Below are 57671 nucleotides of genomic sequence, written 5' to 3'. Positions count from 1 at the left end.
TTTTGATTTTTCATATATTTGTAATATTTAATTTTACAATAATCATCTTAATTCTGCCAAAGGCTAAGCGTATTTGCGTTGCTTTATCAAAAAAATAGGAGATAAGCCGCTAAATTGGATGAAATTAATTTTCCACACCGCTATTATACTATTTTTTTAGTATTAATAAAGCAATTTCATTTTTTAAATTTACCAAATAAAAAACGCAAATCCTAGAGAATTATTTCTAAGATTTGCGTATAGCATCAAGATTTTTTTAAAAAACCATGTTCCAAAATGGTTACATATTGTTTGGCGTGTTTGATGATGGTATCGAAATCAGTCAAACTGGCCTGTGGATGTTTTTGCATAAAAGCTTTAGTTTCCGCACCAATTTGAGTCATCATGCCCATCATCAAATTTTGAATACTTTCTCGACTGACATCATCGCGAATGGCTAGACGATCTAAAACAGGAGCAATGAGCGCTTTAATGTTACCGCTAGTTTGTTGGGCGTAAAATTGAGCAATTTCATGTTTTAAAGGGGCGGGGGCATCCCCAACCTCTGCGTAAGCATCCAGCAAAACTTTAAATTCTTCTGGGTATTTTAATTGCAGTTGAATTTTATACTTAGTGGCGTTAGCGATCATTTCACCTAAGTCTTGTGAATCTTGCCAAACACGGTAATCAGCGACCGCCATGATATGGTCAGTTGCATATTTCACAGTGGCTAGGTAGAGATGAGCCTTATTACCATAATAACGGAAAATAATGCCTTTTGAGACAGCCGCTTTGTCGGCAATATTCGCTGTTTTTGTCCCTCGGTAACCGTGGTGGGCAAATTCATCTAAAGCGTTGGTCATGATGCGTGTGATTTTTTCCGGATCTTTTGGTATCTTAGTATCTTTTTCGGTCATTAAGGACGCATCCTTTCGCTAATTTTCGAGTAGATCTCGTTTTTGATATCCAATGAATCCTACTATGAATAAGATTAGGGCTAGCAGTAATAAAAGACCAAAGTTAGTCCAGTTGACATTATTAACCGGGACTTGATTGATCCAACCATAAGGGGTGATTTGTTGGGCCCATTTAGGAATATTCATGAGATTCCCAAAGTATAGACTAATCAAGCCGTAAATAGGGAGAAGCCAGATGATTGCCTGCAATTTTGGCAGCCACCCAACGAGTAGTGCACCAATTCCCAAGATAACATACAAGGCAGGCAAATAGCCCCAAAAGCCACGTAACAAGCGGGTTAGTGTTAAAGGATCCTTCATAACGGCTGCATTAGCTAACCACATTCCAAAAATGGCAGCCAATAAGGTAAATGTGCCCATGATCAAAGCAACAGCTACATAACTTATAAAAATATGGTTGCGAGAAATTGCCTTGGCGTGAATTTGCTCCAACCAGCCTTTGCGTTCGTCATTATTGATGCGTAGTAAAGTTTGCATGCTGGGTACGGTTGCCAAGACGGCAAAGACAATGAGTAGCAAGGCAGCAAACTTGAGTACGATGAGATGACTGGCAGCATTCAGCGCGTTTTTCCCTAAAAGAGAGCCCATCATAGGATTAGCTTTGAGAATATCGCCAACCGTTCCAAAAATAGAACCATACGAAATTCCCATGACACAAAGGCCCAGTATCCAAGCAATTAGGCTAAGTCGATCGAGACGCATGACTAGAGTAAAGGGACCACTTAGTAGAAAGGTGGCGCGTTTTCTTCCGCCTCGCGTGGTAAGTAAGCCTGCGCCCACATCACGATGCCGGTTTGCATAAAAAGTTAATAGAAGAAGTACCGTCGTCAGACTTAGCATGAATAACACTGGAAGCCAGTTATTTTGATCATAAATTGATAATTTTTCGACCCAACCAAAAGGGGAAAGATAGGTCCAGTCCGCGTTTTTAACGTCTGTGATCATTCGTATTAGGTAAGTGACACCTAAAAATAAATAACTAAGCATGGTTGCACCACGAGGATTGTCGCTGATTTGCGCCATAAATAGGGAGCTACTTCCGAATAGGAACCCACAGGCAGCAAGTCCACTTCCAGTGAGAAGATTACCAATTGTGGACATTCCCGTCATTCCAGAAATTTGAATTCCCAAAAAGAAAAGACAACCCATGAAGAGGTTAATTAAAAATAATTCGATGGTTGCAGCTAATAAAGGACTTTGTTTGCCGACCGCATGTGCCGCGATCAATTCGACAGTACCATTGCTTTCTTCACCGCGTGTGTTGCGAACGGCAAAATAAATATTCATGATTGCCATAAATAGGGCCATAAAGACCATCATTTCACTGGCAAAGATATCTGCAGTGGTGTAAGGAGCTTTAGCAGTAAAGGCACCAAAAAGAGAAACCATAGCTGGGGTCTTGAGTGTTAGCACAATACTAGAAATGGCGTCTTTCGTGCCATACAGATCATTGAACTTAAAGGCCACGGCACTCATTAACAAACTCAAAACAAGGACCCAGACAAGAATTAACAAACCATCTCGTTTAAGATTAAATCGTGTTAGAAATAGACTTTGTTGATAGTTACTAGATTTCATGGTGATCATCCCCGTGTTCATCATTTTGATAATAACGTAAGAAAAGATCTTCGAGTGTTGGTGGCGTGCTTTGTAGCGCTGTGATACTTAGTGGCGCGAGAAGGGTCATAACAGCCCCCATTTTATCGGAATCAACACTGAAACTCGCTTTATTAATAACGTCCTTGGCTAACTTAAAGTCGTGGATGCCATTATAGTTGCGTAAATCAGGTAATGAGCTTTGAGTTTGTACGGTGATGAGTGTCCGGGTGAGGTGGCGCATTTCATTAAGTGTCCCGGTTTCAATGAGCCGTCCTTCTCGAATAATGCCAATGCGATCACACATGTGCTCCACTTCAGACAAAATATGACTAGATAAGAGGATACTTTTGCCATCTTGCTTTAAAGCCAAAACCTGTTTTTGAAAAATTTCTTCGTTCAAAGGATCAAGTCCAGAAGTAGGTTCGTCAAAAATATATAGGTCGGCATCGGTTGAAAATGCCGCAATTAAAGCTACTTTTTGGCGGTTACCCTTAGAATAGGTTCGGGTTTTCTTTGAAGGATCCAGTTCAAACTGTTTGATGAGTTCGTCCGTTCGCGCATTATGCTGCTGGTGGTTCAGTTTCAGGAATAAATCAATGATTTCACCACCGGTTAAGTTAGGCCATAGGTAGACATCACCGGGAACATAAGCTAAACGTTTATGAATTTGCACAGCATCTTGCCACACGTCTTTGCCGAAAATGGTGGCTGTTCCACCAGATGCTCGTAAAATACCTAAAAGTGTTCGAATGGTAGTGGACTTTCCTGCCCCGTTTGGCCCAATAAAGCCAAAAACTTCTCCTTTTTTCACTTCAAAAGTCACGTCTTTTAATGCCAAAAATTTTCCGAACTTTTTTTGTAAATGGTTGATGGCAATTACTTTTTCAGACATAGGTTAGCCTCCTGATGAACCAAAAAAATTGGTTCGTTTAATTGATACACCGAGTATAGTCACCATTGACCGGCAAGTCAATGACTAATTGGTCAATATACGAATTATTTTTAGCATTTTCACTTTTTAAAAAGAGCGGTAATATAAAAAGGGTTATTTATACGCAAAAAATACCCAAATATTTTTTTATTTATCGCGAAAGTAGGGGAGTAGGATGAAAAAAATTTCAAAATTAGTTATTTTGGTCATTGCCACATTTACGCTTGCGTTTAATGTGCAACAGTTACCTAGTAATACTAAGACAGCCCAAGCAACTACATATGTTTATGTTACCAGGACCGGAAAGCATTACTTTTATAAGCGCCATGATCGTGGCTTAAACCGTGCCAAAAAGGTTTACCGAGTGAGTCTGACAACAGCAAAACGGCGCGGATTAACCTTATCAGCTACGGAAAAAACACATAAGAAACGTGTGGTTCATAAGAAAAAAGTCGCAAAGAAGAGAAAAGTGGTCCATAAAAAGAAAAAGGTTACAAAGAAGAAAAAAGTTGTCCGTAAGAAAAAAGTCGTGCATAAGGTGGTCAAAAAAGTTGCCGTGAAGCAGGCTAAGGCAGCGACTAGCTCGAAGCTTAGCACGCTTAAGTATCATGGTACACAAACAGTGACGATCAATAAAAATCGCCCGGGATTTTCTAAAGCAACTTTATCAACTAAAAAAGGTGCTTGGCAAAAGTATAGTAATTTAGATGGTGAAAATCGGGCGACCGATGCAAATGCGATGCTAAATAAACGCTTGATGCCTAAGAAAGCGCGAACGGCCCTTTATGTGGATCCCACAGGCTGGCATAATAAAAAGTTGAAGTCCGGTTGGCTGTATAATCGTTGTCATTTGATTGGCTATCAATTAACTGGTCAAAATAATAATTGGAAAAATTTGATTACAGGGACACGGTCGTTAAATGATCCGCAAATGACGAAGTATGAAAATGAAACGGCCAAGTATCTCCGCCAAAGTACACATCATTATGTGCGCTACGAAGTGAAGCCAGTTTATTCTGGCCGGGATTTATTGGCAAATGGGGTAGAAATGCGAGCGCAGTCCATTGGTTCAAATAAGATTCGGTTTAATGTTTACATTTTTAATGTACAAAAAGGCGTTAAGCTGAACTACGTGAATGGAACAAGTCACGTGTCTTAATATCAAAAAAGTCATCTAGCAGTTAGATTTTGCGTGTCTAATTGTCAGATGACTTTTTTAGTAGTCATTGGAAGATAAATAAGAGATAATGTAGGCGAGTAGCGATCAAGTCGTTTGTTAAAAGGAATAGGTGAACAATGAAAAAATATACAAGTGTGACAGCATACTTAGCGGATTTACCCACAATGCAAAGAGAGGTTGCCGAGGTTATGCGTGACTTACTGGCCGATGCTGCGCCGGATGCAACTGAAGTTCTTTCTTATAACATGCCGGCAATTAAGCAAAATGGCCAGGTGTTAGTCTACTTTGCAACCGCTCAAAAGCATTTAGGATTCTATCCCACGCCTGATCCAATCGAGGCGTTTGCTTCACAGCTTAAAGGATTTCAAACCTCTAAAGGAACTATCCAGATCCCTTATAATCAGCCCTTACCGGTAAAACTGATTCGTGAAATTGTAGCTTTTCGAGTGAAACAAGTGGAACAGAAAAGATAAATTTAATGAATAAATCACGCTTATGACGTGATTTATTTTTTTAGAAAAAAGAAATTAAATTTCAAATAAATAGAAAAAATAAAATAAAAAGTTGAAATTTATATTCATAAATTGTATACTAAGTTCGTGAAATGAAAACGGTAACAAAAAGGAGCGGTGCCATGTTAGGTTTTTCAATTTATTTAGATAAAGATATTGGTAATGAAGCTAGGAATTACATCAGATTGATGAAAAAGAACGGGTTTTCTGAAGTGTTTAGTTCTGTACATATTCCTGAAGAAGATGCTACTCAGTATATAAAGCGACTCAGATCACTTGGTACCGTTTGTTTAGAAGAAAATTTAAAGTTAACGGTAGATATTGATGAACAGGCATTAAGAACTTTAGGAGTTACGATCAGTAGTGCTCGTGACCTGGTTTCAGAAGGAATCTCTGCTTTACGATTGGATGATGGTTTTACAAATGAACAAATTGCAGAACTAAGTCATCAGTTAAGTCTTGCACTAAATGCAAGCACAATTAGTGCAACAGATGTGCAACAATTAATTAAATTTGGTGCAGATTTTAAACACATGGAAGCTTGGCATAATTATTATCCGCGTCCAGAAACGGGGTTGGATGAAACATGGTTTTTAGAGAAAAATACTTGGTTAAAACAACATAATTTTAAAGTTGTGGCATTTGTGCCAGGAGATAAAAAATTGCGAGGCCCAATTTTTCAAGGATTGCCTAGTCTAGAGAAGCATCGTAATGAGCATCCATTAGTGGCTGCCAATGAATTAATGAAATGCTTTGCAGTGGATAAAGCTTTCATCGGTGATCCACGGCTTTCGAATTCAGTAATTGCGCAATTTAAATCATTCTATTTTGAAAATAGCGCCAAACTGCATATTGAGACTAAATTTCCACAGTTATTTGAAAGAGTTTGGCACAATCGACCAGAGGTGGCTCGCGACGTTGTGCGGCTAGTGGAATCCAGAAAACAAAATCAGCATTTGTCAGTGGTCCCGGATGAGGGGAAGCCGCGAAAACGCGGCACTATAACAATCGATAATTTAAGTTATGGTAGATATCGAGGCGAAATTCAAATTTGTAAGGTTGATTTAGGTAAAGATAAAAAAGTGAATGTTATTGGTCATGTTTTACAAAAAGATATTGCATTATTAAGTTTGATTGGTGAGAATACGGAAATTGAATTTATTTCTGATGAGGAGAAAAAAGATGATTGATTTAAGTAAGTTGACTACAGAAACGCGTAACAATAAAACCATGAATTTAGATGAACTGCCAACTGATAAAGTTCTCGAACTGATGAACGCAGAGGATCAAACCGTTCCTAAAAGTGTACAAAAAACGCTTCCGGAGATTACAGAAGCTGTAAAGCGAATTGTTTCCAGCTTTCGTGAGGGTGGTCGTTTAATATACATGGGTGCTGGTACGAGCGGACGTTTAGGCGTGCTGGATGCCGCTGAATGCGTGCCAACCTTTGGAACGGATCCCGAAATGGTTCAGGGGTTGATTGCTGGTGGGCAGCAAGCTATGACAGTGGCTGTTGAAGGTGCTGAAGATTCGAATGAGTTAGGTAAAAAAGATTTGGTTGAGCGAAACTTGACCAGTAAAGACACAGTTGTAGGAATAGCTGCAAGCGGACGAACACCCTATGTAATTGGTGGTTTGGATTATGCAGTTTCAGTTGGTGCCAATACGATTAGTTTAGCATGTAATGATCATGCAGAAATTAGTAAACACGCCCAAATAGCGATTGAAGTGCCTGTGGGACCAGAAGTATTGACCGGTTCTACACGTTTGAAGTCTGGGACAGCACAAAAACTTGTTCTGAACATGTTGTCAACGGTGTCGATGATTGGAATTGGGAAAGTTTATAAAAATTTAATGGTTGATGTAAAGCCAACCAATGCCAAATTAGTAGAACGATCTAAAAGAATTATCATGCAAGCTACGGAATGTGACTATGAAGCTGCAGGGAAAGCATTTTTGGAAGCAGATCAAAATGTGAAACTAGCAATTGTGATGATTTTAACGAATTTAAGTAAGGATGAAGCTAAGGTACGCTTACAAAATGCTAATGGCTTTGTCCGTCAGACAATTAAAGGAGGTACAAACTGATGGCTGATGAAAAAATACAAAGGATTGCTAAAGAGATTTATCAAAATGTTGGTGGTCCAAGCAATGTAGCAAAGCTAATTCATTGTATGACACGGGTCCGAATGACGATTATTGATATGGATAAAGTCAATATGGAGGGTTTGAAAAATATTGATGGTGTTTTAGGAGTTGTTGATGACGAAACACTTCAGGTGGTCGTTGGCCCGGGGACTGTCAATAAAGTGGCTCAAGCAATGGTGGATAAAGTTGGCGTTAAATTGGGTGAGCCTTTCCCTGATGATGTTGGTGAGAATAGTCATTTAACTGACAAGGAAATGGTTGAAGCTAGAGCTGCTAAAGTTAAGGCAGAACAAAAAGCAAAGCAAAAACAAACACCAATTAAAAGAATTCTGAAATCTATTTCAAACATTTTTATTCCTTTAATTCCAGCCTTTGTTGGTGCTGGCTTAATTGGTGGTGTTGCGGCTGTTCTTTCTAACCTTTTGGTTGCTGGTGACATCAGTAAGAGCTGGAATGACTTTATTATGATTATGAAAGTCATCCAAAACGGGATGTTTAGTTATTTAGCTGTTTATGTTGGTATTAATAGTGCTAATGAGTTTGGCGCAACGCCTGGATTAGGTGGTATTATTGGGGCTGCGACATTGTTACCAGGAATATTACCAACAGCACCTTTGCATAATATTTTTAATGGTCAGGCATTAGCTGCTGGCCAAGGTGGTATTATTGGTGTTATTTTTGCCGTTTGGGTTCTTTCACTATTAGAAAAGAAACTTCATCAATGGATTCCAGATTCAATTGATATAATTGTGACACCAACAATTGCATTGTTTATCATTGGAATTTTCACCATCTTCCTGGTTATGCCAGTGGCAGGTGTTATTTCATCTTCATTAGTTGGTGCAATCGAATGGGTCTTAAATGTTGGCGGTGCCTTTTCAGGTTTTGTACTGGGTGCCTTGTTCCTGCCAATGGTTATGTTTGGACTTCATCAGATCTTAACGCCAATTCATATTGAAATGATCAATAAAACGGGTATGACCCCCTTACTACCAATTTTGGCAATGGCGGGTGCTGGTCAAGTCGGCGCCGCAATTGCGCTTTGGATTCGTTGTCACCGCAATCATAAACTTACAAATATGATTAAAGGTGCTTTACCAGTTGGTATTCTCGGTATCGGTGAACCATTGATTTACGGTGTAACATTACCACTTGGTCGACCATTTATTACCGCATGTATTGGTGGTGGTATTGGCGGTGCTGTGATCGGTGGACTTGGTCACATTGGTGCAATTGCGATTGGCCCTTCTGGTGTTGCCTTAATTCCATTGATTAATAATGGGCATTGGTTAGGTTATGTCTTTGGTTTATTGGCTGCTTATGTTGGTGGCTTTATTGCAACTTATTTCTTTGGTGTACCAAAGGATGCTATTAATCCTGAAAGTGCAGTAGCGAGCACATCATCAGTAAGTGAAACCTCAAATGCAGCTGAAAGTGTTCCAGAACAAATTACGCATACAGACGATACTATTTCAGCGCCAGTCAAAGGCCAAGAAATGCCAGTGGATGAAGTTAGTGATCCTATTATGGCAAAAGAAACGATGGGAAAGAGTATTGCGGTTAAACCTAATAATAATTCGCCAGTTTATGCACCAGTGACTGGAAAAGTAATGTTTGTGGCTGATACAAGCCATGCGATTGGTTATGTAAGTGATGCTGGTGAAGAAGTTTTAGTGCATATGGGAATTGATACTGTAAATTTGAAGGGAAAGTACTTCGATTTGTCCGTTAAACCTGGTGATACCGTGACACGTGGTCAAATTGTTGGAAAAGTAGACTGGACAGAAGTCGCCAAAGCTGGGTATGATACAGTTACGTTGGCAATCATTACAAATAGTCAAGAATTCACGGTTGATAAACTTGCAGATTTAACTAGTGTTGAAGAGTCAACCATTATAATGAAAACAACTCCGGCCAACTAGTTAGGTAGGGAAATTGTATGAAAAGTATTCTGTTTTCTATTCACAATCAAATTTCGTCATTTTCAAAGTCAGAACAAAAAGTGGCTCAATTTATTTTAGACCATCCGCAAGAAGTGATTACGATGAATGCAGACACGCTAGCAAATAAAGCTGGTGTAAGTGCGGCTACAGTGGTGCGACTGGCTAAAATTCTGAGCACGGAGGGGTTTCCAGGGGTTAAAATCCAATTATCAGCAGAAACTAAAGTTGATGATAGTTTGTATACAGAAGTAGACCCTAAAGATCCGTTAAATGTCGTGAAGCAGAAGATGGAATTTAGAATTGGACATACAATTGAGCAAACAAATGTGACGTTAAAGGATAAAGATGTCAAAAGGGCGGCTCAGTTTATTGAAAATGCGGACGATGTATATGCGTATGGACTAGGAGCTTCTAGTATTGTAGCAGCAGATTTTCAGCAAAAATTCATTCGAGTGGGAAAACCAGTTATCCAAACAATGGATACGCATTTGATTGCAACCGGAATTGTTCAACCTAAAACAGTATTAGTGCTTATTTCGAACACGGGTGAAACGGTTGAAAGTCAAAAGTTGGCTGAAGTTGCTCATGGGCATGCCGTCCCTGTCATTACCATTACACATGATAAAAAGAGCCCCTTAGCAAAAAAGAGCGATATTGTGCTTGTACATGACGATAGTGAAGAGAATGAAAAGTTGCGAACAGCGGCCACTACCTCCCTAATGGCGCAGTTGTACGTGGTTGATTTACTTTACTACAGTTATTTGACAATGAACTTTGATGAGAATGCCCTTAAACTAAGGGAATCAAGGGATGTCATTCGAAAATATTTTAAATAATAAGAATTAGGTTTTCTACAGCTAAGTGTTGTGGAAGCCTATTTTTTATGATTTCGATTGTTTTCTGAGATTTATCGAGTTTTGCAATTCTTTTCACAAACTGCTATAACAAAGGTGTAAAAACGATTACATAGTTACTAGGAGGGTGTTTTTAGATGAAAGTTAAAGCAGCTGTTGTGAATGCAAAAGGTGCCGATTTTGAGATTAAAGACGATATTGAATTGGCAGAAATGCAACCGGATGATATTCAAGTGAAAGTGGTAGCTACAGGAATCTGTCATTCAGATGAAGCCATCCGTAAAGGGGATGCCGAAATTGGTTATCCTGTAATTTTAGGCCATGAAGGGTCAGGCATTGTTGAAAAAGTTGGCTCACATGTGCAAAATTTTGTGCCAGGTGATCATGTGGTTCTTTCATTTTACGCGTGTGGCAATTGTGAAAACTGCTTGAAGGGAGTTCCGACACAGTGTTTACATTATGCAGCTAATAATCTTTCTGGCGTTCGTCCTGATGGTAGTGCACATTTTACCGAAAATGGGCATAAAATTTGTGACATGTTTGATCAATCGTCATTTACCACACATACCGTTGTGCGTGAACGTAACGCCGTAAAAGTACCAAAAGATCTTGATTTACGTAAGTTAGGACCTTTAGGCTGCGGCTATGTGACTGGTAGCGGCACGGTGTTGAATACCTTGAAACCTCGTCCGGGACAAACTATCGCTGTGTTTGGAACGGGTGCTGTTGGCCTAGCAGCCATGATGGCTGGTAAAATCTCTGGATGCACCCGGGTGATTGCCGTCGATATTAATGATGAACGTTTGCAGTTAGCTAAGGAATTGGGTGCTACCCAAGTCGTTAATAGTAAAAATGAAGATGCTGTCGCTGCCATTAAGAAACTTACCAACGGTCATGGGGTTAACTTTGCCGTTGATACAACAGGGGTTGCAGCTGTAATGGAATCTTCTATTAAGGCACTTGCTCAAGGTGGTGTCTCGGCTTGCATCGCCGTTACACCACATCACATTGATGTTGATACTTGGAATGATTTATGTGTCGATGATAAATCGGTTATTGGCGTAAATATGGGTGATTCCATTCCTCAAATTGATGTGCCACGTTTGATTGAGTTCTACCGTCAAGGCATGTTTGACTTCGATAAAACTGAAAAGTTCTACAAATTTGAAGATATTAATCAAGCTAATGCGGATTCTGTGAGTGGGAAGACCATCAAACCAATTGTAGTTATTGATGACGACTATCAGTTTGAAGGCTAATGATAAAAATACGTATGCGTTTAAAAGAGGCTGGAGTTTTTTCCAGCCCTTTTTTTAGCGTCTTTTAGCTTTAATGAGGAAATAAATACTACCAAAAACGATAAGCAGTGGCAGGACAACTAAAACCCAAATTTTTATGCAATCCCAAATAAACAGAAATAATGAGAGCACAATAACATAGGGAAATAACCATCTGAAAAATTTATATATGTAATAAAGCGCGACAGGGATAAGAACAATCCACATTTTGTGTCACCTTTCTTTATTAGAATTGGCATTCGTATTATAGACTGGTGGTCAATTCATATTTTTGTTTTTTTGACCCAAACTATATAAATTGTATAGTATTTATGTTAAATTATGTTATGAATTGGGTTACTTTAATCTTCATTTAAGGTTGTTTTGCTATTCTTAAATACGTGGGGATAATCACGTTTCCACAGCCACCGAAAAACATAAACCTCAAAAAATTAGATAAAATCCTCGTTGTGTTATAAAACGGGGATTTTTTAGTCTTTTTGAACACGAAAACGGGCCTAAAAAAGGATGCTTGCATGCCCGATAAAACCAAGTGTGGAGTTTGGGAGTGGCTTTTGACAAGAAAGGAAGTTATAGGAGTGAAAAGCGTATATAGGCATCCGTACCAGAAAAAAGCGGTTAAGTTAAGGCTGATCGTAGCAGTTGCAAGTTTGTTCATTTTCATGGGACTCATCACGAAACCTACACAAGCAGCGACACTTAATTCACAAGTGCCTGATCTATCAGAATGGCAAGGTGAGTTAACGGCGACACAAGTAAAGAATTTGGCGAAAGTAGAACCATTCATCATTTTGCGGGTTCAGTATGGGAGTGATTACAAGGATAAGTATTTCGCACATAACGCTGCCCTGTGTGCCCAATATGGTTTGAAATATGGGGTATATTCTTTTAGTCAGTACATAAGCACCTCAGACGCTAAACAGGAAGCAAAAGATTTATATAATCGGGCACCAAATGCAAGCTTTTATGTGAACGATTATGAGGAACAAACGGTTACCAGTGGGACTACTAACTCAGCTACCAAAGCTTGGTATACCGAGATGAACAGTCTAACAAGTAAGAATGTTCTTTTTTATTCATACAATAGCTTCGCCCAAACATACGCGGCCTCGGCTATGAAAGACTACAACGGCTTTTGGTTAGCGGATTATACTTCGATTGAACCAACGGGGATTTCACACGTACTTTGGCAATTTAGTGACGATTGGTATAGCTCACCAATTGCTCAGTATGTTGATGCCAGTTTAAAGTATGGAAAGGCAACATCATGGTTTTTGTCCAACAGTACCGCTGCCAGCAATTACGGGACCATTAGTAAATATGGTAAATACGTTACCGAAAATGCTAACAAGTCTAGCTACAATATTTGGAAAAATCTAGCCTTTACTTCTAAAAATGGCAAAACAGGCAAAGCTGGAAAAACGTATTACGCGAAATACGCTTATAAACATAAAAATGGAAGCACCTACTTGTCTTTGTATAACAAGAGCGGCAAATGGGTAGGCTACGTGAATGCCAATGCCATGTTAGTTATGGCTGCGCATAGTTATAAGCATACCGCGATTATTCATAAGGCAAACTATGATGTTTGGAATAATTTCCTCTGGGCCAAGGTGAAACATTATACGAAGAACTACCTAAATAAATCCTATACCATTAAGTATGCGTATACACGTGGAAACGGACAGGCATATTATTCGTTATATAAGGGGAGTACTTGGTTTGGTTATTTGAATGCCAAAGCAACTTGGCAAGCCATTGGCACCAAAAAGACTGTTAAAGTTACCCTGAAGAATCAGACAATTTGGAAGAATCTCTCATTTACCCAAAAATATGGGAGTACAAATGCGTACTATGGGAATGTTTACACGGTTAAATATTATTATAATCATCCTAATGGGAACACTTATTATTCCCTGTATAGTGGCAATGAATGGATCGGTTATGTGAATAAAAATATCGTTACCGTTCAGTAAAGGAGTGCTCAAATGATGAAAAAACAAAAACGTATCATACTTGTCGGTTTGAGTTTAATTTTTGGCTTAACATTACTTGGAATTAGAGGGACAACGAATGCAAATCAAACGGTGCATGCGGTAACAACACCTGCTAGCAATGGCTTGAATGCGCCTGAAAAAGTAGATGGGACGAATTTGTCGGCAAAAACCGTAACAGGAAATGCGACTAGCGGAAAGGTTACATATGCAAGCGGCCAAGCAGCGGCAACAACAGCCACTTATAAGCAACAACGTTATACGACAACTAACCAGGCTCAGTCTGGGTTTGAGACGAATCAAAGAGTGACGGAAAATAATGGATCAAAATTAACTTTGTCAGATGGCACTAAAGCTGTCCGTCAGGGTGTGATGGGGCATGTTTATGTGCAGTGGCAAAAAAATGGTTGGAACATTACGACCGTCGCAGATACAGAGGATTTGACCACATCCTCTGTTAAGCAAACAAACAAGACGGCCACGGCAGTTGCTAATAAGGTGCAAAAATCTTTAAAGAATAACCAAGTCACCACAAAGAAAGTTACGCGGGGAAATGTGGTTATTTATAATGGTGCACAACAAAAACCCGTCAACAGTATTAGTTGGCAACAAAAGAAAACTGTTGCTCAAGTTAGCGGTACAAATGCTACAACGACAGCTAAAATTGCGAAAGATAGTTTGAAATAAATAAGGATCAAAAAATGGTGCCTCTCGATTTTGAGAGGCACTTTTTGGATGCTCGTAAGTTGTGAGCCCCTATTTTTGGTGTTGTGCAGTATATTCGATTACCATTTCAACAAATAAAGACACTAAGGACTGAGGATCAACAGAAGTATTATAGACAAATGATTTACCTGGCAAAACGATCACATGGTTAAAATCTGCTTTTAAGAGTGTGTCGGCATTAAAGGTGATTAGGTAAGTTTTGTCTAATTTATGAAGTGGTTCGGCAAGATAATTCTTAAGATTTGCTTCATCGCCACTGATTGAAAAGAAAACGAAAGTGTCCGCTTTATTCATTAGGTCATTCCAGTGTGAAGCGGTAATGTAATCGTTGGTATAAAGGCTTGGTTTGCCTAAATCTCGTAATCCCATTGAAAGTTGTTTGGCCGGAAGAGCTGAGTAGTAAAGTCCCACTGCGTAGTTAAGTCTGGCATTTAACAAGTCGCTTGCCAAAGTAGCAATGATATTTTTATCGATTGCTTTGAACGCATTAACCACTTTAAGATAGCGACTCAGATAGTCTGATGGATGGCGATTGGAACTCTGTTGTTGAAACAAAAATTCTTTTAATTGAAATTTGAATTCTTTAAAACCAGAATAGCCTAATTTTTTGCAGTATCTTTGGACTGAAGCGACTGAAGTGCCGGAATCTGAGGCAATTTTTTGAATGGTAAGCAGTTGAATGTGAATTGGATATTGTAAGACCACGTTGTATATTTTTTGATCGGTTTTTGAAAACACATCGTTTTTAGGTTTTAGAAATTCTTTTAAGTCCATTGGAAATCATCTTTTCCTTCTTATTTTTAAGATAATTCTATCACATTTTTTGTTATTTTTATTTTTTGTATTGTAAGAGCTTATATTCGGTGATAGTATGTAATTGTAAAAAGTAACAAAAATAATGATAAAATTATCAATCGCTAAAAAGAAAACGTAAAGGAGAATTTATCATGGACTACCATAAATTAGCGCAACAAATCGTTGAAAACGTCGGTAACGTTGAAAATATAAAAAGCGTGACACATTGTATGACTCGATTGAGATTCGTGCTTAAGGATGTTTCCAAAGCTAACAAAACGGACTTGGAAGATATGGATGCTGTCCTTGGCGTCGTGTATGCTGGTGGTCAATACATGATTATCTTGGGGCAAAACTTATTGCCTACTTATAACGCAATTGTTAAAGATTTCGATTTAACGACTGAAAAACCTATTGATGAGAATCTCGATGTCCCAAAGGAAACAAAGTGGACTTGGAGAAATGCCGGTGGAAAGATCATTAACTTTATTCAAGCATCTGTCACACCAATGATTCCTGGATTAATTGCTGGCGGGATGTTTAAAGTAGTTTTGCTTTTAATCATCACATTCATCGAGCCTAGCTTTGCCAAAACGACCACTTATACGCTTTTATCTGCTATTGCAGATTCTCCATTTTACTTTATGCCGATTGTAGTGGCTTATGGGGCTGCAACCAAGTTAGGAGGAACACCCACATATTCTATGATGGCTACTGCTTCGTTGCTTTATCCAGGTTTTCACGACTTAGTCACACAGATGGCAGCACATCCTAATATGGCGAATCCAACCTTATTTAATTTACCAGTTAAAGTGATTAATTACGGGACGTCATTGCTTCCTGCATTGCTAATTTCGATTGTGGCCTACTTTACCGAAAAATTCTTGAATAAAATTGTACCAGGGATTTTTAAATCAATTTTTGTTGGTTTAGGTACTATCTTTGTATCCGGAACTTTAGGGTTTCTAATTTTAGGTCCAATTGGTGATTACCTAGGGCAAATGATTGCGACATTAGTTATGTTTTTGAATGGTACGGTTGGTCCGCTTGCCGTTGGCCTATTGGCTGCTGTACTTCCTTGGTTGGTAATGACTGGCATGCACACGGCTTTAGCACCATTTATGCCACAACTTATTAGTGATCCAGGATACGATCCAATTCTTCGGCCAGCATTTTTACTACACAACATGTCAGAAGGCGGCGCGAATATAGGCGTTGCTTTAAAGACAAAAAATAAAAAATTGAAGAGTCAAGCCTGGTCGTTAGCTGTGGGTGCGATTGTTGCTGGCGTTACGGAACCCTCTTTATACGGAATTAACTTGAAGTATAAGAAACCGATGTACGGCGTGATGGCCGGCGGTTTTGCTGGTGGTGTGGTTGCCGGAATTTTTGGGGCAAAAGCCTACATCATGGGTTACTCAAATGTTTTGGCTTTACCAATATTTGAAAAGACTGTAGGCGCAATAGTTGGAGGTATTATTACTGCAATTGTAGTTTCAGCAGCGGTAACTTTTGTTTTAGGAATTGATGAAGGTAAGAAGGCAAAAAGTGTCACGACTCCTGTGAGTCAAACTTATCCAGATAATGCGATTGTGGCGGTTAGTGATGGCATAGTTGAACCTTTAAAAGAGGTTAAAGACGAGGCGTTTGCTAGCGGTGCATTAGGTAAAGGTGTGGCATTTAAATTGGAGAGCAACTTTATTTGTTCGCCGGCAAATGGTGAAATCACGGCAATGTTTCCAACTGGTCATGCGTTCGGAATTACAACTAAAGAAGGTATTGAAATTCTAGTCCACATTGGTATTAATACTGTTAATTTAAAGGGTGAGGGTTTTGATGTGCTCGTTCATCAAGGTGATAAAGTTCGTGCAGGGGAACCTATTGTTCGAGTCGACCGTAAATTGATTGAAGGAAAAGGGTATGATTTAACCACAATGTTAATTCTAACAAATCCTAACGGTAAGAAAGTCTTGCTTAAAGAGGAAGGCCAGGTATCTGTTGGAACAATTTTAAATGAAGGAGATTATAACAATGACTAAGGAATTACCAACAAACTTTTTATGGGGCGGTGCAACTGCAGATTTTCAATATGAAGGTGGTTATGATGAAGGCGGTCGTGGCCCTTCAACACATGACTATGAAACAAATGGTTCACCGGAGCATCCGCGGCATCATACGATGAAAATGCCTGATGGTAGGATTATCAATCCTAAAAGTTCTTTTTTGGATGCAGAAGATGTGCCAGAAGATGCCAAGCCGGTTTGGCTGGAAGACCACTATTATCCTAGCCATCAAGCCGTGGATTTCTATCATCATTACAAAGAAGACATTAAGTTAATGGCCGGGATGGGATTTAATGTTTATCGTTTTTCCATTGCTTGGAGTAGAATTTTTCCCAATGGTGAAGAAACAGAGCCGAATAAAGAGGGACTGAAGTTTTATGATAACGTGCTTAGTGAGCTTGAAAAATACCATATTCAACCACTGATTACCATTTGTCATGATGAAATGCCGGTTCATTTAGCACTGAAATATGATGGTTGGAACTCGCGGAAAGTTATTGACTTTTACGTAAAATATGCGAAAACATTATTTGAACATTTTGGCAACAGATGCAAATACTGGCTGACTTTTAATGAAATTAATGCGGTACGTGGCTTTGGTCCCAGTGGGGTACATAAAGCAACAGGCTTGAGTAGATACCAAGCGGCTCACAATATGTTTGTGGCCTCGGCTAAAACCGTTAGTCTTGGGCACAAGTTAATGCCGCATAGCCAATTTGGGACAATGTATGCGCTCAGTACTTGCTATCCCGCAACATGCAAGCCGGAAGATGTCTTTCATAATCAAGCAGAGTTGCGTGAAAATTGGTATTTCGTAGATACAATGGGAAGAGGTTACTATCCAAGGTATGCTGATGAAATTTTGCAACATCATGGTGTTAAAGGACTTAGCGAAATTAAGATGGATCCAAGTGATAAACAAACTTTAAAAGAGGGGCAACTCGATTTTATTGCTTTCAGTTATTATCGCTCTAATACTTCTAAGGCTGGCGATGCCTGGTTTAATGTTGGAGGCTCGGCCAATCCTTATCTCGAAAAGACACCATGGGGTTGGGGACTGGATCCACTTGGTCTACGGTATACCATGAATATGATCTATGATCGCATTCAAAAACCAATTTTCATTGTTGAAAATGGAATGGGAGCAATTGATAAACCAGACGATAAAGGTTATGTGAAAGATGATTATCGAATTGATTATTTGCAGAAACACTTATCGGCAATGGCGGATGCCATTAATATTGATAAGGTGCCTTGTATTGGGTATACCATGTGGGCACCCATTGACTTGATCTCTCTTTCAACCGGAGAAATGAAGAAACGTTATGGCTTTGTGTATGTCGATATGGATGATTTGGGTCATGGGAGTTTAAAACGGATTCCTAAGAAATCATATGGCTGGATGAAACACATCATTGAGACTAATGGTAAAGCGTTAGATGAATAGTTTTTATATAAATAGTATAAAGTGACTCAAAAGAATGAATATTTTGAGTCACTTTTTTTGAAAAATAGGTTGAGAGGCACTGAAGCTAAAAAATGAGTTCAATTTATACCGAAATGGATTATGGTGGTGAGAGTGGTAATCTATTTTTACAGTGCCTTGTTCCGCTGTTAAGAATCGTTTATAATAACGTGGAACACTTTTTGTTTCACAATGGAGGAATCATATGAACCCAGAAGCTTTTCGACAAGCCCTTGCTGATCACGGACTTCACTTAACAGATACACAGATGCAGCAGTTTCATACATATTACGATTATTTAATTACCATTAATGAACACGTAAACTTGACCGCAATTACGGAACAAGACGATGTTTATTTGAAACATTTTTATGATTCTTTAGTGCCAGGTATACAGAATCCAGCTTTGTTTCAGCAACCTATCACATTGTGCGATGTAGGGGCTGGTGCAGGGTTTCCATCCATTCCTTTAAAAATTGTTTTTCCGCAGTTGAAGGTCACAATTGTGGATTCTTTGAATAAACGCATCACTTTTTTGCATAATTTAGTAGAAAAGCTAGAATTAACAGACATGACACTTTGCCATGATCGAGCGGAAACCTTCGCAAAGCCCAAATTGGGACATCGAGAAGCTTTTGACCTCGTAACGGCTCGTGCAGTAGCTCGGTTATCCGTGTTAGCAGAGTTGTGTTTGCCATTAGTCAAAATTGGTGGGCAATTAGTGGCATTGAAAGCAAGTCATACGCCAGAAGAAGTGCGGGATGCAGATCGTGCGATCGCAATTTTGGGTGGCAAATTGAATCATGATGAGCAGCTAAACTTACCAGTTTCGGGCGATGTACGGCATTTGGTATGGATTGACAAGGTTAAGACAACCCCCAAAAAATATCCACGTAAACCAGGCACTCCGAATAAAGAACCAATTGTAAGTAAGGAAAAAGGGAGTAACCCAGCATGACGAGTAAATCAAAAACTTTAATGGGAGCTGAGAAGCTTTTACGTGACGAGGATGCGAAACAAGTTGTTGAGATTAATTTAAAAAATATTCATCCCAACCCTTACCAACCGCGACATAATTTTGATGCCAAAGCGTTACGTGAGTTAGCTAATTCTATTCAAGAATCCGGTGTCTTTCAACCGATTGTGGTTCGCAAACAGGCGGCTTCGGAAAACTATTTTGAATTAATTGCCGGAGAGCGGCGAATGCGTGCTGCCAAAATGGCAGGCTTACACACGATCCCGGCATTAGTGAGTCAACTCAGTGATGCCGAAACCATGGAAGCGGCGGTAATTGAAAATCTACAGCGGGAGGATTTAACGCCTCTTGAAGAAGCCCAAGCCTATGACTCACTAATGGCCAAGTTGAATTTTACACAAGCCCAAGTTTCAGAAAAATTGGGTAAAAGTCGCCCATATATCGCGAATTATCTCCGACTGTTACGTTTGCCACAGACAATCAAAAATATGTTGCAGAATGGGCAACTATCGATGGGACAAGCAAGAACCTTGCTTGGATTGAAGAACCGGCATAAACTAATTCCATTGGCTAAACGTGTCGTGAGCGATCATTTGACGGTACGACAGTTAGAACGGCTTGTAAATCAGTTAAATGCTCAAGCAACACGACCAGTTAAACGACTCACAACAGCCAAAAAAGTTTCCCCTTATGTGCGCGAAATTGAAGCGCAATTACAGGAGAAATTTGGGACAAAGGCAACCATTGAACAAAAAGAAAAGGGCGGTAAAATCGAAATCAACTATGTGTCTAATGATGATTTATCGCGGATTTTGGAGTTATTGCACGTTTCTTTGGATTAAGGGGTAAATAAAAATGGTAATGAAAACATACGATTTGAACGATGAAGTGGAAATGAAAAAGCCGCATGCTTGTCAGGCTAATGATTGGAAGATCATTCGCATGGGGATGGATATTAAAATTAAATGTTTGAATTGTGGGCACATTGTCATGCTGCCACGACGTGAATTTGAACGAAAATTAAAAAAGGTTTTGAAAAAAGCAGCAGACTAATTATCTGCTTTGTGAGTTTGAATATAACTTAATGATAAAGATTTTATTTAAAAAGACGATAGTCGTATGGAATTTTCCATACGGCTATCGCCTTTTTATGCGCATTAATTTTTTTTTGAACCCCGTCTCCCTAACCAATAAGCCAAAATTAACAGTAAGAGGATTAGTAACACAGCTAATGCAATCCAGAGTGTATAGCTCTTTTTGACATGAGCGTGTTTGTTAGCGGCGGCAGCTTCATCTTTTGAAATTGTAAAAGTACGATTGAACGTCCATTTTTGCGAGCCACTTTTAGCAGCCAATTTTAAGTGATAAGTCCCCGGCTTTAACGCAGCGTGATTCGTAGTAATGGCATATTTAAAGTTGGAATCGGCAGCCATCGTCAAATTTTTAGCTTGAGTTTCATAAAGCTTTTTCCCGTTTTGCGAAACTTCACTTTTTATTTGTAATTTTTTCGCCAATGCGGCATGAGTGTTCATGATTTGCGCTTTAATGGCTGGACTAAATTGGTCACTTTGATCAGTACCGGTTGAAATTGTACCCAAAGCTAGTTTTGGCGATACCGTTGTTTGGGTGTCTTCGTGAATAGTGACACCTAAAGCGAGGGCAAAGCGATTTTTAATGGCGAAGTTCTTCTTATCTGTCGTCGTAGTCTGCGAAGCTTGGGGATTGAGAAAATAAATGGCGCCATCTAGGACACCCTTGAAAGGTGTTACTGGCATTTTAATTGGAAAAGTCACTATTTTTTCGCTAGAAGCAGGGATCGTAAGTTTTTGCTGTCCACCCATAAGACTTTCTAGTTGATAGGGAGCACTACTTTTCTCACCTAATGACTTGAGATCATAAGCTACTGAACCGCCATCAGTCGTATAACCTGTGTTGGGCGATGCTATCAAATGAAGTGGCTTAGTCGTTAAGTTAGTCACCTTCACTTTGATGTGGGTTGTTTGGCCAGGTTTTAGTTTTAGATCAAAATATGAAACGGTAGGGTCATTTTGTTGACCACTGGCAATTCGAGCAACCGTAAAATTAGCTCCTGCAGCCTGAACTGAGTGAGGAATTGCCAAAAGACTAAGCCCGAAAATTCCCACGGTTAAAATAATTTTCATTAATCTATGAAACATTTTTTCTCCTTTTAGATATAAAAAAAGGTAATTGGCACTAACCCAATAAGTTAGCCAGCCGTATTACCTTCTGGTTAGTTTTGCTCTCAAAAGTGATTAATTTGCGGAAGTATTGCCAAGCGTCCATGTCACGGTAGCTTCATAATTCCCGCTATCGACCGCGTTATTCGCTTCTGTAGTTAATGAAGTTTTTTCGTTATCCACCTTGGCTGATACAGAACCTGAACCATTTAAGTTAGCAGTTTTATTATCCCAAATTTGGCTTGCTTCACTGCCGATTGAGCCAGAAGCAGAGTTGTTGGTTGCAAAAGCGATGGCGCCAGTTACGCTCTTACTGCTCTTGGTATTAATGAAATCACTTAAAGAAGCAGTTAAAGCCCAGCCACTGTTGGAAGTACCCCGATAATCAGAAATAGAAAGTGTATTGTTTGTGGTCGTCTGATCTTTAAGCGTTGTTTCGTTGGCTAAGTCTTTTAGATTGGCAGTGCCAAAATCAAAATTGGGGATATTTTCAAGACTTAACTGCCCAGCTGTCACTGAAAATTGACCGGTGGAAGTTTTACTAAAATCATCAGCATGTACTTGGGTAGCACTTAAGCCTAAAGCTAAACTGAGACCTAGTAGACTTAATGTGGTAACCAATCGATGTTTTTTCATAATAGTTGTATTTTCTCCTTGTGTTTAATGTGATACACCTTTTTGGGTGACTAATATAAGAGTATATAGGTCTCACACTTAAATTGCAACGGAAAACACTATTTTTTTGTAAGTGAAATAAAAATATTTAGGACGATAGTCGATAATTTAATGTCCAATAAAGCAAAAATTCATACTTTTTTTCATTTTGGATAAGACCGCTCGCAAGTAGTTGCTTCACGTTAAGTTTAATTTGGAAATTTGTGGAGGATGTGGCGATTAAACTTGCATTGTTTGACTGTTGTAATAGCGGCTGACTGATATTAAAAGCAGTTCCGTTTGCCGTGTAACTGAGTAATTTTGGTTGGTCAAACAAAGTAAAGCCATCTTCTGGCAGTTTTGCAGCAAGACCGTCATTGTATTGTACATTTAAAGTGTAAGGCACACGCCAATCATTCATGACTGTGATGTTTTGCGTCTCTTTAGGCGAACTATAATTATCCGGATCAGTTGCGTCAGCTGTTAAGTTGAAGACGTTTGGAATACTGGCAGTGAGTTTGCCCGTCTCTGTCAGGTTAATGGTAGTGTGCTGATAACTTGTCAAGTCAGAACTTGCTGTGATGGGATTGCCATCATCATCCGTTTTCGGCGCGACAACTAAGTCAATTCGATTTTGGCGTTGTAGATCTCCACCAACCATCGAAAGGCTTGGCAAATCTTCGGCTGCTTCAGATTTTTTATTTTTCATGGATAGTCCCTGCTGGTAGCCGGGCAGACTGGTTAAATTGTTTACTTTGAACGTACTGTTATCATTGGTATTGACGCCACTTGCATTAAGCTTTTTCCAATCGGAATTTGTATTTTGATTACTCAACTTGTAAAACAATTGATAGTTTTTATTTCTAGTCACAACAGTTCCTTGCAAGGCCACCGATTTAGTAGGATCAGTCACATGAATCGTTTTTTCATTGACTGTTGTGCCTATCAAACCGGTCGAAATGGCGCCATCCTCTAACTGATTGGTAGTGATTAGATTTAGATTTTTAATATAGGGGCCAACCGAATGCAAATTACTAAAAACGTTTCCGGAAATATCACTGATGTCGAAGGTGCCAGCAATCAACCGTGAAGCTGGCATATCATGCGCGATTTTAATGTTTTTACCAGATAAAATGCTGCCATAGAGGGTTCGGCTGCCTGATCCAAGCGAAACACTGGCATTAGGTAACAACATGGCACCACAAAGTTGGCTGTCATCGGCCGTATTACCGAATTCTAAAGTATCTGTCCCGCTGGTTTTGGCGTTAGGAAAATTATTTAAAACGTGGCTTGAGAAAAGCTGACTTTGTTGGGTGCCATTGGATGAATTTACAGGGCTTTCATCAGGATCAGTACCCTTGTAAGCTTGCATTTTAAACGATCCTTGCCAGTTGCTGAATGGGCTGGTGGTGGTCACGTTGTCCCAATTAATGAAAACGTAGGGCGCATACGTGTATGAGTCATAAGAAGTATCACCTGCTTGAACTGATGTGGTAGTAGTATTCATGTTGTGAATTTTAAGCGTTAAATTTAAATTCTTGTCACTCGCATTGGCTGCGTTGATTCCTACCATAATGACAGGTGGTGTTTTGTAATTTTCCTCTGAACTGTAGTTTTCGGGCAGGGTGACGTCAATCGTTAAGTTCGTATAATTCTGATACTCCGGGGTGGTTTGGGTGACTTTCACATCGTTCACATGATCGTTTACAACCACTTTATCATTCTGTGTATTGTCATCTGCACTTGGTTGTGTGAGTTGATCATAATATTGAGAGATTTTATTAAATTGAATGGCGGCGGCATCAAAGTAACCGGTGACATCTGTCGCGTTTGGATCAAGTGCTTTTCCACTAACTGAGGCAAGCTTTGTGCCATTATCACCGGAAAAGTCAGAGGTTGTCCCCACGGTATGACCAGTATCCAGGATATTCAACAAGGCGGCATGGTTTAATTTATCTGTTTCCGTGTATTTCTTGGCCTCATTCTGTAAATTATTTACAACAATTTGATTTTTAGAAGATACCACCGGGGCAGCAATGTCATTTCTTTGACGCGCATTGGGATCTAACATATGGCGCATATATTCGCCGTAAGTCGTGCTAGAATCCACTTTGTTGGCCGTAAACAACGGTTTTCCAACAAGATAGCCAGACCCAGCACTAGTAATGGTGCCCCACTGGGTATCTTTGTTTCGGGAATTCCAACTATTTGTGCTGGATTCGAGAATGTTGCTGGCATAACGACCCTCTAAGTGTACGGTATTATTGGCATCAATCGTCATGGTGCCTGCTGCAAAGGCATTAAAATAAGAACCAACACCAAGAATTTCGTTGTCAGGAAACGGTTTTGATTGGGTATTATCGGCTTGAATGGTTTGGGGAAAATACAAACCTAAGATAATAAAAGTAAGTGTAGTGATGAAAAATTTAAGTTTAGACATAATTTCCTCTGCGTTTGTTTTTCATAAATAGCATTCAATATTTTAGTTATATATTTTTACTTTCCTAAGTCTAGCACGCTGCCGGATAAATGTGAGGAATTTTTAACTTTTGGGGACTAAGAAAGTATTATTCAGAACAATTTTGCAAAAAAATGACTTTTTTTGAGAACTAAAAATGTACTTTGCGGCGTAACCGCGTTCTTTTTTCCGCTCTCCCTCTGTCCCTCAACCTTCTTTTTTGTTACTATATTACATGTATACACTAAATTAAAATTATTAAAGAAAGCGTGTGAAAAATGTCATTAACAGCAGGTATCGTTGGCTTACCAAATGTCGGTAAATCAACTTTGTTTAATGCGATTACAAAAGCAGGGGCAGAAATGGCTAACTATCCGTTTGCCACAATCGATCCCAACGTCGGGATGGTTGAAGTTCCAGATGCACGTCTTGCAAGAATTCAAGAGATTGTGCCAGCTAAAAAAATCGTACCCACTACATTTGAATTTACGGATATTGCTGGAATTGTAAAGGGTGCTAGCAAGGGTGAAGGATTAGGAAATAAGTTCTTGGAAAATATTCGCCAAGTAGATGCCATCGTTCACGTTGTGCGAGCATTTGATGATGATAATATCACCACGGTTTCTGGTAAAGTGGATCCCGTTGAAGATATTCAAACTATCAACTTGGAACTGAGTATTGCTGATTTGGACGCCGTTAACAAACGTTTAGGCAAAGTACAACGAGCAGCCAAAAGTCGGGACAAGGATGCGTTGGCTGAATTGGCTGTTTTAGAAAAAATCAAACCAGTACTAGAGGCCGGTAAGTCAGTTCGTTCAATTGAATTTGATGATGATGAGCAAAAAATTGTGCGTGGGCTATTCTTATTGACTTCTAAGCCAGTCTTGTATGTCGCAAACATTGCTGAAGATGATATGGCCGACCCAGAAGGATCCAAGTACTATCAAGAAATCGAACAGTGTGTAGCACGAGATGATCCTGATGCTCAAGTATTAGGAATTTCAGCTGAAACGGAAGAGGAAATTGCTGAATTGGATGATGCTGATAAAAAAGATTTCTTAGAGGCTGAAGGTATTGAAGAGCCTGGACTGAACCGCCTAATTCGTGCATCTTACAAGCTATTAGGACTTGAAACCTTCTTTACAGCGGGTGGTCCTGAAACACGTGCTTGGACATTCAAGCGTGGTATGAAAGCCCCACAATGTGCGGGAATTATTCATTCCGACTTCGAACGTGGGTTTATTCGTGCTGAAACTGTTTCGTACACAGATTTGGATAAGTACGGCAGTATGCAAGCTGTACGTGAGGCTGGAAAGCTTCGGCTTGAAGGTAAGGACTATGTTGTTCAAGATGGCGATATCATTGAATTCCGCTTCAATGTTTAAGATGCGTAAATAGAGGAGAATTGAACATGAGTGAAGATAAGACAGTCGAACGAAATGCTGGTAAGCAAGATGTTGAGAAACATAAGGAAAACCAGACATTTACAAAGCGTAATGAAGACTTTATGTTTCGTCTAACAAAAGAATTAAATGCCAATGATAAGCTATCAGATGAAAAGAAACAAGAAGCTTTGCAAGATACAAAGTTACGGCTATTACAAGGTCAATTAAAGGGTGAAACAGCTAAACAAATTTATGGCACGCCAACAGACCGTATGAAAGAAATTATCGAAGGACCTAAGAAGGCACCAGTTGAGACGAAGTATTGGATGAAAGTATTGGATAATGCCATGGTTTTCTTGATGATTTTTGCATTGATGTTTGGTATTATGCTGATCATGCAACCAAAATCCATTGCCCAAGAACCAGGACCGGCTGGAATTACTGCTATGTTAGCTATTTCCGTTATTGGGGGAGCATGCGCGCCATTCTTAACGGATCGATTGCAACCAGGTGCAAGCAAGAAGAAGCATCAGTCCATTTGGAAAACGATTGGAATGGCAACTGGAATGATTCTGGTTTGGATGGTAGCTTATATGGCCTTTTCGGCGTTGCCAGAAAGTTTAAACCCAGTGTTACCATTTGAGGCATACTTTGTGATTGCGGCGGTCTTGTTTGTGTTCCGTCTGTGGTTCAAGCGTCGCTATCATGTGACTGGCGGTTTTATGTAGGCGATTGTCGTGAAAATGCAGTTTCTTTGATGCAAAATAGTCATAAATAATGAAAAGGAGCCAGTTCGCCTAGCCGAATTGAGGCGTAGCGCGAATGGACATCCGTCTTGAAGAAGAGATTTTGCGCAAGCAAAATAGTCATAAATATTGAAAAGGAGCGAGATCTAAACTATGTCTAATTGGGAAACAAAATTTGTGAAAAAGGGTTTAACTTTTGATGATGTCTTGTTAATTCCGGCGGAAAGCCATGTATTGCCGAATGAAACGAATTTATCGGTGCAACTAACGGATAATATCAAATTGAATGTTCCCATAATTAGCGCAGGAATGGATACAGTAACTGAGTCTGCAATGGCGATCGCAATGTCTCGGCAGGGTGGCTTAGGCGTCATTCATAAAAATATGTCCATTGAAGATCAAGCAACTCAGGTGTTAGAAGTTAAAGCAGCTGGTAAAGCAGATCCTAAGGAATATCCGCTGGCTTCTAGCGACGAAGCTGGCCGTCCTTTAGTAGCGGCAGCTGTAGGTGTAACAAGCGATACTTTTGACCGTGCCAACGCATTGTTGCAGGCTGGGGCAGATGCCATTGTCATCGATACAGCACATGGACATTCAGCCGGTGTTTTGCGTAAAATTGCGGAAATTAGAGCTCACTTTACGGATGCCACGTTAATTGCAGGAAATGTAGCGACAGGTGAAGGGACCAAGGCTTTGTTTGATGCTGGTGTGGATGTGGTTAAGGTTGGTATTGGACCAGGATCTATTTGTACAACGCGTGTGGTTGCCGGTGTCGGTGTGCCACAAATCACTGCAATTTATGATGCGGCAACGGTGGCACGCGCGTATGGCAAGCATATTATTGCTGACGGTGGGATCAAGTATTCTGGCGACATCGTGAAGGCATTGGCTGCTGGTGGTAACGCGGTTATGTTGGGCAGCATGTTGTCAGGCACGGATGAGACCCCTGGTGAAGTTTTGGAAGAAGATGGAAAGAAGTACAAGAGCTATCGAGGAATGGGTAGTTTGAGCGCGATGTCAAACGGTTCAGCAGACCGTTATTTCCAAGGCGGTGTGAACGAAGCTAAGAAATTAGTGCCAGAAGGTGTTGAAGCCCGTGTAGCGTATAAAGGCTCAGTAAAGGACATTATTTTTCAGATGATTGGTGGTTTAAGGTCTGGAATGGGTTATGTGGGTGCGCCAACAATTGAAGCCTTGACAGAAAATGCACAGTTTGTGCAGATTACCAATGCGGGATTGGTAGAATCACATCCACATGATGTTCAAATGACAAAGGCAGCACCGAATTATAAGGGGTAATGCACAAAGTGATGGCCATATTGGGAGGCAATTAGATGCAGTGGACAACAATTTATCTCATAATTGTCGTTTTAGCGGCATTGTACGCACTGATTAAGATGGTAATGGAAATTAGACGTAATGGTCTATTTACTCTCAATGTCCTCATATGGTTGTTAGTTTTTATTGCTTTGGCACTTGCCTTTGGCGTTGTTTTTACGATTACAGCGCAATCAATTCTCATAAAATGAACAAGTTAGGGTCTGGATAATTCCAGATTCTTTTTTTATTCACGGATTTTTAGAACCTAGTAATCTTAACATTACCTAAAACCTTGGCCGATATAATTTCTTGTTGATAGATTTTTTGCTACACTATAATAAATTGGAACTTAAGGAGATTTCGCATAATGAAAATTTTAGTCGTTGATGATGATAAAGAGATTGTTGAACTCCTCGATATTTACATTAAAAATGAAGGTTATGAACCAGTTTCAGCATTTAATGGAAAAGAAGCTCTCACAAAGTTGCATACAGATCCAGAAATTGGGTTGATGATTTTGGATGTCATGATGCCTGAAATGAGTGGAATTGAAGTTGTCCGCGAAGTTCGACGTGATTCACAGTTACCAATCTTGATTTTATCTGCCAAAACAGAAGATATGGACAAAATTAAGGGGCTATTAACTGGGGCTGATGATTATGTGACGAAACCATTTAACCCATTGGAAGTGATGGCTCGCGTAAAGTCTCTTCTACGGCGTAGTCAAAATGATATGAAACAAGACGAGCCAGAGGTATTAGACATTGGTCCGCTTACGATCAATAGTGATTCACATGAAGTTAAAACTTTAACGGGCAAGTCGATTCAATTAACCGCCTTAGAATTTGGAATTTTGTATCTTTTAGCCAGCCATCCTAACCGAGTTTTTTCGGCTGATGATATTTTCGAACGTGTTTGGCAACAAGAAAGTATTATCTCAGCTAAAACTGTGATGGTGCATGTTAGTCACTTGCGAGACAAAATTGAAGAAGCAACTGGCGGCGAAAAGGTTATCGAAACAGTATGGGGCGTCGGCTATAAGATTGAATCTCACTAAAGATGGGCGAGTAAGCAATGACATTTAAGTTAACTGCACGGGAAAAAAGTGAATTATTGGGTGAAGGAATTATCACGGTTATTTTATTATTATTACTAAATCTTTCTATTTTAGTATTAATTAATGAAATTATTCGCAGTAACCCTGGACTGGAAAGTGGGATTTTTCAGATTAAGGAGTCTATCACCATCGGTCCAAATAATTATCGGGTCTGGAGTTATCAAAATTTCTTCATTCTTTTTATGGTGCTGGCCGATATTTGGGTAGTTTATTGGCGATTGATGCGGCGATATAGGCAAATGCAGCTCCGACATATTATTAGTGAATTGCATTATATTGCGAATGGTCATTTTGATCATCGAATTCCGTTTACATTAAAAGGGGATCACCAACGTGTTGTGGACAGTGTGAATGCGCTAGTTGATTCAGTCATCGAATCCATGGATGAAGAACGCAAGATTGAGCAGTCAAAAGATGAATTGATCACCAATGTAAGTCATGATTTGCGGACTCCGTTAACTTCAATTATTGGTTACCTGGGCTTGATTGAGAACCAACAGTATAAGAATGAGGCAGATGTCTTGAAGTATACGCACACGGCGTTTATGAAGGCTCAGCAGATGAAATCATTGGTGGAAGACTTATTTGAGTATACCAAGGTACGACAGGCCTCTACAAAGATGACGTATAATATGATTTCGGTAGAGCCTATGTTGGAACAGTTGGCTGCTAGTTTTGAGTTAGAGGCGGAGAAAAAACACATGGAAATTAGTGTGAAAACAACGCCTAAGAATTTGAAGGTAGAAGCTGATGCGGAAAAGTTGGGCCGGCTGTTCAATAATCTGATTTTAAATGCCCTGAAGTATGGCAAAGGCGGCCATCATATTAACTTAAAGGCGGTCGAAAGTGGTGCAAAAATTATATTTACAGTTTCAAATGATGGGGAGCAAATTCCTCAAAAGGCGATAGGACATTTGTTTGAGCGCTTTTATCGGGTGGAGTCCTCGCGGTCAAAGGCAACGGGGGGGACAGGCTTAGGGTTGGCAATTGCACAGAGTATTGTGGCATTACATCATGGTGAGATTCACGCGGAGTCAAATGAAAAATTGACGAGTTTTGTGGTGGAGATGCCAAAAAGAGTGAACGAAGCAAGTCGGTAGGAATTAGGAGTTGTCCTCCATAAAGATAACTCTCGGTGTGAAAAGAAAATTTAATAAATAAATAAAATCAATTCGCGATAAAATGCAGAAATTATTTTTCTGTTGATTTTTTGCGAACTGATTTTTGTTTTTAAAATAAAAATTTTTGTTCAAATCGCGAAATTTGTTATATTCTTGATATAAAGGTGGCAGATGCATGTTTGAAAAATGGAAACAAAAATTAGCAATTATATTCAGTACAATTCTAATGGTAAGTACGCTTGCACTTATACCGGTACAAGCTGCCACTACAAGTCCAGATATTGCAGTAAAGGCTGGCATTGCAGTGGATGCGCAAACTGGCCAAGTTCTGTATACCAAAAATAGCAATCAAGTTTTACCGATTGCTTCAATGTCCAAGTTGCTTTCTATATATTTAATTTTGAAAAGTATTCATGAAGGAAAATTGAGATGGAACCAACAAGTGCCTATCAGCGAGGCACTAGCTAAAATCAGTAAAAATAAAGAATTAACGAATGTGGCTCTAAGCGCAGATCGAACGTATACGGTTCGTGAGTTGTATAAAGCTTCTTTGATATATTCTGCTAACGCTGCCGTTATGGCCCTAGGAATTGCGCAAGCTGGATCGTCAAAAGCCTTTGTAGATGAAATGCGAACACAGGTCAAAACTTGGGGCATTAAGGATGCTAAGCTCTATAACGCAGCTGGTTTAACAGAAAGTTTGGTCGGTACAGAAGCTTATCCGAATACGGACAAGAATGCAGAAAACGAGATGTCTGCTAAGGACATGGCGGTTGTGGCCTCTAAATTAATTCAAGATTATCCTGAGGTTCTTGAGACGACTAAGCAAACAAATTCCTGGTTTGCGAAGGGAACAGTAGATGCCGTCAAAATGACAACTCATAATAATTTATTGCCCAAAATGTCACAGGCTATGCAAGGTTATCAAGTTGATGGGCTGAAAACGGGAACGTCGGATAAGGCAAAAGCTTGTTTTACAGGTACGGTGAATAAAAATGGCCATCGTGTAATTACGGTTGTTATGGGCGCCAGTGAAAAAAAAGACGGAAAGGCTCGTTTCACGACGACTAAAACCATTATGAAGTACGTTTATACACAGTTTAAGCCAGTCCGTTATAAGAAACGATCGCGTCTTCAAGGCGTGGCTAAGTTTAAGGTACCCGATGGTAAAACGACAAGTGTTAGGGCAGTAAACAAACAAGCCATTACAGTTTGGTTGCCAAACAATCAGAATCAGCAAAGTGTTCGCTTTATGGCTCAAAAACAGGCGCAGAAGGCTAAAGTTGCTGCGCCAGTTAAAAAGGACCAAATTTTAGGAACGGCTATTGCGCTTGTGGGCGACACCCAACCAGAGTACTTACAGCCTGGTGATGGCAAGATTCAACTTGTAGCACAGGAAAAAATTGAAAAGGCTAATGTGTTTGTGCGCTTTTGGCGAGCAACTGTGAATTTTTTGAGAGGACTTGCGTGATGCGTGAAATAAAATTTGACTTGGCAACAGAAGCAGACTTGCCCTTCATTGTGGCTGTTTATAATCAAACGATTCCAAGTCATATGGTGACGGCGTCTTTAACGCCCGTAACCGTTTCTCAACGACTGCCATGGTTAAAAGCCCACAAACCTGATTCACATCCGATTTGGGTCGTTCGAGTTGATGGAAAACCTGCCGGATGGGTGAGCTTATCCCCTTATCATCCGCGGGCGGCTTATCGAATAACGGCGGAAATTAGCATATATATTGACCAACAGTTTCGTCATCTGGGTCTAGGTACTAAAATGGTTCAGCACGCTGAAAAAGCTGCGCCCCAGTTAGGAATTAAAAATATTGTTTGTTTAATTTTTGGTGCAAATTTACCAAGTTTAGGGTTGTTTACCAAACTAGGCTATCAAACTTGGGGAACGCTTCCGAAAGTAGCCGAACTTGGTGGCCGACTCATGGATTTAAAAATTTTGGGTAAGGGTATTCATTAATTTCATAAAAATTATGTCATTAATCGGCAACTTTTGAAAAAGTCCCTATTCAATATACTTTGAAAATGTTAAAATGATTTCGCAGTGTTTTCTATAAATTTCAGAAAAAAGATCCAACTTTGAAGATCCGTTGGAGGAACGAATTGTGAAACAAATTGAAAATGGACCACAATGGCGAGTGACCCTTAAGGAAGCTTGGCCGTTGTGCCTAAGTTACACACCAATTGGACTGGCTTGTGGCATTCTTCTTCATGCTGCCGGTTTTAATACGATCTTAACTGGGTTAGTCTCCGTTTTTGTATTTTCAGGTGGCGCTCAGTTCATGATTGCCCAGATGTTAACGACTACGGCCCCAATTTTAACGATTATTCTGATGCTCTTTTTCCTAGAATTACGTTATGCCTTATTGGGATCTAGTTTGGCGGGCTATTTAAAGGGACAAAACCATCGTTTTTTATTTTTATTCGCGGTGTCAATGAATGATGAAAATTATGCGATTAACTATTTAAAATTTGTGACTGACCGTAACTGGACACCCAAAGATGCGCTTCAGGTTGAACACTGGTCGCTACTCGTATGGACCGTGTCAAATATTATTGGGAGTCTAATTGGGAGTGCCGTTCAAATCAATTTAACGGTTGTTAACTTTGCCTTAACAGCGTTATTCCTGTACATGATTGTGATGCAAATTAAGACGCGCTTAATTTTACTGATCTCCGTGATTGCGGGTGTTTTGGCGACCTTCTTCATGCTACTTACTAAGAGTACCTTAGGCCTGGTTATTTCTACATTGGTGGCCTCTTTCTTAGGATTTATGATTGAAAGTTATGTCTCTAAACGCTGGCCGAAAAGTCATTTGCTATATAAAATTCATGATCCATCAGGACAGCCAGAAGTTGATAAGGAAGATATCGAAATCTAATTTAGACGAATTTCGGGAGATTATGCTATGCATTATGATGTGACAGACCATTTACTGATTGTTATTCTAGGCTTTTTTGTCGCTTTTGGGCCTCGCTATATACCAATTCTTTTCTTTTCAAATCGAAAAATTCCGGAATGGTTTAATGACTGGATGAAATATGTGCCGGTCTCTTTGTTTACGGCAATTGTTGTGAAGGATATTTTTATTTCGGGATCGTATAAATTTATTTCATCTGGGAATTTTGATCTCATTTTAGCTTCGATTATCGTCATTATTATTTCGTATTGGACACGTTCCATGGCCATATCCGTAGTGTTTGGACTCGTTGCGGTGATGTTGCTATCTATGGTCGTTTAAACTAAAGGATCCGGTGAGACTGGAAAAATTCCAGTCTCGCCTTTTTAACAACTGAATAATTGAAATGGCACTAGGAGTTAAACGACTTCTAGTGCTTTTGTTTTGTCCATATTTAAAGTCAAGATGAAGCGGTAAAATTTACACCAAAGACTTGATGAGGTCAAAGTGTGAAAGCATATCATCTTTTGAAACCACATTAGCAGTACATTAAAATTATACGAAATTGAACAATTTTATTTGAGACATAAACAGTAATGTGTTTTGGCAGTGCCACTAAATTGTTAGAGTTCTTACAAAAAAGCACATTTTTTAGCTTAATTAGTCGTATTTATTCAAAACCAAGCTTCAAGATGATGATGTAAGGGCTTTTGTTGTTGATTTTTGCATATATCATAAAAATTAATATAAATAATCATAGTATTTTATATTAGGAATCTATTTCGAATGATGGTATACTTGAGCCAATTTCGAGGAGTGCAATATGGTTTGAGGAAATGGGGGATCGTCATGATAAAAAATAATAGGCTAAATAAGAGAATGATTAAATTACAGCGTGATACTGCTCAAAAGAAAGAGCATTATAAAATGTATAAGGCAGGAAAAAATTGGTTGCTTGCCGGTATTACTATCATGTTTTTTGGGATGGGAGTTTCGTTTGGTGTACCAACTGCGAAAGCTGACACCAATTTGGCGTCGTCAAGTGAAATTGTAACTAGTCGTACTGAAAATGATTCAGAGCTCAAGTAGCGCAGCTAGTGCCTCAACAGCTGTTAGTGAAACCAGTTCGACTGCTAATGCAAGCGAAACTAGTAGTAGCACGATTGTAGCAAGTTCAGCCGAGGCTTCATCGGCAAGTGCTAGTGAAACGTCAGCTGATGTGAGTCAAGCCACCAGTGCGGAGTCAAGTACGACAACTTCTGCCCCAAAGTCAGCTGCTTCATCATCTAGTAGTGCAGCTGTATCCGCAGTGACCTCTCAAACGAGTTCTAGTCAAACCTCTAGTGTGGCCACTAGTTCTGTTTCTTCTGTAGCAAGTTCTGAAAGCACAGGCACAAGCGCGTTAGGCACGAAAGCGACGAAAAATTCGACGGTTAGTAGCTCAGCAGTTTCAACTCGTGCGGCTGTAGCAAACTCAAGTGCAGCTAGCACATCAACTGTCGAAAAAGTAACGACTTTAAATTCTGATGCACTGACAAACTTACAAAATGAATTACCAACTGGTTCAGTTGTCACAACTCAAGCTGATGGCACAGTGGTCATTGCGCTTGCTGTGGGTGCTGATGAAAAAGCTGTTAAAGCCTTAGTTGCAAATTCTGATTTAAACAGTGCGGTCGTTATTACGGCTAAAGACGCAAATGTGGTCGTGCCAAATTTAAATAGTACGACATCTATCAATAAAGCAGGCGAAGTTTATACGGGGTCATCTAGTACGGTTGCTGGGGACTTTACGGCTGCCGGAACCGCTACTGTGCCTAATAGTAGTGGATCATCTAGTTTAACGACGGCAACCAATAATCAGTCTGGTTATTTGGTGTTAAATAATCAGCTTAATTTTAGTTCCAGTTTTACCATGTCTGGAACGGTCGTTCTTGGAAATAGCTCAGACGGAGCGGATGGTCTGACCTTTGTATTTAGTCCAAGTAATCCTTCGCAATTAACGACATCTGGGACTGGAGGTAACCTCGGTCTTGGTGGCTTACCAAACTCATTTGGATTAGCAATTGATGAATATTATAATACTGCGTTTGGTGATTTCGATAACGCAAATGCGTTACCTTGGCAAATTATGAAGCCTGCTGCTGGTACAATTTCTTGGCGAACAACAGATAGTTCTGGAAAATTAAATACAAATACCCGTGTCGGTGACGGTGGAATTTTCAGTAATGTCGGTAACGTTAGTGCTCAGGATACAACATCTCAAGTGGTTTCCATAAATAGAGGTATTATGGATGGTCGAGCACATGCGTTTACTATTTCATATAATGCGGCCACCAGTGTCCTAACAATTACGCTTCCGGATAATAACTCGGGATCTAATCAAGTTTATGGAAGAACTGGTGCAACCAGCGCCTCGACTTGGACACGAACGTTAACTGCTGCTCAAAAAATTGGAATGTCACTATCAATTGCCGCTTCAACAGGAGACAAAGTGAATGCTTTTGGTGTGACAATCTTAAATTATAGTTATACGAAGGCAACCGCACCTGTCACTTATCAAGAAACAGATACTTCAGGTAAGGTGATTACCGGAACCACGAGTCATACGATCACGGCAAACGTTGGGGATGTTATCCAGGTGTTTGCTGATCAAGCAAGCGCAAATGCCGCCATTGCAGCTGGAACAGCATCTGCTAACTTAACGATGGTAGCGCCAAGCATTCCTGGGTATGTCTTGAGAAATTCTGTGACGACTACCGTTTTGGTTGGGTCAACTAGCGTAAATTTAGTTTATAACAGACAAACTGCCGCAATTACAGTGCACTATCAAGATTATTCAGGCAATACGATTTCAAAAGATGCGGTATTGACGGGCTCTTATGGAGATGCAAATGTTAATGGGACAACTATCACAAATCCAGCGGTACCAACGATTGCTGGGTATACATTTAGTGCAACGGATGCCAAAAATGTGCCTGCGACAGCGATTAATTTTACTGCTGTAGATGCTAATGGAAATGTTTATGTTACTGATGCAAGCGGCAAGGCGATTACCGCTATAACCCTTTACTATAAAACTAACGCAACGGTAACTCTAAGTGGTACCGAAACTGAGGGTTATACTGGTAACCAGCAAGCACCAAAGGCCGGTAATTATAAAATCACGCTCCCAACTGGTGTCACCTATGCTTTAAAGGATAGTGATATTCAGTTAGTTAGCGGTGGTATTAACGCAGGTACTTATGCGGTTAAACTAAGTACAACTGGGATCAATAATATTACAGCTGCAATTGGGAATAACTATGCAATCGATTTTGGTACAGCAACTGGATCATTTATTATCAAAGCAGCGGATACCACGGTAACTTTGAGTGGCTCTGAAACTGAGCAATATACGGGTGCTCAGCAAGCACCAAAGGCCGGTAATTATAAAATCACGCTCCCAACTGGTGTCACTTATGTTTTAAAAGATAGTGATATTCAGTTAGTTAGTGGTGGTACTAACGCGGGCACTTATAATGTTGTTTTGAGCACAACTGGAAAAACAGCTGTGCAGGCAGCAATTACGGCCGCGACAGGGACAAATTACAATGCAGCGACTTTTGACTCGGCTGCTGGTACCACTTTTGTGATTACAAAAGCCCCACTTACAGCAACAATTAGCTCAACCACAAAAGTTTATGATGGCGCGACAGTTACAATGCCAACGGTAGCTTATACAGTTATCTCCGGCAGTATGGCATCACCAGCAATTTCATGGACTTCGAGTGACTTTGAGTATTTGGCAAGTGACGGGCAAACGGTTGTTGCAAACCCCACAAATGTGGGCACTTATACAGTTCAATTTAGTGCAGCTGGGCAGGCCAAACTAACAGCAGCACAAGTGGCAGGCGGCGCTGCGCAAAACTATACAGTCACACCAGCTAACGGGACGGCAACCATTACACCAGCTACGGCGACGGCTAACTTAACCGGTAGTCAAACAGTACCTTATAATGGTGCGACGCAGAGTCCCAATGCTAGTCACTACAATGTGCTTTTATCAAATGGGACAACTTATACATTAAAAACCGGGGATGTTGCCCTAGTTAGTGGTAGTGATGGTAAAAATGTAGGGACATATACTGTCCAGTTAACTAGAACAGGTTTAACAAATATTGCAGCCGCGCTCACAACCGCGACCGACGGTAACTATACTACAGTGACACTGGGCAAGACTTCAGGGACATTTATCATTACACCTGTATCTGCCACTGTGACATTAAGTGGTACTGAAACGAAGACGTATACTGGTCAACAGTTGTCACCATCAGCCGGCAACTATCAAGTGACATTACCAACTGGCGTAACGTACACGTTGAAAGATAGCGATATTCAATTAGTTAGTGGCGGTGTTAATCGTGGAACTTACGAGGTCACATTAAGTAGTACTGGTAAAACAGCAATTCAAGATGCAATTACAGCGGCAAGCGGGTCTAACTATACGGTTTCATTTGATTCGGCGACGGCACCATTTATTATTGTTTCTGCTAAAGCTTCTGCCGAATTAAGCAAAACCAATTTTGATTATGATGGGACAACAAAAGCAAGTGATTCGACTGATTTATATGTCACGATTGCAGTGAATGATGAAGCGGGTACAACTGTCAAAGTTGCTTTATCAAAGGAAGACGTTAATTTTACAGCTGATGGAATGAATGCCAATACGTACGAATTTAATTTAAACGCTACTGGATTACAAGTGGCTAATGCGGCTCTTAGTGCTGCGACTAATGGTAATTATCAATTAGCGGCAAACACTGCCACAACAGGTTCAGTTACGATTAATAAAGCAAAAGCGACGATTACCATCATCAGTAATGACCAAATTATGTATGACGGGTCTGCACATAGTTTGCAGATTAAGGTGAACGGTGCAGTCAATGGTGAAAACATCACTTATACACCAGTCAACAACAGTCATACAAAGGCCGGTCAATATACGGTTACGGCAATTGCTGACGACAATAACGTCAACAGCAACTATGACATTACAGTCGTAAACGGCTCAATGACGATCGTCAAAGCGCCAATAACGCCTGGTGAAATTACGATTGGTAATGTGAATGGAAATGAGCTAAACAAAACTTATGATGGTAAGACGTTTGGTGAAAGTCCAGTAGTACAAGGACCAGAGCATGATGTCACATTGACAATCGGTGACTATGAGTACCTAGATACAGACGGTAATGTTGCGAATGATCCTGTTAATTCAGGCGGCTACACGATTAGACTGACGCAATCCGGAATCAAAGCGGTTACTGATGCCAATAGTGATTATGATTTAGGCGATTTAAGCAGTTTGGCGAATAATGCCACCATTCACAAAGCACAGGCACACATTAATATCACAAGCAATGACCACATCACATACGATGGTGCTGCGCATAGTTTGGATACTGAGGTCATCGGTGCGGTAAATGGCGAAACGATCACGTATACAGTTACTAACAATAGTCATACGGCTGTCGGTCAATATGAAGTGACGGCCACCGCTGATAGCAATGCAGTCAATAGCAACTATGAGATCACCGATGGCTCCGGCTCAATGACAATTGTCAAAGCAACGACACCAGAAGGCGAAATTAGTATTGGTGATGTAAACGGAAATGATCTTGATAAAACTTATGATGGGAAAACGTTTGATGAAAGTCCTGTGGTACAAGGACCGGAAAAAGACGTTACGCTAGTGAGTGGGGATTATGAGTATTTGGATGCTAACGGTAATGTCGTTGCAAATCCTACCAATGCAGGCAACTATACAATTAAATTAACTGAGTCTGGAATCACTGCGGTTACTAATGCAAACAGTGGCTATGAATTGGGCGACTTAAGCAGTTTGACGAATAATGCCACCATTCACAAAGCACAGGCACACATTAATATCACAAGCAATGACCACATCACATACGATGGTGCTGCGCATAGTTTGGATACTGAGGTCATCGGTGCGGTAAATGGCGAAACGATCACGTATACAGTTACTAACAATAGTCATACGGCTGTCGGTCAATATGAAGTGACGGCCACCGCTGATAGCAATGCAGTCAATAGCAACTATGAGATCACCGATGGCTCCGGCTCAATGACAATTGTCAAAGCAACGACACCAGAAGGCGAAATTAGTATTGGTGATGTAAACGGAAATGATCTTGATAAAACTTATGATGGGAAAACGTTTGATGAAAGTCCTGTGGTACAAGGACCGGAAAAAGACGTTACGCTAGTGAGTGGGGATTATGAGTATTTGGATGCTAACGGTAATGTCGTTGCAAATCCTACCAATGCAGGCAACTATACAATTAAATTAACTGAGTCTGGAATCACTGCGGTTACTAATGCAAACAGTGGCTATGAATTGGGCGACTTAAGCAGTTTGACGAATAATGCCACCATTCACAAAGCACAGGCACAAATTAATATCACAAGCAATGACCACATCACATATGATGGTGCGGCACATAGCTTAGCTATTGAGGTAACTGGTGCGGTAAATGGGGAAACGATCACGTATACAGTTACTAACAATAAGAATACGGCTGTCGGTCAATATGATGTCACAGCAACTGCTACTGATAATGTCGTTAATAGTAACTATGAGATCACCAATGGGACAGGCTCGATGACAATCGTGAAAGCCCCAACAACTCCTGGTGAAATTGTCATCGGCGATGTGAATGGAAATGATTTAAACAAGACGTATGATGGCAAGTCATTTAGTACTGATCCGGTAGTCCAAGGACCGGAGGCCGATGTTACCTTAGAAGCCGGTGATTATGCTTATTACGATCAAGATGATAAAGAAGTGGCAAATCCAGTTAACGCGGGTGAGTACACAATTAAACTTACTTCCAGTGGCGTGGATAAGGTTACAGCAGCAAACAGTAATTATGACTTAGGAAACTTAGCTGCAGTGGTCAATAAAGCCACAATTCAAAAAGCAAAAGCTAGCATTAATGTCACGAGTAACGACCAGATTACGTATGATGGTGTGGCACATAGCTTAGCTATTGAGGTAACTGGTGTGGCAAATGGGGAAACGATCACGTATACAGTTACTAATAATAGTCATACGGCTGTCGGTCAATATGAGGTGACGGCCACCGCTGATAGCAATGTAGTCAATAGCAACTATGAGATTACCAATGGGACGGGCTCAATGACAATTGTGAAAGCCCCAACAACCCCTGGTGAAATTGTCATCGGAGATGTGAATGGAAATGATTTAAACAAAACTTACGATGGCAAGACGTTTGGCGGCAATCCAGTGGTACAAGGACCAGAAAAAGACGTTACGCTAGCGAGTGGGGATTATGAGTATTTGGACGCTAACGGCAATGTCGTTGCAAATCCTACAAACGCAGGTAATTATACAGTCAAATTAACTGAATCTGGAATCACTGCGGTTACTAATGCAAACAGTGGCTATGAATTGGGCGACTTAAGCAGTTTGACGAATAATGCCACCATTCACAAAGCACAGGCACAAATTAATATCACAAGCAATGACCACATCACATACGATGGTGCTGCGCATAGTTTGGATACTGAGGTCATCGGTGCGGTAAATGGGGAAACGATCACGTATACAGTGACTAACAATAAGAATACGGCTGTCGGTCAATATGAGGTAACAGCAATTGCTACTGATAATGACGTTAATAATAACTATGAGATCACCAATGGTACCGGCTCGATGACAATTGTCAAAGCAACGACACCAGAAGGTGAGATCCATATTGGTGACGTGAACGGTTATGATTTAAACAAGACGTACGATGGCAAAACGTTTACCGATAATTCACCGATTGTAGTGCAAGGCCCAGAAACTGATGTCACCTTAACAACTGGTGAGTACGCTTATTACGATAAAGATGGCAATAAAGTGACTAATCCGGTCAATGCAGGTGATTACACGATCAAATTAACTGATGCTGGGATTAAAGCAGTTACTACTGTAAACAGCAATTACGAGTTGGGCGACTTAACGACACTCGTTAATAAAGCCGTCATCAATAAAGCACAAGCAAGTGTCAAGGTCATAAGTGATGAAAATGTTACTTATGATGGCGATTCACACAGTTTAGATATTGAGGTAACTGGTGCAGTAAATGGTGAGACGATCACCTATACGACTGGAAATAACAGTCACACTAATGTTGGCCAGTATGATGTAACAGTGACTGTCGATAAAAATGATGTCAACAGCAACTATGACATTACGGTCACAAATGGCTCAATGACGATTGTGAAAGCAACAACTCCAGAAGGCGAGATTAGCATTGGTGATGCGAACGGGTATGACTTAAATAAGACGTACGATGGTAAGACGTTTAGTGGCAATCCAGTGGTTCAAGGACCAGAAAAAGATGTGACTTTAGAGAGTGGCGACTACGAATATTTGGATACTAACGGTAATGTTGTTGAAAGTCCTAAAAATGCGGGCGATTACACGATTAAGTTAACTGGCTCTGGAATCAAAGCAGTTACAGATGCCAATAGTAATTATGCGTTAGGCGACTTAACGACACTCGTCAACAAAGCTACAATTCAAAAGGCCAAAGCTAGCATCAATATCACTAGTGATGACACTATTGTATATGACGGTGACACACACAGTTTGAAGACAGAAGTAACCGGCGCGGTAAATGGTGAGACAATCACCTACACAACTGAAAACAACCAGCATGCTAATGTTGGTCAATATGAGGTGACGGCTACCGCTGATGATAACGCGGTTAATAGGAATTACGAGATCACACCAGGTTCTGGCTCGATGACGATCGTGAAGGCTCCAACGACGCCAGGTGAAATCATCATCGGTAATGTGAATGGAAATGCTTTGAACAAAACCTATGATGGCAAGACGTTTGGTGAAAGTCCGGTGGTTCAAGGACCAGAAAAAGATGTGACTTTAGAAAGTGGTGATTATGAATATTTAGATGCCAAAGGTAATGTCGTGAAAGATCCGATCAACGCCGGTGATTACACGATCAAATTAACTGATGCTGGAATTAAAGCAGTTACTACTGCAAACAGCAGTTACGAGTTGGGCGACTTAAGTGGGTTGATGAATGACGTCATAATCCGAAAAGCACCAGCTAAAATTAATATTGTAAGCAACGATAAAATTATGTACGATGGTAATTCGCATAGCTTAGATATTGAGGTGACTGGGGCGGTAAATGGTGAAACGATCACCTATACAACTAAAAACAATAGTCACATCAATGCTGGTCAGTACGATGTGACAGCGACTGCTGATAATAACAGTATTAACAGCAATTACGAAATCACATCTGGTTTAGGTTCAATGACGATCACGAAAGTACCAATCACACCTGGTGAAATCATTATCGGTAATGCAGATGGAGAAGGTTTCAGTAAGACTTATGATGGGCAGACGTTTAGTGAAAACCCAGTAGTACAAGGGCCAGAGAAAGATGTTACTTTAGAGGCCGGCGACTACGAATATGTGGATGTTGAAGGTAAGGTTGTGACCAATCCGGTTAATGCAGGTGAATATACAATTAGGCTCACTTCAAGTGGAGAAAGACGAGTTGCTGACGCCAATAGTAACTATGACTTAGGTGATTTAAGTCAAATTGGCAATAAAGCCACGATTAGTAAGGCTAAAGCAACGCTAACGGTTGTAAGCAACGATAACATTGCATACGATGGGAAGGCGCATAGTTTAAATGTTGATTCCAAGGGGGCGGTTAATGGTGAAACCATTGACTATACAACTGAAAACAACAGTCAGACTAATGTTGGCCAGTATGATGTGACCGTAACTGCCGTTAACAATGATGTCAACAACAACTACGACATCACATTGGTGAATGGCTCGATGACCATTGTGAAAGCTACAGTACCAGAGGGCGAGATTCATATTGGAAATGCCAAAGGTGAAAATATCAACAAAACCTATGATGGGAAGTCGTTTGATGAAAGCCCTGTAGTTCAAGGACCAGAAGCCGATGTAACATTAGAAAATGGTGACTACGAATATCTGGATGCTAAGGGTAATGTGGTTAAAAACCCAGTTAACGCGGGCAATTATCAAGTTAAGTTGACAGCAAGTGGAATTGATAAGGTTAAGGCAGCAAATAATAACTACGATATAGGCGATTTAACGACGCTTAGCAATACGGCTACAATCAATAAAGCTAAAGCATCCTTAACGGTCACGAGTAACGATAAGATTGTGTACGATGGTAAGTCGCACAGCTTGGATGTTGTTGTCGATGGCGCGGTAAATGGTGAAACTATCAGTTATATAACTGAAAATAACAGTCATACCAATGTTGGTCAATATGAGGTGACAGTGACTGCCAATGACAATAATGTCAACAGTAACTATGACATTACAGTAGTAAACGGCTCAATGACGATTGTCAAAGCAAACACTGGATCAGGAGAAATGACAACGCAAGTTAAAGTTAATGACGCCTCATCAAATTATGGGGAAGCCACACCTACCTTTAACATTACCATTGGGTCTGATCTCAAGAGCCCAGACAATCTAACCAATGCAGACTTTATCTTTGTAGATAAATCAACTGGTAAGGTAGTGGAAGGCGTTCTTACACATGTCGGACATTATGAAGTGAGCCTGAACACTAGTGGCAAGGCCAAAGTAGCTGCTGCTAATCCAAATTATGAGTTGACTGATAAAGACTTTATCAGTGGAACATATACGATTAATGATGTTATTACGCACAGTAAACTAACCGTATCACAGACAGTTCATTACACGGGGGCTGGGCTAAGAACCCCTGCTGATAAAGTCCAGTCGATTATCTACGATGTGGCGACAAGCAAAGCAACTGGCAAATCTGTCTACACACCAGAAAGTGGATATGCTGCTGTTGATACACCAGAAATTAACGGGTTTACCAATAGCGGGGACGTAGCTGGATATACCCCTGAAACCACAACGGTTAAACCAATTGATTCAACTGTTAGGGTAACCTATACACCAACTAATGAACTTGAATATAGTGAAATCACTGTTACTCGAACCATTCATTATGAAGGTGCAGGTGACCAGACACCACAAGATGTTATTGAAAAAGTGGTTTACAAAGTTGTGACTAACAAGACCACCGGGGAAGTTTCCTACACACCGCAGGGAATCTTTGATGCCGTGACAACCCCAACATTGTCTGGCTACACGAACAGTGGTGATGTGGCAGAACTAATTCCAGCGGCGACAATGGACAAACCTGAAGATAGTTTGGTTGTTGTACAATACAAGAAGATTTCGGATGGTAATGGAAATAATCCGGAGAAGCCTACCAATCCTGGTGAGGGCGGTCACAACCCTGGCAAACCGGGTGACAACAACAAACCAGGAAATGGTGGGACCACACCTGACAATGGTCCTGATGTTGGCACGGATCATTCAGGTTCTCCAGAAGGTGTTAAGAATTCTAAAGGATCACAAGTAAAATTGGAGACTTTGGCGCATTTGAACACTAAGCATAAGAAAGATATGACTGTGGTTAAAGCAGGCATATTACCACAAACTGATGAACGACATGAAAATGTTATTTCCGCGCTCGGCATGGTTCTCTTAAGTGCATTCCTCGCATTGTTTGGGTTAAAGCGTCGGAAACATGATGACGAAGCGTAAAATCACAATGATTGTTTAGGAACTTTGTTTATAAACAGTTTGAGCAGAATGAGAAGTTGCGTGACTTCTGATTCTGCTTTTTTTGTTGAAACGTTTTTGATTTTGAAGAAACTCGTTTCGAGAACTAGTGCAAAAAAATAGAAGCATACCGAATGGCAAAATCTGCTACCGGTATGTTTCTATTTTTGAATACATTAACTTTATTTGTACATATATGCTCTTGTCATTGGCAATACATTGCTGGTGGCACCGGCACCTTTAGTTAAAAGATACTGGATTACATCAATATTACCTGACTCAAATGATGCTGAACAAGCTTGTAAATACAAGTCCCACATTCTGACAAAGCGTTCGTCAAACATTTCTTTGACTTCTTCACGATGAGCATTAAAATTCTTATCCCAAATTTCAGTCGTTTTTTGATAATGACGACGTAAAGGTTCTAAGTCATCGATCTGTAAGTCATTTTCAATGATGTGATGAATGTTCTCTTCCAAACCTGGAACATAGCCACCTGGGAAGATCCATTTATTCAACCACCCATTATTGGCACCACCTTGTTGACGCGTGATACCGTGGATCAAAGCAACGCCATCATTTTTCAGGTAGTCAGCCACACATTTGAAGTAAGTCTGAAGATTTTCCTTACCCACGTGTTCAAACATGCCGACACTCGTAATATAATCAAATTGCTCGTCTTTGATTTCACGATAATCTTGTAAACGAACTTCGGCCACATTTTCCAATCCTTCGTCTTTGATGCGTTTGTTGACGAAATTATACTGTTCTTGAGAAAGGGTTACACCAACGACACGTAAATCGTATTCTTTAGCGGCCGTTAGCATTAAGGTTCCCCAACCGCAACCAATGTCTAATAGGGTTCGTCTTGGCTGTGGGTTTAATTTGTTTAAGATATGATGAACTTTATTAATTTGTGCCGTTTCAAGGTCATCTGTATCTTTTTCAAAGTAAGCACATGAATAAGTCATGGTTGGATCCAACCATAATTTATAAAAGTTGTTACCAATATCGTAATGATCTTGGACATCGGATTTGCTTTCTTTTTCATCGTGTTTTTGCTTCGGAAGAAAGTGGATAAATTTTTTGTTATGGAAAAAACTACCAGCTGTTTCGTATGCTGAAGTTAATAACTTCTGGATACTACCATCAATTTCAATTTTGCCGTCCATGTAGCCTTCTCCCAAAGCAATGGATGCGTTATTGAGCAATTGTTTGACGGGAATAGCCTCTTTCAAGGTCACAGTTACTTCTGGGGTACCATCTCCATATACCGCAGAACTGCCATCCCAAAAATTAACTTTGATCGGGATATTGAAGGAGTGCTTAAAAAATGTTTTGTAAAATTTCTTCTCTAACATCGATTCGAATCCTTTCCTCTTACTAAAATTCAAGATTAAACATGATTATTATACGCTCCTCGTTTTCATTTTTCGAATCTTAAGTTCAATTAAGAAACAAGAAAGCGATTTTAAAACCAAGAACATGCTATAATTATTTTATATGTTGGCATTCAATGGCCGATAGATTTGGGGGTGGCACGTTTGAAAAGATGGACATGGGTAATTGCAACACTTGTGGTGATTTTATTAGTTGGGGGCTACGCTTTTTCCCGACACCAATCAATTGAAAAACAGTACCATCTGGAGATGACAAATGCTGAAGCTGCCATTAAAGACAACAATTATACAGCTGCAGAGAATTATTTCCAGGATGCTTTGACGCGACGAAATAACGATAAAATTGCGACACATCGGTTGAAACAAACCAAGATTTTTGTGAACGCGATGTCTCAACTTGAGAAACATCACTTTGCAACTTCTAAAAAGACGTTTGCGCAAGTCTACAAAATTCATGATGGGTCGCAAACGCTGAATACACGTGCGCACCAAAAAATTAAAGAAATTAATCAGGTTCAAAAAAATAGAACTAAATATAACAAAATTTTGAAATATGCGCGTGAATTAAATGTGGCACAGGAGTTTAGCGTGTCTAATGAACAATTAGATCGCTTGTTTAATGATAAGACGTTCAAAAAGGGTTATTACACGGATTTATGGAAATCTGCTAAACAATTGCAAAAAAGCAACAAAACTGGTCTATCACAAGTTGTCATGCCAGGGTCAACGAACGATAACGCATCACAAAGCTCTGCAAATAACAATTCGCAGCAAAACCAAACACAAAATAATAATCCCAATAGTGGCGTTTCAAGTTTACCAGAACCAAATTTGAGTTCTTCAGAACAGCAAGCAGCTAATAATTATTCTGGTTCAAATGAGTTTACAGTTACTAAGAAAGATACAGAACTCAATGGAAAGGTCATTAGCCAAGATCAGATTAATCAGGCTCGTCAGCAATTGGGAAATAAGTCGGGTCAGTTGAGTGATCAAGATGTCCGTAATTTGATTAAAGAAGCTGCGCAAAAGGGCATTTCGGTGAGTGAAGCGCTTCAACAATAGAAGAAAGTGTTAAGTTTGTCACAGGTGCGAATTCCGCCTGCAAATTATTTGGTTTTAGTGTAAAATGGTTACTGTAAACTTAAAAAAGAAAGAGGTTTTCTTACATTATGGCAAAACTAGTATTAATCCGTCATGGTCAAAGTGAATGGAACTTGTCTAACCAATTTACTGGCTGGGTCGACGTTGACTTAAGCGAAAAGGGTGTTGAACAAGCTAAGAACGCTGGTAAGTTAATCAAAGAAGCTGGCATTGAATTTGATTATGCTTTCACTTCAGTATTAACTCGTGCAATCAAAACTTTGCACTATGCTTTGGAAGAATCCGACCAACTTTGGATTCCAGAAGTTAAGACATGGCGCTTGAACGAACGTCACTATGGTGCATTACAAGGTAAGAACAAGGCTAAAGCAGCTGAAAAATGGGGCGACGAACAAGTTCATATTTGGCGTCGTTCATACGATGTGTTGCCTCCATTGTTGGATGCAGATGCAGAAGGTTCAGCAGCTAACGACCGTCGTTACGCTAACTTAGATCCACGGATGATTCCTGGTGGCGAAAACCTTAAAGTTACTTTGGAACGTGTCATTCCTTTCTGGGAAGATGAAATTGCACCTAAGTTATTAGATGGCAAGAATGTAATTATTGCCGCACATGGTAACTCATTACGTGCTTTGAGCAAGTACATCGAAAACATTTCAGACGAAGATATTATGAATCTTGAAATGGCAACTGGCGAACCAGTTGTTTATGACTTCAACGACAAACTTGAAGTTCAAAATAAAACAAAGCTTGACTAATTTATAGCAAGTCGTAAAAGAGGTAGGGAAAATTATTTTCCTACCTCTTTTTGTTTACGAATTTTTCAAATTAAGACCGTTGGTTTCGAGAATAGTGCTGGCTAGCAAGAGTATAAAAGAAATAACAAAGTGTTGCAATCAAGATGAATCCTAGTATGAACAAATTCCACGGCGATGGCAAAACAAAAATAGGTCCGATTGAGAAAAGATTATTGATCAAGAGAATGATACCTACACAAAATAAAAAGATGAAACCGACTGCTAATTTAGGCAGCAGAGCTTGTCGTCGGCTGGGATTCTTTGAATAGATTGATTTATGTAAAATTCTGAAAACCAATTGGATTGCGATGAGTTCTAATAAAGGAACCAAAATAAAAGCTAGTAAGTTTAATTCCATGCCTACTGAGGTGTGATTACTACTGAGTAAGAGGAAAAACCAACTCATAATAATGATTAACGAACTCATTGAAAGCCGATCGCGAACTTTGGGACTTGGTAACTCAGACAAAATTTCGTTGGCCATTGTTTGAGGATCCTTACCAAATAAATTGATGGCATCTGAATGCTCTTTTTCGGCATCAATGAGATCTTGTAGCATACTCAATAATTGTAGATTAATAGTTTCTTCATTATAAAAGACATTCTGACTTAGAATATAGGTTTGTAATTTTTCGAAATAGACCAAGTCAGACTTATGAAGCTGTTTTTTTAGTTGATTAATTTCATGTTGATACTGGTTGGCCTTTTTCATAGGTTGTCATCCGCCTTTTTTAAAATTTTGTCGACATGATTTTTCAATTGAAACCACTGCTGATTAAATGTATGGAGTGTGCGAATACCTTGAGTTGTAATCACATAATATTTTCGATCAGGGCCATCTGCAGAGGGCTTTACAATACTCTGAAGATCACCATTTTTTTCGAGCTTTATCAAAAGTGGATAAAGTGTGCCCCCTACAATTGTGGTGAAGCCATTTTGGTGTAAAGCTTGAATTAGTTCATAGCCATAAATTTCACCTTGAGCGGTAATCGCCAAGACACAGCCTTCTAGCACGCCTTTAATGAGTTGTGTTTGTTTCATACGTTCACTTCCAACTAGATAGTTTTACTACATAGTTATTGTAGCAGACCGTAACTAAGTTGTAAAGCAACCTAGCTGATTTTAATTAAAGAGTGCGTGGGTCGTTTTATGTAGGGGTAACGGAGCTATAAGGACTCCTGAAGGGATCGCTGGAGCATTAAAAAGAACCCCAGTGTTGAGAGATGTTATTAAGAAGGTATAGCACTACTAGATACAAAACAATCTGCAGAAAATTACGTAAAGACAGTTAGTGAATTAGCGCCTGTCATTTCAACATACTGGCTTCAAATGCATGTGCTTGCTATAAGATTAGCCGAAATGACACTGAGGTGCGAAACAATGGCAACGGCATATTGTTCTTTTCGACAATATTTAAGTCACTTAGGTATTATCTGATAATAAAAAACACTACCTGAAATTTTGTTGCACTTCAGATAGTGTTTTGGTAATTAATTTATTTTTGAGAAGCTGCCACTTGTTTACCAAATTCAGTTTCATTGAAATGATCGATAATGTGTTTCAATTCATCGTACTTTAAACTTGCCCCGAATAAAGGACTGCCAGGTTCAGTCATAATGCCATCAGCCAGGTTGTAATGAACAACCTGATCAAACCCCATGGTATCAACAAAGTGAGCGACTTCATCCACAGCTTTATGATCGTCACCGGTGACAAATAAAGCTTTGCGCTTTGGATTGCCTTTTGGACGGGCATCTTCTTGTAAGTTATGGTAACCCATATGATTGAAAGCTTTCACAATGGTCGTGTCCTTGAAGTAAGCCTGGACTTGTTCACTGGAAGTGGAATCGGGTTCTAAGACCTCTTCACGAATGCCATCAGTTTCCCACCAATAATTCATGGCGTCGATAACTAACTTACCCTTTAATAATTGTGGATCAATGTTTTTGTAACGACTCAGGGGGATTGCTAACAAAATAATGTCGCTGTTTTCCACAACGTCACGATTTTCTGAAGCAATCGCTCCAGGAACGAGCGTCTTAATGATAAGGTCGATTTTTTTAACGGTTCCTGAGCCAGAAATTCGGACTTCATAGCCAGCGTCTAAAGCCAAACCGGCTAGCACAATTCCAACTTTTCCGGCGCCAAGAATGCCAACACGTTTGATGGTCATTATTTTGCGGCCTCCTTTGCCTTCAAAATTTCTTTGACGCGGGGGATGACCTTAGTTGCGTAAAGTTCAATCATACGTTCACGTTGGGCAGCTGTTTGGTTACCGGCACCATAGACGAGGTCAAACCGGCCTAAGTCCAGCAGATCAATTGTACGTGCAATTCGGTTTGCCACAACTTCAGGCGTACCGACATAGAAAGAACCAACCTGTGTTTCATGGTCGAATTGTTCACGACTCATCGGTGCCCAGCCGCGGGTTAAACCAATGCGGTCAAAGTTAGCTTTGATGTTTTTAAACGCAACTTCAAGTGCTTCGTCTTCGTTATCCGCAATAAATCCATGGGAATGAACCGCAATTGGATATTCCGGCATATTAAGCTGTTTCGCTGCTTTGTGGTATAAGTCGATATATGGCTTGAAGCGATCCGCTTGCCCACCGATGATGGCAATGATGACCTTATATCCAAAACGAACGGCACGGATAATTGACTCTGGGGAACCCCCGATTCCAATATAGGTTTCTAACTCGCCATTTTCAGTTTTGGGGTAAACTTCTTGATTTTTTAGGCTAGGGCGAAATTTACCGGACCAGGTAACCGCCTTTTCAGTACGCAGCATGTCATAGAGACTCAGCTTTTCGTTGAAGAGGTCGTCGTAATCGGTAAGATCGTATCCAAATAGAGGAAATGATTCTGTGAAGGAACCACGACCCAGCATAACTTGTGCACGGCCATTTGACAGGCCGTCAAGAGTAGCGAAGCGTTCATAAACGCGGACGGGATCGTCAGAGCTTAATACAGTGACGGCGGTAGCTAATTTAATTTGTTTGGTTACTGAAGCAATGGCAGCCAGAACAGTTTCTGGGCTGGAAACACTATAGTCAGGGCGGTGATGTTCGCCAACGCCGATGACATTGATGCCATACTTATCTGCGATTTCGCCTTCGTGTATGATTTGGCGGATAGATTCAGCAGCAGACTTGAGGCTGCCGTCTTCATTGGCCACAATGTCACCAAAAGTTTCAATTCCGAATTCTAATTTGTTTACGTCTACCATAAGGATTACGCCTCCATTCATTTTACTTACTTTTTGTAAGTTGTTGAAATAAGAATATTATAGTATAGCGAAAAAAGCAAGCAAATAGTGTTAAAAAAATGAATAGCGCCACTTTACATGGAAAAAGTCATTTTTAAACATGTTAGAGTTCTAACCGAAAAAGAAGCTCTGCCCGTTGAACTAATTGACGACACAAAAAAAGAGCGACAACGATAATTCGTTGCAGCTCTTATCCTGAAAGTTGAATTTTAAATTAAAGTGCCCAAGCAGCCATGCCTTGTGCGTTGAAAAGACTAACTGCGGCATCTACTTGTTCTTCAACGGAACCACTGCTAATGTGCATATTTTGGAACAAACCATAAGCACCACTAGTACTGTTACGAACAGTTGGTTGCCAGTTAGATTCACGAGTGATGATTGTGTTCCAAGTTGAAGCAGAAACACCAGTGCGTGATTCCATCTGACTTAAGACGTAGCTCTTCAAATTGCTACCTGTGTAAGTAGAAGTTGTTGAACTTGTACTTGCTGTTTTGGTTGTAGTAGCGGTTTGTGTGCTAGCTGCCTTTTTAGCAACTGTTTTTTTGATTGGTTTTGGTGTTGCAGTTGCTGCTTTCTTACCAATTGTTAATTTTTGGCCTGGGATAATTAAATGACCTTTAATGTTGTTTGCTTTTTCGATGCTATTAATACTTGTGTTGTATTTTTGCGAAATGGCCCAAACTGAATCACCTGATTTTACAGTGTAAGTTGAGCTTGCATTAGCACTAACCGTGCCAGCAAAGAATAAACCTAAGGCTGCTGTAGCTGTTGTCAATAATGTTGCGAATTTTTTCAAAATATACACTCCTATTTATTGTCAAGTTTTAATTAACGCCTATTGGTTAATCAATAGTAACAATCATAGCGAATGCTTGTTACCCGATAGTATCACGAATTTTAAAAACAGATTCCAAAATGTTTCAATATTTGCCTTTTTTGTCATCTTTGTAATATTTGTAATCTCGGAATTTTAAACAAATCCCCATACAACGCTGATTATGACCGAAACAATGTAAAAAATATTACAAGTTCCAAGAAAATGATATTGTAAAATTTTGTGATATTAGAGACAAAAATGAAGAATTTCCTTCTTTTTGGCGAATAACAAGAGGTGTTCAAACACCAATTTTGAAACAAAACGGCTATTTTTGAAAACAAGTTACTAAAATGAAATCAAAAAAGCATCCTTTGCATTGAAGAAGGAAGCCTTGTTAAATGATTTAAAGTTTCACAAATACATATAATAGAAGATTGCTATTAAAAAATTATGAAGTCATAACTTATAAATGGTATGATTATCTCATGGGGGATATACGAGACTATGAAAAGAATTTTAATTTGTTTGAGTACATTATTAATGCTAGTTGGGTTAATTGGGACATATCAGGGACGGGCACTAGCCTCAACCACCGACGCAGCAAGTTCATCTGCCTCGAGTCATTCGACTTCTAGTAGTGCTTCGAGTTCAGCTGATTCGTCAGCAGATAAGCAATCATCTGAATCATCTGCTGCGGACATACCGCGCTTAAGTCTTACAGGTAGTTCAACGGTGATTATTGGTGGTCGTGATCAGTTGAAGGGCAGCGTGACAAACGTTAAGGGCGCTACACCTGTCTGGTCTTCCAGTAACGTCAATGTGGCCACTGTGACTCAGGATGGATTGGTTGCAGGGAAAAAGGCTGGCAAAACCACCATCACGCTGTCTTATCAAGGACAAACAAAGCAAATGACAATCGTTGTACCTAAGCCTATTTTAAGGATTGTTGGAAGCCCAACTGTCAATGTGGGTGCTACTAGACAGTTAAAAGCTAGGGTCACTAATGTAAAGAATTCACGATTTACTTGGAAATCTAGCCGCTCCAGTGTGGCCACAGTTTCGCAACAGGGCTTAATAAAAGGAAAAAAAGCCGGGACGGTCACAATGACGCTCTCTTGTCAGGGAATAACTAAAAAAGTTAAGGTCAAAGTTTCTCAACAAACAAATAAGACATTAACCTGAAATATTCATAAAAAAAGAACTAATGCTAGTGAATCCTTGATATCACTGGCGTTAGCTCTTTTTATTTTGGCACCTTTTAAGTGCTAAAAAATGTTATGTAAAAAAGGAGTCCTTTCTGATATAGTTATTATCGTCTAAAAAACAACCAGGAAGGAAGGATCCCTTCTCATATGACAACTTTACAGGAAAACCAAGCACATTTCAATTCCAAATTACATATTTCTCACACTGGTGGTGAACTTTCAAGTGATGCGGGTTTAGTACTCATCAAAGAGGTCATACACAAACTTGATTTCGCAGACCTTGCTCAAAAATTAGTTTCATTTAAAGATCAACGACGCTATTACCAACACAGTAATGTTAGTCTAATGGAACAGCTATTACTACAGAAGATTGCTGGCTATGCCACCGATCAGGTTGCTACCAGTTTGCGTTTTGATCCTATTTTTAAATTGCTACTTGATAAGCCTGCTATAGCTTCACAGGCTGCTATTTCGCGGTTTTGGCAACGCTGTGATGAAACGACTATCACTTCTTTACAAGTGTTAAACCAGACTCTGCTTGACCGAGGACGCCTGACTACCAATCAAACGGAACTAATCATTGATGTTGATTCGACCCATTCTGATACCTTCGGTAATCAAGAAAGTAGTGATTTCAACGCTCATTATCAAACGAACGGCTTTCATCCATTGGTTGCCTTTGATGGCCAAAATGAAGCTTTTTTAGCGGCCCAATTGCGACCAGGTAATGTTTACACCAGTAAGGAAATTCACTCATTTTTAGAGCCTCTATTACAGCATTATCAAAATAGTCTACCTTGTACTGAAATCCTGGTCCGTGGAGATTGGATGTAAGCTGATTCCTGAGACAACTTTTAAGAGAGGGTATAATGAATAAATCATCTCTCAAAAGGAAGGAATTTTTACATGCCAACTCGTTACGACAAAGAATTCAAACAAAACATTATCAACCTATATAAGCAAGGCGAATCAGCTGCCCAACTGGCCAGAGAATATGGCATTGGCTATTCAACAGTTCATAAGTGGATCCAGGGCCAGGCCAAAACTCAATCCGGTAAATTGCCAGACGAAATCAAAGCGATGGAAAAGCGACTGGCTTCGCTGTCTGAGGAGAACGAAATCCTAAAAAAAGCCCTGGGCTTCCTTGCGCAGAAGTAACCAATATCTTTGATTACATTCACCAAGAAAGCCATCACCACCAGGTAACCAAGATGTGCCGAATCCTCGGTGCTTCCAGAGCTCAGTATTATCGTTATCGATCCCCCAAACCTTCAAAACGCCGAGCCGAAGATGCGGGCTTGAAACAACGGATTCTGCGGATCTTTGCGGAATTTAAGCAGCGATACGGTGTTATGAAGATCCACCATGAATTGAATCTGGAACTTCAACCACTGCAGCTTCGGTGCAGTCCACGACGGATTTCCCGGCTCATGAAGGAACTGGATATCCACTCCGTTACCGTCAATAAGTGGAAAGCGGCTTCGGCTTCCAAAACCAAGGTTGAACAGCGTCCCAACTTGCTTAAGCAGGATTTCTCGACCACTGGTTTAAATCAAAGATGGACCGCTGATATGACCTATATTCAAACGAAGCGTAATGGCTGGTGTTACTTATCAACCATCATGGACCTGCACTCACGACGGATTATCGGCTATTCGTTCTCAAAAAAGATGGCTACTGATTTAGTCTTAAAGACCCTTGAAAGCGCGGTTAAAAATCGAACCATTACTGGGGACCTGATTATCCATACGGATTTAGGATCACAGTATACCAGCGATGATTACAATCAACGTTTAACTGAGCTACATATCCGCCACTCATACAGCCGTAAGGGTTGTCCGTATGATAATGCGCCAATGGAATCCTTTCACGCTTCCCTCAAAAAGGAATGTGTTTATCCAGTGCCGGTCTTTGAAGATTATGAAACTGCCGCTGCCGTCCTTTTTGAATAGGTGCATGCTTTCTACAATAGGAAGAGCATTCATAGTTCACTGGGCTACCAGACCCCCTTACAAGTTGAAATTGCAACACTTACGAGCCAAATGGCCGCCTGATTTAATGCTTTCCAGGGTTCAAATAAGTTATTAATCGCGATTAATAACTTATTTGAGCTGTGGAAGGTAAACGCGGTTCTGAATGTCTCTTAAAATCTGTCTCAAATATTGACTTCAATCCAGCATGACAAGGCTATGGGGCAAGTTACGGGTGCACAACAGCGCCACGGCTTTGACGAAACGACGACGCTCGGAGCGATTGAAACAATCGTGGCCTATGTTCAACAGCATTGGGCGGTGCCAATCGTGTTCTTCACTTGTGTGCGAAAACACGATGCGAATTATGGTAAATTAGTGCAGCAATTGAAAGTCTTACAAAAAAAGTGGCACTTCACGATTATTGACCTCTGGCAAGATCCAGTGGTCAAAGCTGAAAATCGCGCCCAACCACTAGCAATGGTCGACGACGCTCATCCAACCCGATTAGGTTATCGGAATATCTGGACGCCAATTTTTCGGCAACAATTAACGGACGTGCTTCGCCAGTCGGAACCATAATCGTCAATCGATTTCGCGTTTTCAAGGCTTCCGTCGATAGTCTAAAGAAATAAACATAACGACCGGATGAACCTGTCATGTGATAGGCTCATCCGGTCGTTATGTTTTAGCTTACTTCAAATTTTAGGTTAGTCTGCGACTTCAATCTTCCCAACCGCAATTGGTAAGGTGACGTGTGCATCGTAGGCGCCAACTTCACCAGCAACGGTGGCTGGTAAAGCCAAGTCTTGTGGTACGCCGTGAATGTAGATGACCCGTTTGTCGAGTTCCAAGTCATCGGTACCAAAGACTTCTTTGAACTTCGCTTGCAAATCAGCTAATGGCACATCGATTTCGTAGGCAAAGTGGCCTTGGGCGTCAGCGACTGGGTAGTTATCATTTGGCACGTCCATGTGATGTGGGGCGTTGTCAAATGGCACCATCGTTGTCCCTGAGACTGGTTCAGTTTCTGGCAAGTCGACAAATCCGTCATGATTGGCATCCTGCGCCATCGTGGCAATTTGGGCCGCCTTACCATCTGGAAAACCGTGGAAATGTTCCCAGTGTTGCGTATTTGCAGGTGTATCAAACATTTCAATCGCCACGTGTAATTGGTCACCGTCTTCAACAAAGGTGGCAGTTCCATGGGGTGCCGTTCCAATGCCTTTTACGTTTAGTGGTACGATGTTAGCAACGTATTTTTTAGTCATGAATGATTCCTCCAATTCTTCATTATAAGTCCATTATATGCTATTCTAAACTTATTAAAATTGATATATGTCAAGAAAGGAAAATTTATGCACTCAAAAATGGATTGTATCACATTGACCCGACTAATTCAGTAATGATGCATATTATTTCCAGTCAAACTAGTGTTCAAGCTATACTGAGACTATCAAAAGCTTACTAAATAAGCGATGAATAAACTTAATTTTTTAATCAAGAGGCGATTGTCATGGCAACAACTTACGGCATTTTCTATAACGGACAAGCGGGTAATGGGCAAGCGGCAACCGTCGCCCATCAAACCGCGCAAGCGCTATCGAACCACGGCATTGAGTCTCAATTACTGACAACACCAGGAATCCCCCGGGCAATTGCGTTAATTAAGCAAACACTTCCTCAACTGTCAGCACTAATTGTTATTGGTGGAGATGGCACACTGAACGTTGCAATGACAGCCCTAATCCAAGCTGAAGCACATATTCGTATCGGCGTTATTCCCATGGGAACGGTTAATAATTTTGCAACCCGCTACCAGTTACCAACTGACCCCCAAGCGGCCATCGAACTAATTTGTACTCAGCCGGCGACCCAAGCAGTCGGCATGCTAGTTTGTAATCAACGCCGGGCAGTCGTGAGTTCACTGACATTCGGTAATTTGGCTGACATTTCCAATGAAGTTCGACAATCTGAGAAGCAGCGATTCGGTAAATTAAGCTATCTTTACCGTGCTATTCGCCATATGGGTCACAATAAGTCACTGCCAATTCGATATCAATTCAAAC

48 protein-coding genes (1 of these 48 only partly in view) are annotated in these 57671 nt (G+C 40.2%); 34 read left to right on the top strand and 14 right to left on the bottom strand.

Features of this window, described 5'->3' with window-relative positions; genetic code table 11:
• Positions 1-245 precede the first annotated feature (245 nt).
• The 3 genes from IV80_RS03730 to IV80_RS03720 are packed head-to-tail and all read right to left on the bottom strand — an operon-like array spanning position 246 to position 3447.
• Complete coding sequence (locus IV80_RS03730) at positions 246-896, bottom strand: TetR/AcrR family transcriptional regulator (protein WP_057749697.1); 651 nt, start codon at positions 894-896, stop codon at positions 246-248.
• An 18-nt stretch (positions 897-914) separates the two neighbouring features.
• Complete coding sequence (locus IV80_RS03725) at positions 915-2534, bottom strand: ABC transporter permease (protein ID WP_057749694.1); 1620 nt, start codon at positions 2532-2534, stop codon at positions 915-917.
• On the bottom strand, positions 2524-3447 hold the full coding sequence (locus tag IV80_RS03720; RefSeq protein ID WP_057749691.1) for an ABC transporter ATP-binding protein: 924 nt from the start codon (positions 3445-3447) through the stop codon (positions 2524-2526). Before IV80_RS03720 ends, IV80_RS03725 begins: the two co-directional genes overlap by 11 nt.
• A gap of 214 nt (positions 3448-3661) precedes the next feature.
• Between IV80_RS03720 and IV80_RS03715 the strand changes: the two genes are divergently transcribed.
• The 9 genes from IV80_RS03715 to IV80_RS03675 all read left to right on the top strand — a co-directional run bounded on the left by IV80_RS03715 (position 3662) and on the right by IV80_RS03675 (position 14102).
• Positions 3662-4645 carry a DNA/RNA non-specific endonuclease gene (locus IV80_RS03715; protein ID WP_057749688.1) on the top strand — a complete coding sequence of 328 codons (984 nt, stop codon included), beginning with the start codon at positions 3662-3664 and terminating at the stop codon, positions 4643-4645.
• Positions 4646-4782: 137 nt separating this feature from the next.
• A complete protein-coding gene (locus tag IV80_RS03710; protein ID WP_083490506.1) occupies positions 4783-5139 on the top strand; it encodes an iron chaperone in 357 nt (118 codons plus the stop codon).
• A gap of 161 nt (positions 5140-5300) precedes the next feature.
• Positions 5301-6368, top strand: coding sequence for a MupG family TIM beta-alpha barrel fold protein (locus IV80_RS03705; RefSeq protein WP_057749685.1), 1068 nt, complete (start codon positions 5301-5303; stop codon positions 6366-6368).
• A complete protein-coding gene (murQ, locus tag IV80_RS03700; protein WP_057749682.1) occupies positions 6361-7266 on the top strand; it encodes an N-acetylmuramic acid 6-phosphate etherase in 906 nt (301 codons plus the stop codon). The genes IV80_RS03705 and murQ overlap by 8 nt, the downstream gene beginning before the upstream one ends.
• Positions 7266-9248 carry a glucose PTS transporter subunit IIA gene (locus tag IV80_RS03695; RefSeq protein WP_083490504.1) on the top strand — a complete coding sequence of 661 codons (1983 nt, stop codon included), beginning with the start codon at positions 7266-7268 and terminating at the stop codon, positions 9246-9248. Before murQ ends, IV80_RS03695 begins: the two co-directional genes overlap by 1 nt.
• Positions 9249-9265: 17 nt before the next feature.
• Positions 9266-10105, top strand: a complete 840-nt coding sequence (locus tag IV80_RS03690; RefSeq protein WP_057749680.1) for a MurR/RpiR family transcriptional regulator — start codon at positions 9266-9268, stop codon at positions 10103-10105.
• Positions 10106-10260: 155 nt separating this feature from the next.
• Complete coding sequence (locus tag IV80_RS03685; RefSeq protein ID WP_057749677.1) at positions 10261-11382, top strand: NAD(P)-dependent alcohol dehydrogenase; 1122 nt, start codon at positions 10261-10263, stop codon at positions 11380-11382.
• Between the two features lie 617 nt (positions 11383-11999).
• Complete coding sequence (locus IV80_RS03680) at positions 12000-13397, top strand: GH25 family lysozyme (RefSeq protein WP_057749673.1); 1398 nt, start codon at positions 12000-12002, stop codon at positions 13395-13397.
• 12 nt (positions 13398-13409) lie between these two features.
• On the top strand, positions 13410-14102 hold the full coding sequence (locus IV80_RS03675; RefSeq protein ID WP_057749670.1) for a hypothetical protein: 693 nt from the start codon (positions 13410-13412) through the stop codon (positions 14100-14102).
• 69 nt (positions 14103-14171) lie between these two features.
• Here the strand turns inward: IV80_RS03675 and IV80_RS03670 are convergent, their stop codons facing one another.
• Positions 14172-14915 (bottom strand): MurR/RpiR family transcriptional regulator, encoded by a 744-nt coding sequence (locus IV80_RS03670; RefSeq protein WP_057749666.1) that lies wholly within the window; start codon positions 14913-14915, stop codon positions 14172-14174.
• Positions 14916-15088: 173 nt separating this feature from the next.
• On the opposite strand from IV80_RS03670, the gene IV80_RS03665 reads away from it, so the two are divergent.
• The 5 genes from IV80_RS03665 to IV80_RS03645 all read left to right on the top strand — a co-directional run bounded on the left by IV80_RS03665 (position 15089) and on the right by IV80_RS03645 (position 20493).
• A complete protein-coding gene (locus tag IV80_RS03665; protein WP_057749663.1) occupies positions 15089-16975 on the top strand; it encodes a glucose PTS transporter subunit IIA in 1887 nt (628 codons plus the stop codon).
• Complete coding sequence (locus IV80_RS03660; RefSeq protein ID WP_057749659.1) at positions 16968-18446, top strand: glycoside hydrolase family 1 protein; 1479 nt, start codon at positions 16968-16970, stop codon at positions 18444-18446. The genes IV80_RS03665 and IV80_RS03660 overlap by 8 nt, the downstream gene beginning before the upstream one ends.
• Before the next feature lie 223 nt (positions 18447-18669).
• The gene (gene rsmG / locus IV80_RS03655; RefSeq protein ID WP_057749657.1) at positions 18670-19422 is read left to right on the top strand and encodes a 16S rRNA (guanine(527)-N(7))-methyltransferase RsmG; all 753 of its coding nucleotides are present in this window, start codon (positions 18670-18672) and stop codon (positions 19420-19422) included.
• A gap of 20 nt (positions 19423-19442) precedes the next feature.
• A complete protein-coding gene (locus IV80_RS03650; RefSeq protein WP_236699569.1) occupies positions 19443-20282 on the top strand; it encodes a ParB/RepB/Spo0J family partition protein in 840 nt (279 codons plus the stop codon).
• A 19-nt stretch (positions 20283-20301) separates the two neighbouring features.
• Positions 20302-20493, top strand: coding sequence for a DUF951 domain-containing protein (locus tag IV80_RS03645; protein ID WP_057750061.1), 192 nt, complete (start codon positions 20302-20304; stop codon positions 20491-20493).
• Between the two features lie 104 nt (positions 20494-20597).
• Here the strand turns inward: IV80_RS03645 and IV80_RS03640 are convergent, their stop codons facing one another.
• The 3 genes from IV80_RS03640 to IV80_RS03630 form a co-directional block, all read right to left on the bottom strand.
• Entirely contained in the window at positions 20598-21617 is a 1020-nt protein-coding gene (locus IV80_RS03640; protein ID WP_057749652.1) for a WxLIP family cell surface protein, read from the bottom strand.
• Positions 21618-21713: 96 nt separating this feature from the next.
• Entirely contained in the window at positions 21714-22274 is a 561-nt protein-coding gene (locus IV80_RS03635) for a WxL domain-containing protein (protein ID WP_057749649.1), read from the bottom strand.
• A 127-nt stretch (positions 22275-22401) separates the two neighbouring features.
• On the bottom strand, positions 22402-24732 hold the full coding sequence (locus IV80_RS03630) for a hypothetical protein (protein WP_057749646.1): 2331 nt from the start codon (positions 24730-24732) through the stop codon (positions 22402-22404).
• Positions 24733-25028: 296 nt separating this feature from the next.
• On the opposite strand from IV80_RS03630, the gene ychF reads away from it, so the two are divergent.
• The 12 genes from ychF (at position 25029) to IV80_RS03570 (ending at position 45027) form a co-directional block, all read left to right on the top strand.
• A complete protein-coding gene (gene ychF / locus IV80_RS03625; protein ID WP_057749643.1) occupies positions 25029-26135 on the top strand; it encodes a redox-regulated ATPase YchF in 1107 nt (368 codons plus the stop codon).
• A gap of 26 nt (positions 26136-26161) precedes the next feature.
• Entirely contained in the window at positions 26162-26863 is a 702-nt protein-coding gene (locus tag IV80_RS03620) for a DUF1129 domain-containing protein (RefSeq protein ID WP_057749638.1), read from the top strand.
• A 171-nt stretch (positions 26864-27034) separates the two neighbouring features.
• Positions 27035-28180 carry an IMP dehydrogenase gene (guaB, locus tag IV80_RS03615; protein ID WP_057749635.1) on the top strand — a complete coding sequence of 382 codons (1146 nt, stop codon included), beginning with the start codon at positions 27035-27037 and terminating at the stop codon, positions 28178-28180.
• Between the two features lie 35 nt (positions 28181-28215).
• On the top strand, positions 28216-28410 hold the full coding sequence (locus IV80_RS03610) for a hypothetical protein (RefSeq protein WP_057749633.1): 195 nt from the start codon (positions 28216-28218) through the stop codon (positions 28408-28410).
• A gap of 158 nt (positions 28411-28568) precedes the next feature.
• Entirely contained in the window at positions 28569-29258 is a 690-nt protein-coding gene (gene croR, locus IV80_RS03605; RefSeq protein ID WP_057749632.1) for a response regulator transcription factor CroR, read from the top strand.
• A gap of 17 nt (positions 29259-29275) precedes the next feature.
• Positions 29276-30418 (top strand): sensor histidine kinase, encoded by a 1143-nt coding sequence (locus IV80_RS03600; protein ID WP_057749629.1) that lies wholly within the window; start codon positions 29276-29278, stop codon positions 30416-30418.
• A 196-nt stretch (positions 30419-30614) separates the two neighbouring features.
• Positions 30615-31910 (top strand): serine hydrolase, encoded by a 1296-nt coding sequence (locus IV80_RS03595; protein ID WP_057749626.1) that lies wholly within the window; start codon positions 30615-30617, stop codon positions 31908-31910.
• Complete coding sequence (locus tag IV80_RS03590; protein WP_057749624.1) at positions 31910-32410, top strand: GNAT family N-acetyltransferase; 501 nt, start codon at positions 31910-31912, stop codon at positions 32408-32410. Before IV80_RS03595 ends, IV80_RS03590 begins: the two co-directional genes overlap by 1 nt.
• Positions 32411-32555: 145 nt before the next feature.
• Entirely contained in the window at positions 32556-33332 is a 777-nt protein-coding gene (locus tag IV80_RS03585) for an AzlC family ABC transporter permease (protein WP_057749621.1), read from the top strand.
• 27 nt (positions 33333-33359) lie between these two features.
• Positions 33360-33692 (top strand): AzlD domain-containing protein, encoded by a 333-nt coding sequence (locus IV80_RS03580; protein ID WP_057749618.1) that lies wholly within the window; start codon positions 33360-33362, stop codon positions 33690-33692.
• A 507-nt stretch (positions 33693-34199) separates the two neighbouring features.
• The gene (locus IV80_RS03575; protein ID WP_162259295.1) at positions 34200-34439 is read left to right on the top strand and encodes a KxYKxGKxW signal peptide domain-containing protein; all 240 of its coding nucleotides are present in this window, start codon (positions 34200-34202) and stop codon (positions 34437-34439) included.
• Positions 34420-45027, top strand: a complete 10608-nt coding sequence (locus IV80_RS03570) for an MBG domain-containing protein (protein WP_057749613.1) — start codon at positions 34420-34422, stop codon at positions 45025-45027. The genes IV80_RS03575 and IV80_RS03570 overlap by 20 nt, the downstream gene beginning before the upstream one ends.
• Before the next feature lie 200 nt (positions 45028-45227).
• Here the strand turns inward: IV80_RS03570 and IV80_RS03565 are convergent, their stop codons facing one another.
• Positions 45228-46406, bottom strand: a complete 1179-nt coding sequence (locus IV80_RS03565) for an SAM-dependent methyltransferase (RefSeq protein ID WP_057749610.1) — start codon at positions 46404-46406, stop codon at positions 45228-45230.
• Positions 46407-46589: 183 nt separating this feature from the next.
• On the opposite strand from IV80_RS03565, the gene IV80_RS03560 reads away from it, so the two are divergent.
• Both IV80_RS03560 and IV80_RS03555 read left to right on the top strand, forming a co-directional pair.
• The gene (locus IV80_RS03560) at positions 46590-47507 is read left to right on the top strand and encodes a hypothetical protein (RefSeq protein WP_057749607.1); all 918 of its coding nucleotides are present in this window, start codon (positions 46590-46592) and stop codon (positions 47505-47507) included.
• A gap of 107 nt (positions 47508-47614) precedes the next feature.
• Complete coding sequence (locus tag IV80_RS03555; protein WP_057749604.1) at positions 47615-48304, top strand: 2,3-diphosphoglycerate-dependent phosphoglycerate mutase; 690 nt, start codon at positions 47615-47617, stop codon at positions 48302-48304.
• 70 nt (positions 48305-48374) lie between these two features.
• On the opposite strand, the gene IV80_RS03550 is transcribed toward IV80_RS03555, so the two are convergent.
• From IV80_RS03550 to IV80_RS03530, 5 genes are all read right to left on the bottom strand, one after another.
• Positions 48375-49055: a DUF1129 domain-containing protein gene (locus IV80_RS03550; RefSeq protein WP_057749602.1), complete on the bottom strand. Its 681-nt coding sequence runs from the start codon at positions 49053-49055 to the stop codon at positions 48375-48377.
• Positions 49052-49384, bottom strand: a complete 333-nt coding sequence (locus tag IV80_RS03545) for a PadR family transcriptional regulator (protein ID WP_057749600.1) — start codon at positions 49382-49384, stop codon at positions 49052-49054. Before IV80_RS03545 ends, IV80_RS03550 begins: the two co-directional genes overlap by 4 nt.
• A 454-nt stretch (positions 49385-49838) precedes the next feature.
• Positions 49839-50519 carry an NADPH-dependent F420 reductase gene (locus IV80_RS03540; protein WP_147186372.1) on the bottom strand — a complete coding sequence of 227 codons (681 nt, stop codon included), beginning with the start codon at positions 50517-50519 and terminating at the stop codon, positions 49839-49841.
• Positions 50516-51571, bottom strand: a complete 1056-nt coding sequence (locus IV80_RS03535; RefSeq protein ID WP_057749594.1) for an LLM class flavin-dependent oxidoreductase — start codon at positions 51569-51571, stop codon at positions 50516-50518. Before IV80_RS03535 ends, IV80_RS03540 begins: the two co-directional genes overlap by 4 nt.
• A 253-nt stretch (positions 51572-51824) precedes the next feature.
• The gene (locus IV80_RS03530; protein ID WP_147186373.1) at positions 51825-52409 is read right to left on the bottom strand and encodes a LysM peptidoglycan-binding domain-containing protein; all 585 of its coding nucleotides are present in this window, start codon (positions 52407-52409) and stop codon (positions 51825-51827) included.
• Positions 52410-52931: 522 nt separating this feature from the next.
• Between IV80_RS03530 and IV80_RS03525 the strand changes: the two genes are divergently transcribed.
• The 5 genes from IV80_RS03525 to IV80_RS03505 all read left to right on the top strand — a co-directional run bounded on the left by IV80_RS03525 (position 52932) and on the right by IV80_RS03505 (position 56184).
• On the top strand, positions 52932-53609 hold the full coding sequence (locus IV80_RS03525; protein ID WP_057749588.1) for an Ig-like domain-containing protein: 678 nt from the start codon (positions 52932-52934) through the stop codon (positions 53607-53609).
• A gap of 170 nt (positions 53610-53779) precedes the next feature.
• Complete coding sequence (locus IV80_RS03520; RefSeq protein ID WP_057749585.1) at positions 53780-54466, top strand: transposase; 687 nt, start codon at positions 53780-53782, stop codon at positions 54464-54466.
• 72 nt (positions 54467-54538) lie between these two features.
• Entirely contained in the window at positions 54539-54790 is a 252-nt protein-coding gene (locus IV80_RS03515; RefSeq protein WP_057749582.1) for an IS3 family transposase, read from the top strand.
• Positions 54791-54795: 5 nt separating this feature from the next.
• Positions 54796-55584: an IS3 family transposase gene (locus tag IV80_RS03510; protein ID WP_338045650.1), complete on the top strand. Its 789-nt coding sequence runs from the start codon at positions 54796-54798 to the stop codon at positions 55582-55584.
• Positions 55585-55821: 237 nt separating this feature from the next.
• Entirely contained in the window at positions 55822-56184 is a 363-nt protein-coding gene (locus IV80_RS03505; RefSeq protein WP_186806049.1) for an SGNH/GDSL hydrolase family protein, read from the top strand.
• Positions 56185-56312: 128 nt separating this feature from the next.
• On the opposite strand, the gene IV80_RS03500 is transcribed toward IV80_RS03505, so the two are convergent.
• Positions 56313-56873 carry a hypothetical protein gene (locus tag IV80_RS03500; protein WP_057749576.1) on the bottom strand — a complete coding sequence of 187 codons (561 nt, stop codon included), beginning with the start codon at positions 56871-56873 and terminating at the stop codon, positions 56313-56315.
• A gap of 245 nt (positions 56874-57118) precedes the next feature.
• Here IV80_RS03500 and IV80_RS03495 point away from each other — a divergent pair, with 245 nt between their 5' ends.
• Positions 57119-57671, top strand: partial view of a diacylglycerol/lipid kinase family protein gene (locus tag IV80_RS03495; RefSeq protein ID WP_057749573.1) — the 5' portion only. It continues 344 nt past the right edge of the window; only the first 553 of its 897 coding nucleotides appear in the window; its start codon is at positions 57119-57121; its stop codon lies off the right edge, out of view.

The organism is Pediococcus cellicola (assembly GCF_001438655.1).
GTDB classification, from domain to species: Bacteria; Bacillota; Bacilli; order Lactobacillales; family Lactobacillaceae; genus Pediococcus; species Pediococcus cellicola.
This window is presented reverse-complemented; position numbering and strand designations above follow the sequence as displayed.

Excerpts from the sequence above, each read along its gene's own strand:
- IV80_RS03550 (WP_057749602.1), bottom strand. The coding sequence starts at position 49,055 with ATGAAAAAGGCCAACCAGTATCAACATGAAATTAATCAACTAAAAAAA.
- IV80_RS03650 (WP_236699569.1), top strand. The coding sequence starts at position 19,443 with ATGGGAGCTGAGAAGCTTTTACGTGACGAGGATGCGAAACAAGTTGTT.
- IV80_RS03630 (WP_057749646.1), bottom strand. The coding sequence starts at position 24,732 with ATGTCTAAACTTAAATTTTTCATCACTACACTTACTTTTATTATCTTA.
- rsmG (WP_057749657.1), top strand. The coding sequence starts at position 18,670 with ATGAACCCAGAAGCTTTTCGACAAGCCCTTGCTGATCACGGACTTCAC.
- IV80_RS03620 (WP_057749638.1), top strand. The coding sequence starts at position 26,162 with ATGAGTGAAGATAAGACAGTCGAACGAAATGCTGGTAAGCAAGATGTT.
- IV80_RS03715 (WP_057749688.1), top strand. The coding sequence starts at position 3,662 with ATGAAAAAAATTTCAAAATTAGTTATTTTGGTCATTGCCACATTTACG.
- IV80_RS03690 (WP_057749680.1), top strand. The coding sequence starts at position 9,266 with ATGAAAAGTATTCTGTTTTCTATTCACAATCAAATTTCGTCATTTTCA.
- IV80_RS03520 (WP_057749585.1), top strand. The coding sequence starts at position 53,780 with ATGACAACTTTACAGGAAAACCAAGCACATTTCAATTCCAAATTACAT.
- IV80_RS03535 (WP_057749594.1), bottom strand. The coding sequence starts at position 51,571 with ATGGTAGACGTAAACAAATTAGAATTCGGAATTGAAACTTTTGGTGAC.
- IV80_RS03595 (WP_057749626.1), top strand. The coding sequence starts at position 30,615 with ATGTTTGAAAAATGGAAACAAAAATTAGCAATTATATTCAGTACAATT.
- IV80_RS03635 (WP_057749649.1), bottom strand. The coding sequence starts at position 22,274 with ATGAAAAAACATCGATTGGTTACCACATTAAGTCTACTAGGTCTCAGT.
- ychF (WP_057749643.1), top strand. The coding sequence starts at position 25,029 with ATGTCATTAACAGCAGGTATCGTTGGCTTACCAAATGTCGGTAAATCA.
- IV80_RS03675 (WP_057749670.1), top strand. The coding sequence starts at position 13,410 with ATGATGAAAAAACAAAAACGTATCATACTTGTCGGTTTGAGTTTAATT.
- IV80_RS03705 (WP_057749685.1), top strand. The coding sequence starts at position 5,301 with ATGTTAGGTTTTTCAATTTATTTAGATAAAGATATTGGTAATGAAGCT.
- croR (WP_057749632.1), top strand. The coding sequence starts at position 28,569 with ATGAAAATTTTAGTCGTTGATGATGATAAAGAGATTGTTGAACTCCTC.
- IV80_RS03665 (WP_057749663.1), top strand. The coding sequence starts at position 15,089 with ATGGACTACCATAAATTAGCGCAACAAATCGTTGAAAACGTCGGTAAC.
- IV80_RS03515 (WP_057749582.1), top strand. The coding sequence starts at position 54,539 with ATGCCAACTCGTTACGACAAAGAATTCAAACAAAACATTATCAACCTA.
- IV80_RS03710 (WP_083490506.1), top strand. The coding sequence starts at position 4,783 with ATGAAAAAATATACAAGTGTGACAGCATACTTAGCGGATTTACCCACA.
- IV80_RS03640 (WP_057749652.1), bottom strand. The coding sequence starts at position 21,617 with ATGTTTCATAGATTAATGAAAATTATTTTAACCGTGGGAATTTTCGGG.
- IV80_RS03565 (WP_057749610.1), bottom strand. The coding sequence starts at position 46,406 with ATGTTAGAGAAGAAATTTTACAAAACATTTTTTAAGCACTCCTTCAAT.
- IV80_RS03685 (WP_057749677.1), top strand. The coding sequence starts at position 10,261 with ATGAAAGTTAAAGCAGCTGTTGTGAATGCAAAAGGTGCCGATTTTGAG.
- IV80_RS03500 (WP_057749576.1), bottom strand. The coding sequence starts at position 56,873 with ATGACTAAAAAATACGTTGCTAACATCGTACCACTAAACGTAAAAGGC.
- IV80_RS03645 (WP_057750061.1), top strand. The coding sequence starts at position 20,302 with ATGAAAACATACGATTTGAACGATGAAGTGGAAATGAAAAAGCCGCAT.
- IV80_RS03575 (WP_162259295.1), top strand. The coding sequence starts at position 34,200 with ATGATAAAAAATAATAGGCTAAATAAGAGAATGATTAAATTACAGCGT.
- IV80_RS03555 (WP_057749604.1), top strand. The coding sequence starts at position 47,615 with ATGGCAAAACTAGTATTAATCCGTCATGGTCAAAGTGAATGGAACTTG.
- IV80_RS03600 (WP_057749629.1), top strand. The coding sequence starts at position 29,276 with ATGACATTTAAGTTAACTGCACGGGAAAAAAGTGAATTATTGGGTGAA.
- IV80_RS03570 (WP_057749613.1), top strand. The coding sequence starts at position 34,420 with ATGATTCAGAGCTCAAGTAGCGCAGCTAGTGCCTCAACAGCTGTTAGT.
- murQ (WP_057749682.1), top strand. The coding sequence starts at position 6,361 with ATGATTGATTTAAGTAAGTTGACTACAGAAACGCGTAACAATAAAACC.
- IV80_RS03670 (WP_057749666.1), bottom strand. The coding sequence starts at position 14,915 with ATGGACTTAAAAGAATTTCTAAAACCTAAAAACGATGTGTTTTCAAAA.
- IV80_RS03720 (WP_057749691.1), bottom strand. The coding sequence starts at position 3,447 with ATGTCTGAAAAAGTAATTGCCATCAACCATTTACAAAAAAAGTTCGGA.
- IV80_RS03525 (WP_057749588.1), top strand. The coding sequence starts at position 52,932 with ATGAAAAGAATTTTAATTTGTTTGAGTACATTATTAATGCTAGTTGGG.
- IV80_RS03505 (WP_186806049.1), top strand. The coding sequence starts at position 55,822 with ATGGGGCAAGTTACGGGTGCACAACAGCGCCACGGCTTTGACGAAACG.
- IV80_RS03660 (WP_057749659.1), top strand. The coding sequence starts at position 16,968 with ATGACTAAGGAATTACCAACAAACTTTTTATGGGGCGGTGCAACTGCA.
- IV80_RS03590 (WP_057749624.1), top strand. The coding sequence starts at position 31,910 with ATGCGTGAAATAAAATTTGACTTGGCAACAGAAGCAGACTTGCCCTTC.
- IV80_RS03695 (WP_083490504.1), top strand. The coding sequence starts at position 7,266 with ATGGCTGATGAAAAAATACAAAGGATTGCTAAAGAGATTTATCAAAAT.
- IV80_RS03610 (WP_057749633.1), top strand. The coding sequence starts at position 28,216 with ATGCAGTGGACAACAATTTATCTCATAATTGTCGTTTTAGCGGCATTG.
- IV80_RS03730 (WP_057749697.1), bottom strand. The coding sequence starts at position 896 with ATGACCGAAAAAGATACTAAGATACCAAAAGATCCGGAAAAAATCACA.
- IV80_RS03580 (WP_057749618.1), top strand. The coding sequence starts at position 33,360 with ATGCATTATGATGTGACAGACCATTTACTGATTGTTATTCTAGGCTTT.
- guaB (WP_057749635.1), top strand. The coding sequence starts at position 27,035 with ATGTCTAATTGGGAAACAAAATTTGTGAAAAAGGGTTTAACTTTTGAT.
- IV80_RS03545 (WP_057749600.1), bottom strand. The coding sequence starts at position 49,384 with ATGAAACAAACACAACTCATTAAAGGCGTGCTAGAAGGCTGTGTCTTG.
- IV80_RS03725 (WP_057749694.1), bottom strand. The coding sequence starts at position 2,534 with ATGAAATCTAGTAACTATCAACAAAGTCTATTTCTAACACGATTTAAT.